The sequence below is a fragment of the Streptomyces sp. NPDC029216 genome, assembly GCF_040648015.1.
GTDB lineage: Bacteria > Actinomycetota > Actinomycetes > Streptomycetales > Streptomycetaceae > Streptomyces.
In genome coordinates this window covers 15,215-68,748 of record NZ_JBEZWL010000010.1, presented here as the reverse complement: position 1 = coordinate 68,748, position 53,534 = coordinate 15,215, and the positions used below count along the sequence as shown (strand labels likewise).

The following is a 53,534-nucleotide window of genomic DNA, read 5'->3' as shown; positions in this document are numbered from 1 at the left end:
GCGGGCGGCATCCCCACACGGCCCCTCGCCCCGACCCGTGACACCATCGGCTACGTGCTCGACATCGGCTACTCCCTCTCCCGGCGCTTCCCGGACCCCCCGCAGACCGACTACCGCTCGGCGGACGTCCACACCCTGCGCCACGACCTCTTCTGCGGCGACGTGTACCTCGCGGACACCGACAAGGACACAGAAGTGTCCACAGCCTGGGGATGGGTGCCCGTACTCGACTTCGCCTGGGCCCTGTGCGACATCGTCGAGCAGCTGGACCAGGACCCGCGCGGCAGCCGCTCCTCCCACAGCCAGTACGCCGAACTCGACTTCACCGAGTCCGCCGACCGGATGCTCTTCGAGCGCCGCTTCGGCTGGGTCGACATCGAGGCCGACTGGATGCCGCCGGAGGAGGAGCCGCTGACGTTCAGTCACCGGCTGCTGCGGCGCGAGGCGCGGGACTTCCTGCACGATCTGATCGCGGACCTCATCGACATGCACGAGGGCCTCGCCGACAACCCCATCATCTGGACCCTCCAGTCCCGCTTCCCCCGAGTCCCGGCCTAACCGGGCCCCGCGCAGCGGCCCCCCTACCCCACCACCCGCACGCCCAGCTGCGCAGCCAACGCCGGCGCCAGTTCGAACAGCTGCGCCGGGCTGATCACCGCCCCCGCCAGGGACTCCACCCCCCGCGCCACCCCCAGCTCGGCCGCCCCCCGCAGGTCGACGTCCGTCAGCCGGGCCCCCGTCACGTCCATCCCCCGCAGCACGCAGTCCCGGAACTCCACCCGCTCCAGCACCGCCCCCCCGAAGTCCGGCTCCACCAGCACGCACCCCTCGAACACCACGTCCTTCAGCCGCGCCTGCCGCAGGTTCAGGTAGTCGATCTTGCCCCCGCGTACGAGGACCCGCTCCAGCACCGCCCCGTGCAACTGCACCCCGCCCAGCCGGGCCTCCACCACCTCCACGTCCCGCAGCGAGGCCCCCGACAGGTCCGCGCCCACCCCCCGGACGCCCTCCAGCACCGAGTCCAGGATCCGGGTCTTCGCCAGCCCGGCCCCGTCCAGCCCGCACCGCCGCAGCGCGCAGTCCATGAACCGCGCCCCGACCGCCTCCTGCCCCGCCAGGTCCAGGTCGGCGAACTCCTGCCCGTCGTAGTCCCCGTCCGGCTCCAGCCCACCGCCTTCCCACGCCACCAGCTCCGGCAGCCGCACCTCGGCCCGCCGGGCCGCCCTCACCAACCGCTCACCGTTCCGCGCCATGACCCCATCGTGACCCACCCCACTGACAACCCGCCCTTGACCTCAACCGCGCTTGAGGCCGGAGGCTCACCCCCATGAACACCGACACCGCCCCCGCCACCATGCGGGCCGTCCGCCTCCACGCCTTCGGCCCCGCCGAGAACCTCACCTACGAGACGGCCCCCCTCCCCGCCCCCGCCCCCGGCCAGGTCCGCATCAAGGTCGCCGCCGCCGGGGTCCACCTCCTCGACACCGCCCTCCGCCGGGGCGTCCAGGGCCCGCCCGCACCCCTGCCCGAGCTGCCCACCATCCCCGGCCGGGAGGTCGCCGGCACCGTCGACGCCCTCGGCCCCGGCACCGACCCCTCCTGGCTCGGCCGGACCGTCGTCACCCACCTCGGCTTCGTCCCCGGCGGCTACGCCGAACACGCCGTCGCCGACGCCGCCCGGCTCCACCCCGTACCCCCGGCCCTGGGCCCCGCCGAGGCCGTCGCCATGATCGGCACCGGCCGCACCACCCTCGGGATCCTCCAGTTCGCCGACCTCGGCCCGGACTCGGTGGCCCTCGTCCCCGCCGCCGCCGGAGGCATCGGCACCCTCCTCGTCCAGTACGCCAAGAACGCCGGCGCCACCGTGATCGCCCTCGCCGGCGGCCCCGCCAAAACCGCCCGCGCCGCCGCCAACGGCGCCGACCTCGCCCTCGACTACACCGCCCCCCACTGGGCCGACACCGTACGCGCCCACCACCCCGCCGGCGCGACCGTCCTCTTCGACTCCGTCGGCGGCACCACCGCCCGCACCGCCCTCGGCCTCCTCGCCCCCGGCGCCCGCCACCTCGTCTTCGGCTGGTCCAGCGGCACCCCGCTCACCCTCACCGACACCGAACGGGCGGGCCTCGACGCCCGCCGCATCACCACCCACCACATCCTCGGCCCCGCCATGCTCCAGGCCGTCGGCGCCCCCGACCCCCTGCGCGTCCTGGAGACCCGCGCCCTCGCCGAGGCCGCCGCCGGCCGGCTCCGCCCCGCCGTACAGCGCTACCCCCTCGCCGAAGCCGCCCGCGCCCACCACGACCTCGAAACCCGCGCCACCACCGGCAAGGTCGTCCTGGAGCCCTAGGACCAGAAGCCCCGACGACCCGACGCCCTAGGAACCGGACCCCAGCGCCGCCAGCGGCCCATCCGTCAGCCGGTACACCTGCCACCCCTCCTGCGGCCGCGCGCCCAGGGCCTCGTAGAACGCGATCGCCGGCGCGTTCCACGTCAGCACCGACCACTCCAGCCGCTGGTACCCCCGCGCCACACAGATCCGCGCCAGCTCCGTCAGCAGCGCCTTCCCGTACCCGCCCCCGCGCGCGCCCGGACGTACGTACGGGTCCTCCAGATAGATCCCGTGCACCCCGCGCCACGTGGAGAAACTCGGGAACCACACGGCGAACCCGACGACCTCCCCCTCATCCGTCTCCGCGACGTGCGCGCACACCGCCGGACGCTCCCCGAACAGCGCCTCCCCCAACTGCTCCTGCGTCGCACGCGCCTCGTGCGGCAGCTTCTCGTACTCCGCCAACTCGCGGATCATCGCCTGGATCTCGGGAACGTCGCCCGGCACGGCCTCACGGATCATGCCCCCAACCCTAGGACCGCCCCCGAGACCACCACCCGGCCCGCCCCCGCCCCCTCCCGCACCTGGACACCCCTCCCCCACCCCCTGTACCAACTCCCCCATGACGATCAACGGCGGTATCTCCTTCTGGTACGCGACCCACGTCGAGGGCACCGCCCACCAGCCACCCCGGGCCCCCCTCACCGCCGACGCCACCGCCGACGTGGTCATCGTCGGCGGCGGCTACACCGGCCTGTGGACCGCCTACTACCTCAAGCGCGCCGCCCCCGACCTGCGCGTCACCGTCCTGGAGCAGAAGTTCTGCGGCTACGGCGCCTCCGGCCGCAACGGCGGCTGGCTCTACAACGGCATCGCCGGCCGCGACCGCTACGCCGCACTCCACGGCCACGAGGCCGCCCGCCGCCTCCAGCACGCCATGAACGACACCGTCACCGAGGTCATCGACGTCGCGGCCGAGGAAGGCATCGACGCCGACGTCCACCGCGGCGGAGTCCTCGAAGTCGCCCGCACCCCCGCCCAGCTCACCCGCCTGAAGGCCTTCCACACCGCCGAACTCGGCTTCGGGGAGACAGACCGCGTCCTCTACGACGCCACCGGCACCCGCGCCCGCATCGACGTCGCCGACGCCGTCGGCTCCAGCTGGACCCCGCACGGCGCCCGCATCCACCCCTTCAAGCTGGTCCGCGGCCTCGCCGCCACCTGCGAACGCCTCGGGGTCGTCATCCACGAGTCCACCCCCGTCACGGAACTCGCCCCGCGCCGCGCCGTCACCCCCTACGGCACCGTCCGCGCCCCGTACGTCCTGCGCTGCACCGAGGGCTTCACCGCCGCCCTCAAGGGCCACAAGCGCACCTGGCTCCCCATGAACTCCTCGATGATCGTCACGGCCCCCCTCCCGCAGTCGGTCTGGTCCCAGCTCCACTGGGAGGACGCCCCCCTCCTCGGCGACATGGCCCACGCCTACATGTACGCCCAGCGCACCGCCGACGACCGCATCGCGATCGGCGGCCGCGGGGTCCCGTACCGCTTCGGCTCCCGCACGGACAACGACGGCCGCACCCAGCCGGCCACCATCGAGGCCCTCACCACCCTCCTCACGGCCTTCTTCCCGATCCTCACCGGCACGGAGATCACCCACGCCTGGTCGGGCGTACTCGGCGTCCCCCGCGACTGGTGCGCCACGGTCACCCTCGACGCCGCCACGGGCCTCGGCTGGGCCGGCGGCTACGTCGGCTCGGGCGTGGCCACCTCCAACCTCGCGGCCCGCACCCTGCGCGACCTGGTCCTGGGCGACTCCACAGCCCTGACCACCCTCCCCTGGGTCCACCACCGAGTCCGCCGCTGGGAACCGGAACCCTTCCGCTGGCTGGGCGTCCACACCCTGTACGCGGCCTACCGCGAAGCGGACCGCCACGAAACAAGAACCCACACCCCGAACACCACCCCGCTGGCCCACCTCGCCAACCGCGTCTCGGGCCGCTCCTGAGGCACACGAAAAGGCCCCGGATGATCATCCGGGGCCTTCCGCTTGCGTTCGAAATTCCCTGGCCAGACGCCCTCTGACCTGGGATGGAGCCGCCTGTCGGAATCGAACCGACGACCTTCCCATTACAAGTGGGGCGCTCTACCAACTGAGCTAAGGCGGCACAACCCTCACCCGCGATACCTCCGCGCATGGAGCCGCCAACACTCTACACAGCCGCAGAATCCCCAAGCCATCACATTGACCGAGCCCCGTAACCCCTCACGCAAGCGTTCGTTGACCGTACTGGCGTGCCGTTCTGGAGTTCGGATCAAGGGTGGGGAGATGTCAGACCGAATAACGGGAGAAGAGGCCCGGCGCATCAAGCGCGAGCTCCTCGGCGTCGGCGACCGGACCAAACATGACGGGCGAGCAGTCGCGCCCCTGAAAGGGCTGGTCAGAGAGCCGGGCACGCAGCAGCGCGTCTACCGCTTCCGCTTCTACCCGACCGCCGACCAGGCGGCCCAGCTCACCCAGACTTTCGGCGCCTGCCGCTGGGTCTACAACGAGGGCCTGGCCCTCCGGGTGAAGGCATGGGAAGACCACCGGGTGTCGCTGGGCTTCGCGGAGACCTGTCGGGCCCTGACCGGGTGGAAGCGCGTACGGAAGACGGCGTGGCTGAAGGAGACCTCGTCCACGGTCCTCCAGCAGTCCCTGCGGCATCTGGACTCGGCCTTCGCCCGGTTCTTCAAGGGATCGGCGAAGTACCCGAAGAGGAAGTCCAGACACCGCTCGAAGGACTCGGCGACCTACGTCCGCACCGGCTTCCGCTGGGTCGAGGACCCCGAGCGTCCGGGCACGGCCTCGGTCACCCTCGCCAAGCAGACGAAGCCACTCGACATCCGCTGGTCGCGCGCGCTCCCCGCAGGGCAGTTACCGGTGAAGCTGAACGTCACCCGCGACCGGGCCGGCCGCTTCTTCCTCTCCGTCCTGGTGGAGGAAGTGATAGCCCCGCTTCCCGAGGTGTTCCTTCCGGGCGGCCGGGAGCCCAAGGCCGTGGGCCTCGATCTCGGGCTCGCGACGCTGGTGACCCTGGACGACGGGGAGAAGCTCCCGCACCCCCGCCTCCTGGCGAAGTACGAGAAGCAGCTCGCGAGCCTCCAGCGCGACCTGCACCGCAAAACGAAGGGCTCGAAGAACCGGGGGAAGGTACGGGAGCGGATCGCCCGCCTGTACGCCTCGATCGGTGACGTCCGCCGTGATCGGCTGGACCAGTTCACGACCCGCCTCGTGCGCGAGAACCAAGTGCTCGTGGTGGAAGACCTGCCGATCGAAAATCTCCTGCGCGCGGCGACGGGCAAGAACAGACGGCGCAAGGCGGCCCTGAACCGCTCGATCATGGACGCCGCCTGGGGCGAGCTGTTGCGTCAGCTCCGCTACAAGTGCGCGTGGTACGGCCGGACCCTGGTGGTCGTGGACCGGTTCTTCCCGTCGACCCGGCGATGCTCCGCCTGCCATACGAAGGGGCCGAAGCTCGACGTGTCGATCCGCGAGTGGACCTGCACGGAGTGCGGGGCCGCCCACGACCGGGACGAGAACGCGGCGGTGAACCTCCGGGACGAGGGGATGCGGCTGTACTGGGCAGTGGCGATGGCGCTGCCGCCCGGGCGGATGCCGCCGAGTGTGATCAAGGCTTCGGAGCTGCTGGACCTCGTACCGGCGGCATAGCGAAGCGAAACGCAGTACGGACCGACGGGCCGTCGGCCGCAATGCCTGTGGAGCCTGTGTAAGACCGATCGGGTGCGCCCCCCAGGGACTCACCTGATCGGCAACGGGTGCTGAAGCAGGAACCATGGTCAAAAGGCGATTGCTCTGGCATCCGCCCCGTCAGATTGCTGACAGAACCCCTCCCACCCGGTAGCGTCGGCCCGAGTCCTGAATATTGGACTAGACCTTCCACTCGGATCGTCCGGCACGTTCCTGCCGGTAGAAGGGATGCATCACCATGGCTTCTGTCACCTTCGACAAGGCGACCCGCCTCTACCCCGGCGGCGACAAGCCCGCCGTCGACCAGCTGGAGCTGGAGATCGAGGACGGCGAGTTCCTCGTCCTCGTCGGCCCCTCCGGCTGCGGCAAGTCCACCTCGCTGCGCATGCTCGCCGGCCTGGAGGACGTCAACGGCGGCGCCATCCGCATCGGGGACCGCGACGTCACGCACCTGCCGCCGAAGGACCGGGACATCGCGATGGTGTTCCAGAACTACGCGCTCTACCCCCACATGACCGTCGCCGACAACATGGGCTTCGCGCTCAAGATCGCCGGCGAGGACAAGGCCACCATCCGCCGCAAGGTGGAGGAGGCGGCCAAGATGCTGGACCTGACCCAGTACCTCGACCGCAAGCCCAAGGCGCTCTCCGGCGGCCAGCGCCAGCGCGTCGCCATGGGCCGGGCCATCGTGCGCAAGCCGCAGGTGTTCCTCATGGACGAGCCGCTGTCGAACCTCGACGCCAAGCTCCGCGTGTCCACCCGTACGCAGATCGCCGCCCTCCAGCGCGACCTCGGCATCACCACCGTGTACGTCACGCACGACCAGGTCGAGGCCATGACCATGGGCGACCGGGTGGCCGTGCTCAAGGACGGGCTGCTCCAGCAGGTGGACACCCCGCGCAACATGTACGACCGGCCCGCGAACCTCTTCGTCGCCGGCTTCATCGGCTCCCCCGCCATGAACCTCGTCGAGGTGCCGATCACCGACGGCGGCGTGAAGTTCGGGGACAGCGTGGTGCCGGTGTCGCGCGAGGCGCTGTCGGCCGCCGCCGACGCGGGCGACAAGACCGTCACCGTGGGCGTGCGCCCCGAGCACTTCGACATCGGCGACACCGGCGGCCTGACGATCACCGTGAACGTGGTCGAGGAACTGGGCGCCGACGGCTACGTCTACGGCAGCAAGGACGGCCAGGACATCGTGGTCCGCGTGGGCGGCCGCAACGTGCCTGAGAAGGGCTCCTCGCTGCACGTCGTGCCGCGCGCCGGCGAGATCCACGTGTTCTCGACGTCCACCGGGGCACGGCTCTCCGACTGAGGCCCGGCACAGACCCGCAGGAGGGGCGTCCCGCCAAGGGGAGCCCCTCCTGCGGCAGTTGCGGGTAGCGTTTCCCACGAACCCCGGCAGACCGGGCCATTCGGCCGCACGCGTCAACCCGTAAATCGAAAAGCCACCTCGAACCATCCCCCGACCGGGTGACTAAATGTCGCCAAATCCTCACCGAGCGCTACTCTCGCCCTCGTGACCCACACTGCCCGCCGAATCGGCCGTTCCCTCGCCCTGGTCCTGCCCGTCGTCCTGGTCCTGTCCGGGACCCTCGCGGTCACCATGGTCCCCTGGGCGGACAACACCCCCTCCCAGATCCTGACCGCCTCCGCCGAGGACGTCTCCGTCCCCGCCAAGCCGCGCGCCGCGCAGGACGTGCTGCGCGACAAGCTGCTGAGCGAGCTGCAGCAGGGCGAAAACCCGGGCGTCGTCCTCGGACACCTGCAGGAGCAGGTGAACGGGCGGCCGTCGCTCGCCGAGCACTGCATGGGCATCGCCCGGGCGCTCGGCCGGGCCGCCGTCGAGGCGTACGGGCCCACGAAGGCGCAGTCGTACTCCCGCCCGGTGTGCGACACCTCGTACGCGTCCGGGGTCGCCTCGATGGGCTGACGCCCGCCGCGCCGCCTCCGCCGGGGCGGGGGCCGTCCCTACGCTGGCGGCCATGACCGACACCCCTCCCACAGCTGCACCATCCACCGACCGCGCGGCCGCGTTCCCGGCCCCGCCCGTCCAGGCCGTCGTCCTGGCGGGGGGCCAGGGTTCGCGGCTGCGGCCGTACACGGACGACCGGCCCAAGCCGATGGTCGAGATCCCGGGCACGGGAGTGCCGATCATCGGGCACCAGTTGGCCTGGCTGGCGGAGGAGGGGGTCACCGACGCCGTCGTCTCGTGCGGGCACCTCGCGGAGGTGCTCCAGGAGTGGCTGGCCGGGGCGGTGCTGCCGCTGCGGGTGACCACGGTGGTGGAGGAGGAACCGCTGGGGCGCGGGGGCGGGCTGAAGTACGCGGCCCGGCACCTCCCGTACCCGGAGCGGTCCTGGTACGCGACCAACGGGGACGTGTGGACGCGGTTCCCGCTGCGGGAGATGGCCGCGTTCCACGCCGAGCGGGCGGCGGCCGCGACGCTGGCGCTGGCGCGGCCGCGGATCCCGTGGGGGGTGGTGGAGACCAACGAGTTCGGGCAGGTCCTGGACTTCGTCGAGGCGCCGCCGTCGCCTTATCCGATCAACGCCGGGGTGTACGTGTTCGCGCCCGAATTCACGGCGCTGCTGCCGGATTTGGGGGACCACGAGCGCACGACGTTCCCGCGGCTGGCCCGGGAACGGCGCCTGGCGGGCTTCCCGCTGCCGCAGGGGGCCTACTGGCGGGCGATCGACACGGCGAAGGACCTGACGGAGGCCGCGCGGGAGTTGGCGGCCCACGGCGCCGTCTGAGGCTTTTCGTACGCCTGTTGCGTCATCGTGCGCACAGGAACGCGGGACCGCCTTGTCCCGTTCTCCGAACAGGCGTACGCGGCGTTCGTATGCTCGGCGCATGGCATTCTTTCGGTCGCGCGGCCGGCGCGAGGACATTCAGCGGGCGGACGACCTCCTGGCGCAGGCCCGGGCGCTGTACACCGCGGGACGCTATGCCGAGGCCGAGGCGGAGGCGCGCTCCGTGGCAGCGGCCCAGGGGCGGAATCCGGACGACCTGGCCGTGCCGATGGCGCTGAGCATCGCCGCGCTCGCGGCGAGCGCCCAGGGCCACCACGCCGAGGCGCTCGCCACGTACGACGCACAGCTGCCGGTCGTGAGCGAGGTCTGGGGTGACGAACACCGGCTGACCCTGAAACTGCGCCTGGGCCGCGCCGAGGTGCTGAACCAGCTCGGCCGGCACACCGAGTCCGAGGAGGAGTGCGTGGCCGTCTGCCGGGCCGCGGCCCGGGCCGACATGCCGTACGTGGTGAAGGACGCCCTCATCGGGCAGATCCGGGCCCTCGACATGCTGGGCGCCCACCCGGCGGTCGAGGCGGTGGCGCGGAACGTCCTCGCCGCTCATGACGGACAGGACCGGTTCACGGTGAGGGTGCGGTTCGCTCTGGCCCACAGCCTCAACGCCCAGGGACGCTACGAGGAGGCCCTCGCCGAGAACAAGCGCGCCGACGTGCTGGACCGTGCCTTCCCCCGGGAGGACCGTGCCCCGGAGACCGGGATGGCCGAACTGAACGAGGCCACCGCCTTCTTCGGGCTGGGCCGGAACGCCCAGGCCCGTCCCCTGGCCGCGTCCGCCCACCGCGACTGCCTGGCCTTCTACGGCCCGGACCACCCCCGCACCCTGCAGGCCCGCAGCTTGCTCGACCGCATCGACGGTGCTTGACCGGGCCTGAGGCAGTGGGAAGGGCCCGGCGCGCTGCTCGCGCGCCGGGCCCTTCCCGTCGGTCCGTTCCGGTCAGCCGAGGAGGCCGCCGACCAGGCCGGGCTTCTTGGCGGTGGTGTCCCCGCTGGTGCCGGTCCGGCTCTTCGAGGAGGTGGCGGACGGCGCGCTGGACTGCTTCGGGGTGCTGGTGCGCGGGGTCTGGCTGCCGCTGGTGCCCTTGGTGGCGCTGGGTGAGCCGGTGCCGGCGCTCTCCCGTGCCGGGGCCCCGCTGCTGGTGCGGCCGGACTTCGCGGGCTCGGACGCGGAGGCGGACGGCGAGGCCTGCTTGGAGGGCTGCTTGGCCGGCCCGGGCTGCTGCTGCGCGGGGGCCTGCGGGAGCGGCGAGCCCGGCAGGTAGTTGCTGGGGGCCTGGCCGGGGCCGGGCACGGTGACGACGGTGCTGGAGCGGACGGCCCCGCCGAGGAGGGAGCCGATGAGGAGGGTGAGTCCGCAGACGACGGCGGCCATGACCGACCCGCGGCGCAGGACGCGGCGGCGCAGCTGCCACATCTCGGAGCGGGGGCCGAGGGTGCGCCAGGCCTCGCCGGCGAGGCGTCCGTCGAGGGAGTAGACGGGCGCGCCGGCGATGATGAGCGGGCTCCAGGCGGCCAGGTAGATGATGTCGGGGGCGTCGTAGGCGGGGACGGTCTTCCAGCTGACGGTCATCAGCAGGGCGGCGGAGAGCAGGGCTCCGATGCAGGCGGCGAAGCGCTGCCAGAGGCCGAAGACGGTGAGGACGCCGACGAGCACCTGGAGGAAGGCGACGCTGAGTCCGGCGCCGACCGGGTGGGCCAGGGCGAAGTCGCGCAGCGGCTCGGCGAGGGCCCAGGGGTGCAGGGTGCGCAGCCAGGTGACCATGGAGCCGCGTTCGCCGCCGTCGAAGTAGACGGGGTCGCAGAGCTTGCCCATGCCGGCGTAGATGGAGATGAAGCCGAGGAAGACGCGCAGCGGGAGCAGCACGACGCCGAGGTTCATCCGGCGGCCGGGGTAGTAGGAGGCCTGGGCGCGGTTGTCCGCGGGGCGCCGGGCGTCGGCGGCGGGGCCGCCGGGGTACGGGGGCTGGTCGTAGGGCTCGTAGGGCTCGTAGGGCTCGTAGGGCTGGCGCGGCTGGTCGGGTACGGCGGCCAGCGGGCGCGTCTCGTCGGCGTCGGCGTAGCTGCGCTGGCCGATGACGGTGGGGGTGGCGAGGGTGTCCTCGGCCAGGTCGCGTGCGAGGTCCACCCGGGGGATGGTCTGGGTGGCGCCGCCGTCGTAGTCGTCGTGGCCGCGTCCGGCTTCCCGTACGGCCTGGAGGAGTCCGCCCGTGGCCTCGGCGTCGCCGCCGGGGGCGGTCTTGCCGCTCCAGACGACGGGGGCCCGGCGGCGGGTGGCTCCGGCGGCCGCGACGGCTCCGGCGGCCAGGAGCGGTGCGCGGCCGGGGCCGGGGGCGTTCGCGGGCTTGGAACGCGCGCTCGGGCTCGGTGCGAGCCGCACGCGGAAGCTGGCGTGGTTGACGATGACCTGTGCGGGGTCGCACGGCACCTTGACCATGCTCAGCGCGGGCTGGTCATCGAACCCTGACGTTCTGGTGTCCACACTCATCTAACCGAGTGATCAGTGTTTAGGACACTGCCTTGACATCAGGGATCTGTCCGAGACCCGTCAAGATCAAGTCGCCCCGCCCGGAAGGGGCGGGGCGACACGCTCACGGGTCATGTTCCGTGGGCCGAGTGGATCAAGCCGGCGGACGGGGGTGACCCGTCCGGCCGACGGCCGGGGCCTGCGGCTCAGACGCGGCCGCGGGTGGCGCGGCGGCGGGCGGCCTCGTAGAGGACGACGCCCGCGGCGACACCGGCGTTGAGGGACTCGGCGCCGCCCGGCATGGGGATGCGGACGAGGTAGTCGCAGTTCTCGCCGACGAGGCGGCCGAGGCCCTTGCCCTCGGAGCCGACGACGATGACGACGGGGCCGGCGAGGGCGTCGAGGTCCTGGACCTCGTGGGTGCCCTCGGCGGCGAGGCCGACGACGGCGATGCCGGCCTTCTTGTACTCCTGGAGGGCGCGGGTCAGGTTGGTGACGCGGGAGACCGGGGTGCGGGCGGCGGTGCCGGCGGAGGTCTTCCAGGCGCCGGCGGTCATGCCGGCGGCGCGGCGCTCGGGGATGACCACGCCGTGGCCGCCGAAGGCGGAGACGGAGCGGACGATGGCGCCGAGGTTGCGCGGGTCGGTGACGCCGTCGAGGGCGACGATGAGGGGGTCCTCGCCGTTGTCGTAGGCGGCGTCGGTGAGGTCCTCGGGGTGCGCGTACTCGTACGGCGGGACCTGGAGGACGAGGCCCTGGTGGTTGAGCCCGTTGGTCATGCGGTCGAGCTCGGGGCGCGGGGCTTCCATCAGGTTGATGTTGCCGCGCTCGCCGGCGAGCTTGAGGGCGTCGCGGACGCGCTCGTCGTTGTCGATGAACTGCTGCACGTAGAGCGTGGTGGCGGGGACGCCGTCACGCAGGGCCTCGAAGACCGGGTTGCGGCCGACGACCATCTCGCTGGTGCCCTTGGGGCCGCCGCGGCGGGGGGCGGGGCGGCGCTTGGCGGCCTGGCGGGCCATGGCGTTGGCGATGCGGTTCGCCTTGTGCTTCTTGCGGTCCTCGGCCTTGGGCGTGGGGCCCTTGCCCTCCAGGCCCTTGCGCCGCTGGCCACCGCTGCCGACCGTGGCGCCCTTCTTGTTGGACGTGCGGCGGTTCCTGCGCTGGCTGTTCCCGGCCATGACCTCTACCTGTTTTCGTTCGTGCTGCGATATGTACGTATGAAGAGTGTGCCGCCCGGAAGGCCGGGCGGCACAACGGCGCTGGTCCGACGGGGTCCGGTCCGGCTGCGGACCGGGTCCCGACGGGCCCGGATCAGCGCGGGCCGAGCGTCCAGCGCGGGCCGGTGGGGCTGTCCTCGATGACCAGGCCGGACTGCTGGAGCTGGTCGCGGATGGCGTCGGCGGTCGCCCAGTCCTTGCGGGCCCGGGCGGACTCGCGCTGCTCCAGGACGAGGCGTACGAGGGTGTCGACGGCGCCGTGGAGTTCCTCGCCGCGGTCGGACTCGCCGGCCCACTGGGGGTCGAGCGGGTCCAGGCCGAGGACACCGAGCATGGCCCGTACCTCGGACAGCCGGGCGATGGCCGCGTCCTTGTCGTCGGCGGCGAGCGCGCTGTTGCCCTGGCGGACGGTGGTGTGGACGATCGCGAGGGCCTGCGGGACGCCCAGGTCGTCGTCCATCGCGTCGGCGAAGGCCGGCGGCACCTCGGCGGCGGCCTCGACCATCCCGCCCGCCTTCTCCACGACGCGCTGGCAGAAGCCCTCGATGCGCGCGAACGCGGACTCGGCCTCCCGCAGGGCCTCCTCGCTGTACTCGATCATCGAGCGGTAGTGCGGGGTGCCCAGGTAGTAGCGCAGGACGATCGGGCGCCACTGCTTGACCATCTCGGAGACGAGCACCGAGTTGCCGAGCGACTTGGACATCTTCTCGCCGGACATGGTGACCCAGGCGTTGTGCACCCAGAAGTTCGCGAACTCGTCGCCGAAGGCCTTGGCCTGGGCGATCTCGTTCTCGTGGTGCGGGAAGATCAGGTCCAGGCCGCCGCCGTGGATGTCGAAGGCCGAGCCGAGGTACTTGTGCGCCATGGCGGAGCATTCGAGGTGCCAGCCGGGACGGCCGCGGCCCCAGGGCGTCTCCCAGGAGGGCTCGCCGGGCTTGCTGGCCTTCCACATGGCGAAGTCGCGGGGGTCGCGCTTGCCGGTCTCGCCCTCGCCGGAGGGCTGGAGCAGGTTGTCGAGCTCCTGGTTCGACAGCGCCAGGTAGCCGGGGAAGGAGCGCACGTCGAAGTAGACGTTGCCGTCGGCCTCGTAGGCGTGACCGCGCTCGATGAGGCCGCGCATCATCTCGACCATCTCGGTGACGTGGCCGGTGGCGCGGGGCTCGTAGGTGGCCGGCAGGCAGCCGAGGGCGGTGTAGCCGTCGTTGAAGGCGCGCTCGTTGTCGTAGCCGATGGACCACCAGGGGCGGCCCTGCTCGGCCGACTTGGCGATGATCTTGTCGTCGATGTCCGTGACGTTGCGGATGAAGGTCACGTCGTAGCCGCGGTAGGCGAACCAGCGGCGCATCATGTCGAAGTTGAGGCCCGAGCGGATGTGCCCGATGTGCGGTGCCGCCTGCACGGTGGCACCGCAGAGGTAGATCGAGACGCAGCCCGGGACGAGCGGGGTGAAGTCGCGGATCTGCCGGGCGCTGGTGTCGTACAGGCGAATAGTCACGGCATCCAGGGTAGTGCGCCAGCGGCAGTGCCCCGCGACCGTTTGAGGCCGCGGGGACGCTTTGTTGCCGAAGAGGTGACATCCGTCATCGGCGGCCTGACATCCGTAACGGCCGCCTTACGGGGGTAACCGGTACTCAGTCCCGGTTCGTCCGGTACACGAGGGCGGTGGCGATGGCGGCGAGGCCTTCGGCGCGGCCGGTGAGGCCGAGTCCGTCGGTGGTGGTGCCGGAGACGGAGACGGGGGCGCCCGCCGCCGCGGCGAGCGCCTTCTGTGCTTCTTCGCGCCGCTTGCCGATCTTCGGGCGTACGCCGATCACCTGGATGGCGATGTTGCCGATCTCGAAGCCCTCGGCGCGGACGATCCGGGCCGCCTCCCCCAGGAGGGTGCGGCCGGAGGCGCCGGACCACTCGGGGCGGGAGGTGCCGAAGTGCGCGCCGAGGTCGCCGACGCCGGCGGCGGAGAAGAGGGCGTCGCAGGCGGCGTGGGCGGCGACGTCGCCGTCGGAGTGCCCGGCGAGCCCGTCCTCGCCCTCCCACAGCAGGCCGGCGCACCACAGCTCGCGCCCGGTCTCGAAGGCGTGCACGTCGGTCCCGATGCCGACGAGCGGGATCAGGGGGGCGGCGGGATCAGTACGCATCGGTGGCCCTCCTGCGGGCGAGTACGGCCTCGGCGAGGACCAGGTCGAGGGGGCGGGTGACCTTGAAGGCCTCCTCGTGGCCGGGGACGACCACGACGGTGACCCCGGTGCGCTCGACCATGCCGGCGTCGTCGGTGGCGCCCTCGCCGCTGACGGCGATGGTCTCGTGCGCGTGGAGCAGGGTCTTGAGGTCGAAGCCCTGCGGGGTCTGCACGGCGCGCAGCCGGGCGCGCTCGGGGGTGCCGAGGACGGGCTCGGGCTCGCCGGGACGGCCGGGCTCGACCTCCTTGACGGTGTCGGCCAGCGGCAGGGCGGGGACGACGGCGGGCGCGCCGTCGCGGACGGCCTCGATGACGGAGTCCACGGTGTCGACGGGGACCAGCGGGCGGGCCGCGTCGTGGATCAGTACGGAGGTGACGTCGGCCGGGAGGGCGTCGAGGCCCGCGCGCACGGACTCCTGACGGGTTTCGCCGCCGGGGACGACCAGCAGGTCGGTGCGGTCGGGCAGCGGGTGCTCGTCGAGGAGGTGGCGCACCTCGGCGGCCTCGGCGGGCGGGGCGACGACCACGACGAGGGACACCGCGCGGGAGCGGGCCATGGCGCGGACGGCGTGGACCAGCATCGGTGTCCCGCCGAGGGCCCGCAGGGCCTTGGGGGCGCCGGGGCCGAGGCGTACCCCGCGGCCGGCGGCCGGGATCACCGCGGCGGTGCGGTGGGGCCGGGATTCGTCAGACATCAGTAGCTCCGAGCCAGGTTTGTGACTTCGGCCGACATGGGTATGGCCTGAAGGGTGCCGGGTGCGACGCCCTCGCCCCTTCCGTGACGACCGGTCGAGCCGGCTGCCCGGACCCGGCACGCCAGGTGGAGGACGTGGGTGCGGCAGGTGCGGAGGCGGCGGACGTGGCCGCGGACGCAGACATGCCGCAGCGCCCGGCAACAGCCCTCTCGTGGAGGAGAGGACCTGTCATCGGGCACCGCGGCACACTGTGATCGGTTCGAGCGTCAGGACGCGAGAACCTCGTCGAGGAGGGCCTCTGCCTTGTCCTCGTTCGTGTTTTCGGCGAGCGCGAGCTCGCTCACCAGAATCTGACGCGCCTTCGCGAGCATCCGCTTCTCACCAGCGGAAAGCCCACGCTCACGCTCACGACGCCACAGGTCGCGCACCACTTCGGCGACCTTGATGACATCGCCCGAAGCGAGCTTCTCCAGATTTGCCTTGTAGCGACGGGACCAGTTCGTCGGCTCTTCTGCGTACGGTGCGCGAAGCACCTCGAAGACCCGGTCCAGCCCGTCCTGGCCGACTACGTCGCGAACGCCGACGAACTCCGCATTGTCCGCAGGCACACGAACCGTCAGGTCGCCCTGGGCGACCTTGAGCACCAAGTAGGTCTTGTCCACGCCTTTGATCTGGCGAGTTTCGATGGCCTCGATCAGCGCGGCCCCGTGATGGGGATAGACCACGGTGTCGCCAACCTTGAACGTCATGTGACAGGTACCCCTTCCGTGGCTATCCAGGGTAACACGAGAACGGACTGTTATGAATGGCGTTTTCGCAGGTCAGGGCACATCTCGGGGCTTGACAACAACGACACGAACGTGCTGCGAAAGGCTTCCGGAGGGGGGTATTCGCAGGTCGGAGGCGCTGTGCGGACCAGGCGAAACGACCACGTTACACCTGACGGACGCACCCTCCAGTGTGACGTACGTCCCGTTTTGCCGGGTTCCAGGACAGGAAACCGAAGTACTCCGTTCGACTGGCGGCCACCCGTACGGAGCGGGTTCCGGCCCAATCCGGAATTGATCACGGAGCGGCGTTCGAGGGAATGCCTGAATTCGATCACGGAGGGACCCGCCGGCGGGATAGCGGAATGCAAGATCGCCCACGCGCTCGGCACCGTCCGCACGCTGCGGAGGGTCGGGTGCGGGGGCGGGGTGGCGGCTCGGTAACCTAAGCCCGCTGACACACCCTTAGGGCGGCTTTACCTCGGCCGCTCCGAGAGCCCACCGTCCCGTCCGTACGTCCAAGGAGTTGCCGCCGCCGTGAGCCGCAGCCTTCGACGCGGCGCCCTCGCCGCTTCCGCCGTAGTGTTCTCGCTCGCCTCGCTTGCCGCGTGCGGCGCGGGCGGTGACGCGCAGACTCTCCAGATCAAGCCGGACAACGCCGCCGTCACCAAGGGCGACATCAAGGTTCAGAACGCCCTGGTGATCACCAAGGGTGACAAGGAGAAGAAGGGCCCGGCCTCCGTCTCGGCGACCCTCTTCAACGCCGGCACCAAGGACCAGACCCTGGACGCGATCACCCTGGCGGGTGGCAAGTCCAAGGTGACGCTGAAGGGCGCCGAGGGTTCCGGCAAGATCACCGTGCCCGCCGGCGGGTCCGTGGTGATCGGCGGCAAGGGCAACGCCTCCGCCGTCGTCGAGGGCGGTCGCGAGGCCGTCCAGAACGGCAACGTGCAGGAGATGACCTTCCAGCTCAGCACCGCCGGTGACGTGAAGCTGGACGCCTACGTCGTGCCGGCCGCCGGCATGTACGCGGGCTACGGCCCCACCGAGGCCCCGGCCGCCGCCGGCGCCTCCGCGGCCCCGTCCGGCTCGGCCTCCGCCACCCCGTCGGGCAGCCCTTCCGGCTCCCCGGCCGCCACGCCGTCGGGTTCCGCATCGGGCAGCCCGTCGGGCTCCCCCTCGGCCTCGGCGTCGCACGGCGCCGGTCACTGACGCGGGGCGCTGCGGAAGCACAGCGCCGCCAGGAACGAAGGAAGGGGCCCCAGCCGCATCGCGGCCGGGGCCCCTTCCCCGTTTCACTCCCGGCAGGCCTACGGCTCGAACTTGTAGCCGAGGCCGCGGACCGTGACCAGGTAGCGCGGGGCGCCCGGGTCCGGCTCGATCTTGGCGCGCAGGCGCTTGACGTGGACGTCGAGGGTCTTGGTGTCGCCGACGTAGTCCGCGCCCCACACCCGGTCGATCAGCTGCATACGGGTCAGCACGCGGCCCGCGTTGCGCAGCAGCATCTCCAGCAGGTCGAACTCCTTGAGCGGGAGGTCCACCTTGGCCCCGCCGACGGTGACCACGTGCCGGTCCACGTCCATCCGTACCGGCCCGGCCTCCAGGGCCGCCGGGGTGACCTCCTCCGGCTCGCCGCGGCGGCGCAGGACCGCGCGGATGCGGGCGACCAGCTCCCGCGAGGAGAAGGGCTTCGTGACGTAGTCGTCGGCTCCTATCTCCAGACCGACGACCTTGTCGATCTCGCTGTCCTTGGCGGTCACCATGATCACGGGAACGTTGGAGCGGCCGCGCAGCTGCCGGCAGACCTCGGTGCCCGGCAGGCCGGGCAGCATCAGGTCCAGGAGGACGAGGTCGGCGCCGTTGCGCTCGAACTCGTCGAGCCCGTCGGGCCCCGTCGCGGCGATCGCGACCTCGAAGCCTTCCTTGCGGAGCATGTAGGACAGGGCGTCGCTGAAGGATTCCTCATCCTCGACGACGAGCACTCGGGTCACGGAAGGACCTCCGGGGAGGGGACGGCTGGTTCTGGGTCAAGCAGGGGTCGGGCGGGTTCGGGGGTCGTGGCCGGCGCCGCCGCCGCGGTGTCCGGGGCGGGCGCCGGGGCCGGGGCGGCCGCCTCGGGGAGCTTCAGGGTGAACGTGGAACCCTGGCCCTCGGAGCTCCACACCGACACCTCCCCGCCGTGCGAGGCCGCCACGTGCTTCACGATCGCGAGGCCCAGTCCGGTTCCGCCGGTCGCGCGGGAGCGGGCCGGGTCCACCCGGTAGAAGCGCTCGAAGATGCGCTCGCGGTCCTTCTCCGGGATCCCGATGCCCTGGTCGGTCACGGCGATCTCGATCAGGTCCCCGCCGGGCGCCGTCACCCTGCGGGCGGCGATGCCCACGCGGGTGCGGGCCGGGCTGTAGTTGACGGCGTTCTCCACCAGGTTCCCCAGGGCCGCGGCCAGCTGGCCCCGGTTGCCCCAGACGCGCAGGTCGGCGGTGCCGCCGGCGGCCATGGTGATCTGCTTGGAGGTGGCCGTGTGGCGGCAGCGGTCGATGGCCTCCGCCACCAGCGTGTCCACCCGTATGGGCTCGGCGTCCTCCAGCGGGTCGTCGTTCTGCACCCGGGAGAGGTCGATGAGCTCCTGTACGAGGTTGATCAGGCGGGTGGCCTCGATCTGCATGCGGCCCGCGAAGCGGCTGACCGCCTCGGGATCGTCCGCGGCGTCCATCACCGCCTCGGAGAGCAGAGAGATCGCTCCGACCGGGGTCTTCAGCTCGTGCGACACGTTCGCGACGAAGTCGCGGCGCACCGCTTCGATGCGGCGGGCCTCGGTGAGGTCCTCGACCAGCAGGAGCACCAGCCGGGAGCCCAGCGGGGCGACCCGGGCGGAGACCGCGAGGGCCTCGCCGCGGCCGGTGCCGCGCCGGGGCAGGTCGAGCTCGATCTGGCGTATCTCGCCGTCACGGCGGGTGTCACGGGCCATGTGGAGCATGGGCTCCACGGCGAGCTTCCCGCCCCGGACCAGGCCCAGGGCGTACGCCGCCGAGCTGGCCTTGACCACCGCGTCGCCCTCGTCGAGGACGACGGCGGAGGAGCGGAGTACGGAGAGCACCGTGTCCACGCCGGGCGGGAGCACCGCGTTGATGTCGGGGCGCATGGAGCTCCTCGTGGGGCGGGCTTGGTCGCGCTCGCTCCAGCGGAACGCCAGCATGGCGATGACACCGGTGCAGAGACCGGCGATCGCCGCAGCTGCGGCGACCGCCGCGTTCACGTCCATGTGTCCAGGTTAAGCAGCCGCTACGACACTTCCACAGCCGTTCGGGTGGCAGCTCGAACAGTCGTCGCCCAGAGTTCACCCTGGCGACGGTGTTGATTCATTTGTGATGCCGGAGTCGGACGCGTTGGCGGCCGAACGTGTCAACGTGGGGCACGACGGACCACGCCGCAGCAGTAGCGAGTAGTAGGCAAGCAGGCAGGAGAAGGACACATGCGCGACGCGTACCACGAGGAACTGGACTCGATCGGAGAGAGCCTGGTCGAGATGGCCCGGCTCGTCGGTTCCGCGATCGGGCGGGCCACGACCTCCATGCTGGACGCCGACCTGAAGCTCGCCGAGAGCGTCATCGCGGCCGACCAGAAGGTCGACGACCTCCAGCACGACCTGGAGGCGCGCGCCATCGCCCTGCTGGCCCGCCAGCAGCCGGTCGCGACCGACCTGCGCATCGTCGTCACCTCGCTGCGCATGAGCGCGGACCTGGAGCGCTCCGGCGACCTGGCGCAGCACGTGGCGAAGCTGGCCCGGCTGCGCTTCCCGGACCGTGCGGTGCCGCGGGACCTGCACGCCACGATCCTGGAGATGGGACAGCTGGCGCAGCGCCTGATGGCGAAGGCGGCCGAGGTCATCATCACGAAGGACGTCGACCTGGCGCTCCAGCTGGAGCAGGACGACGACGAGATGGACCAGCTGCACCGCACCCTCTTCCAGCACCTGATGGACGACCGCTGGAAGCACGGCATCGAGACGGCCGTCGACGTCACCCTGCTGGGCCGCTACTACGAGCGGTTCGCCGACCACGCGGTGTCGGTGGCCAAGCGCGTCGTCTACCTGGTGACGGGTGAGCACGCGGACGAGCTGCAGCAGCCGACGCAGGTGGAAGGCATCTGAGCGGGGGGGCGCTCCGCGCCCCAATGCGCCGTTGACGCGCCGGTGTGGCTGGGCATGAATGAGGCGAAGGCACTACGACGTCCCGTACGCCGCCTGCGAGGAGGATTCATGCCCGATTCCCCCGTCCCCATCACCCCGGAGCAGGAGCAGCCGCCCCGTCCGGAGCCCCTGCGCCTCCCTCTGCTCGCGGCCTGCGGCTGCGGCTCCGGCTGCGGCTGCGGCTGCCAGTCCGGAGCCCCCTGCCAGTGCGGGGGCTGACGGCCACCGCCACCCGCGCAGCCCGGAGGGCCCCGTCCGGAGAACCGGACGGGGCCCTTGCGCGTACGGTTTCACACCGCGAGCACTGGGGGACGGGAAGCGATCACCGGTTCTGCGTGATCCCAAGCCTCACCGCCGGCGCTCCCTGGAACGCCTTGATGATGTCGTTGATGAAGTGCCGCGTGTCCTCGGGGTTGAGCGCCTGCGCCTGGAGGTGGTCGTACATGATGTGGTACGGGTACCGGTCGGTGTACTTCTCCAGGTAGAGATCGCTGGTGAAGCGTTCCAGGTAGACGACTCCCCCGTCGGACTCGGGAAACCCGAGGATGGAGAACTGTCCCAGGAGGCCGGCGTGGGCTCCGGCGCTGTGGGGGAGGACCTGCACGGTGATGTGCGGTTGGGCGCTGAGGGTGTTCAGGTGCTCCAGCTGTTGGCGCATGATCTCGCGGTCGCCGACCGTCCGGTGCAGTGCGGATTCGTCCAGGACCGCCCATAAGCGGAAGGGGCGGGCGGGGTGGTGCGCCCGGTGTTGGCGCCGCAGCCGCACCTCCAGGCTGACGGCGGCCTGTTCGTCCGTGATGCGGGGGACCGTTTCGGCGATGAGGGCGGCCGCGTACGCACGGGTCTGCAGCAGGCCGGGGATGACCAGCGGCTCGTAGGTGTGGATGGAGGAGGCCCCCGTCTCCAGCCCGATGTAGACGCCGTAGGGGACGTCGCCGCAGGAGACCCACCATCCCTGCTGCCCCGATTCCCTCGCCGTCCGCATCAGCGAGTCGACGACGTCCTGGTCGGAGACTCCGTAGAGTCGGCACAGATCGCGCACGTCCCGCGGATTGATGGGGCGGCGACCGGTCTCGATGAGGCTGATCTTGGATTGGGACACCAGCAGATGTCCCGCCGCCTGCGTCGACGTCATACCTGCCGCCTTGCGGAGCTGCCGGAGCTCGGCGCCCAGGCGACGCCTCCTGACCGTGGGATGTCCGTTCCCCGCCATGGGCGGTGTACCTCCAGCTCCTGAGCTCGCGCAGGCTACGCGCCCCACGGCCGACTTCGACAGAACGCATTGTGCATACGCGGCCGAATATGCCGGGCACCCGCATGGCGAGCACCACCTGTTCGGCCCAACGCGCAGGGCCGGACGTCCGTTTGCGGCCCGTAACGGCCGACCAGGCCGTTTATGTACGCATTCGTTCCGTGTTGCCGGAGACCGGCGGCAGGGCCGCGGGGCCGGTTCAGGGCTCGGTCAGGGGGTACCGGTGATCCATCGCCGGAGGGCCGCGTAGGTGGTGTCGTCGACCATGGAGAGCACGTCGATGGCGTGCAGGTCGCCGGCGCGCGGCGCGATGCCTGCGACGGTCAGGCACGCGTGCAGGTCGAGGCGTCGGCTGCCGGCGGTGTCCGGGACGCCCGGCCGGCGGTCCGGGGCGGGGAGCGGGCCGGACAAGGGGGTGGGGGGAACTTGGGCCTCGGCTTCCTCGGCGTACCCCCGTAAGCCGGGGAACCGGTAGGGGTCGGCCTGCCACGCGTTCATGCGATCTCCTGCGGACCCGTCACCAGCCGGATGCCCCCCGCTCGGCCGCGGGGCTCACGGCTTCCGGCCTTCCAGGGCGCGGGCGCCGGCGGCGACGACCTCGGCGAGCCGGTTGGCGAAGTCGACGCCGCACCCGCCGAGCCGGACGAAGCCCCGGCAGCCCAGCGGCCCGTCGTTGCACAGCGAGGGAAGGGTCAGACCGGCGAGCGCGAGCGCGGCCCGAAGGTTCGTGACGGCTTCCTCACCGGCCTGGTACGCCGCGTCCTGGCGCCGCTTGTACCGGATGCGCTCGGCGTGGGTGAGCTCGTGGGTCATGGTGTCGCCCTCTCGGTCTGGGTGGAGTGGATGGAGCGCGTCGCGGACGCGGCCGGCCGGGGGTCCCTGGGGGTGGTGCGGGCCCCCCGGAGCCGGGGCGCGGCTGGTCAGCGCGGGAGACCCGTAGGACTGAGACTGTGCACACCCCGTGACCTACGGGCTTTGATCTTCGTTCCTGAGATGCACGTGATCACGTTGGTTGAAGTCCGGGAAGGCCCGAGGTGTCCGAGAAGTTAGCGACGCTCGACAGCATCGCGTCGAGTCGCGGCGACGCCGCGCTCCGCGGAGTTGCCGCCGCGGACTCCCCCGCCACCGCTCCGCCCCGGGCGCGCACCGGTCAGCCGCAGGACCCCTTGCCCGTCCCCTTCTTCGTCCTCGGGTTCTTCGTCCTCGGGCCGAGCGGACCCGGCCGGCCCCGTGCCCGGACCCTCATGCTCCGTAGCGGAACCGGTATCCGCTGGAGGCGCGGAGTGAGTCCCTCCGGTCCCTCATCGAGTAGTCGGGGAGCGGGGCGTCCGGGCCGCCCGCCGTGGCCGGCGGCCGGAGCTGGGGGGACCGGCGGTTGCGGTGCCGTGGGGCGGGTTGCCTCGGCGGGCGCGTCAGGGTGATCTGCCGGACGAGTTGCTGGAAGCAGGCCAGCGCGGCGATGGGCGGAAGGGTGGCCGCCGCCTGCGCGGCGAGCGTTCTCGGGGCCTGGGCCACGCAGAGCAGTGTGGCCAGGGTGGAGAACAGCAGGACGATCGACCAGGAGTGCACGGCCCGGCGTTGGTACAGGGCGGCCCGCAGGATGGACAGGGAGGCGACCATCCAGGGCCCGTAGATCAGCAGGGGCCACCAGCTGGCCACGTCGTGCGCGGTCCGCGGTCCGGCGCTGTGGCGCAGTGCCTCACAGATGGCCAGGCCGCTGAACATGCTGACCACGGCGGCGATGACGGCGACCAGGACGGCGGTGCAGAGGCTTCCGGTGCGCAGCAGGGCCACCACCGGCGCCTTCGCCGGGCTCCCCCGACGGTGCCCGCCCGGACCCGGTGTGCGGGGCCGTTGGCCGGCCCCCGGTGAGAGCCCCCCGCCGTCCAGGCCGGAGGACAGGCCCGAGGTGAAGCCGGAGGACAGGCCCGAGGTGAAGCCGGCGGACAGCCCGGAGGCGAGGCCGGCGCCGCTGACCGTCTCACCGGTTTCGCCGAAGGCGACCGGGTCGGCCGGCTCTGCCCGGCTCGGCGCCATGGCCTCCTGGCAGAGATAGGCCAGCTCCTCCGACGGATCCCAGGGGGCCATCGCCTCACCCAGACCGAAGAGCGGCCGGCCGTAGGCGGTGTGCTGTTCCTGGTCCGACTCCGGCAGGAACGCGGTGGGCTCCGGGCGCGGGGCGTAATGGCCGTACTGTTCATTCACGGAACATCTGCCCGGAGCGCTCGGCGACCGACGTCTTGAGCGGCGCGGCCTCGTGGAACCTTCGGTTGAACTCGTTCTGGATCCGGTACACCACGTCCAGGAAGTCCTCGAAGATCGAGGACGAGTAGTGGAGGTCGACCTCCAGCCCCTCGTGCTGAAGGGTCGCGCCCTTCTCCAGGGCCGAGCCCGGCGAGACGGGCGTGTACGTCCATTTCCCCACCTTTGCGGCCCGGGTTTGACCGTCCCGCACGTCGCTCTGTGCGCCCCTCGGGAACATTGCTGTGTGCTTTGCACTTGTCATAGTCCACCCAACGCTCCGGATACCGGCGAGGGTGTGCTCCGTCCAGGTGACGCTGGCGAAGTAAAGGAGCGTTGACCGGTGTCTTTTATCGGTTCTACGCTCACCGGCAAACCTGTCGGGCCACCGGTCCGCACCCGGTTGGCACGGCGATCCTTCCAGCTCGAAGCGGGGAAGACGGCGCCCGATCGGTTCGATCGGGCTCGATCGGATCGCGCGTCCACGACAGGCGCCCCCGCCCGCTGCGGTCACATCATCGGACGGCCGGGCGACGCCGCGCACTGAGCCGCACCACGGCGCTCACACCCTCCCGCGCGCCCCCGAATCGGGGAAGGCGCGTACGCCGCCGGCTCGCCGTCGGGCACAGCCGGGGCCGCGTGGCGGCAAACGGCTGACGCAGCGCAACTCGGCATATGCCGAGACGTTATGACGAGATGTCGCCGGGAGCCCGAAGCGCGCTCCCCCTGATCACCTCCACCGGAGAGGACCCGCAGTGACAGACACCCTCGTGTGGTTCGCACTGATCTGCTCTGTGCTGGGTACGGGCGTCACCGCCTGGACCTCGTCGGGCGTTGGCCGCATACACCACTTGGACGCCCTCGAACTGCGGCGCCAGCAACGCTTCGGGCATGTCCTGTCCCGGCACGTCGAGGCGACGAGACCTCCACGGATGACCGTGCCCGCGGCGCCCGCCCCCGCGGCCTGCACCGAATGCGGCGCTCGGACCGCACACGAAAACACCTCCCACCCGCGCCGTACGCGCAGGTGGGAGGCGTGATCACAAAAGTTACTTCTTCTTGCCCTGGTTCTTGACGGCCTCAATGGCGGCCGCGGCGGCGTCCGGGTCGAGGTAGGTGCCGCCCGGGGTGAGGGGCTTGAAGTCGGCGTCGAGCTCGTAGGAGAGCGGGATGCCGGTGGGGATGTTCAGGCCCGCGATGTCGGCGTCGGAGATGCCGTCGAGGTGCTTGACCAGGGCGCGCAGGGAGTTGCCGTGAGCGGCGACCAGGACGGTGTGGCCGTCGAGGAGGTCCGGGACGATCGAGTCGTACCAGTACGGGAGCATGCGGACGACGACGTCCTTGAGGCACTCCGTGCGCGGGCGCAGCTCCGGCGGGATCGAGGCGTAGCGCGGGTCCGCGGACTGGGAGAACTCGGTGCCGTCCTCAAGGGCCGGCGGCGGGGTGTCGTACGAGCGGCGCCACAGCATGAACTGCTCCTCGCCGAACTCGGCGAGCGTCTGGGCCTTGTCCTTGCCCTGGAGGGCGCCGTAGTGGCGCTCGTTCAGGCGCCACGAGCGGTGGACGGGGATCCAGTGGCGGTCGGCGGCCTCCAGGGCCAGCTGCGCGGTGCGGATGGCGCGCTTCTGGAGGGAGGTGTGCACGACGTCGGGGAGCAGGCCGGCGTCCTTGAGCAGCTCACCGCCGCGGACCGCCTCCTTCTCGCCCTTCTCGTTGAGGTTGACGTCCACCCAGCCGGTGAACAGGTTCTTCGCGTTCCATTCGCTCTCGCCGTGGCGGAGGAGGATCAGCTTGTACGGTGCGTCGGCCATGCGTACGAGCCTAGTGGACGCGCCGGGCCGCCCGCGCGCGGTCCGGGCGCGGTCAGGGGCGCCGTCCGATTGACGCCCGGCGTCAATTGAGTGGCGGGCGGCGGGGCCCTCTCGTAACGTGCCGGGCGGATCAGTGACGCTTACATCGCCCGGGGGAATCCTTATGTCCGTTGCCCGTCTGAGTCGGTCGGCCCGGGAGAGCGTGTCGGGTCTGCCGCGCGCGTTCTGGTGGTTGTGGGCGAGCACGCTGGTGAACCGGCTCGGGGCCTTCGTCGCCACCTTCATGGCCTTGTACCTGACCCTGGAGCGGGGCTATTCGGCCTCCTTCGCGGGACTGGTGGCCGCCCTGCACGGGCTGGGCGGGGTGCTCTCGTCGCTGGGGGCGGGGGTGATGGCCGACCGGCTGGGCCGGCGGCCGACGATGCTGGCGGCGCAGGCCTCGACGGCCGGCGCGGTGGCGCTGCTGGGATTCATGGAGCACCCGGCGGCGATCGCGGCGGTGGCGCTGCTGGTCGGGATGACCTCGAACGCGTCGCGGCCCGCGGTCCAGGCGATGATGGCGGACATCGTCCGGCCGGAGGACCGGGTACGGGCCTTCGCCCTGAACTACTGGGCCATCAACCTGGGCTTCGCGGTCAGCTCGCTGGTGGCGGGGCTGGTCGCCGAGTACAGCTACCTGGCCGGGTTCCTGGGCGAGGCGGCGCTGACACTGCTGTGCGCGGTGCTGGTGTTCGTGAAGCTGCCGGAATCGCGGCCGGAGCCGGGCGCGGGGGGCTCGGTGGCGGAGGCGGAGGCCGAGGTCGGGCTGGGGACCGTGCTGCGGGACGGGCGGTTCATGGGGGTCGTGGGGCTGTCGTTCCTGATCTCGCTGATCTTCACGCAGGGCTCGGTGGGGCTGCCGGTGGCGATGGGCGCGGCCGGGTTCTCGCCCGGGGACTACGGGCTGGTCATCGCGGCGAACGGGGTGCTGATCGTGGTCCTGCAGCTGCCGGTGACGCGGTTCATCGAGCACCGGGACCCGCGGCGGCTGCTGGTGGTGTCGGCGCTGCTGGCCGGGTACGGGTTCGCGATGACGGCGTTCGCGGGGCCGCTGTGGGCGTACGCGCTGACGGTGTGCGTGTGGACGCTGGCGGAGATCGTGAACTCGCCGACGCAGATGGGGCTGGTGGTGCGGCTGTCGCCGGTGCACGGGCGGGGGCGGTACCAGGGGATGTACTCGATGTCGTGGGCGGTGGCGTCGTTGGTGGCTCCGCTGATGGCGGGGTTCGTGATCGACCGGTGGGGGGCCGGGTGGCTCTGGGGGGCTACGGGTGCGCTGGGGAGCCTGGCGGCGGTGGGGTACTGGGTCCTGATGCGGGGGCTCCCGGTGGGGGCGGGGGCCGCCGCCGCGTCCGGCGCGGGGGCGGTGTCCGACTCCGCCGCGCCGGCCCCGGCGGCTGCCCCGGCTGAGGCGTAGCCACCGGCTGCGGGCGCGTACCGCTGCACGGAGCCGTCTCCCCGCCCCGCCCTTCCACCGTTCCCACCTCAGACGCCGGCGCGGCTGAAAGACCCTGGGGCTCCGCCACTGCGACTCGTGACTTCCTGCCCCGAGCGTCGCTCCCCAGCTCAGGCTGACCGGCCACTTCGGTGGATCCGGGCGGTGCCCGCGTCGAGATCGATCCCTGTCTTCTTGGGAGCGCCGTCTTGCTCGTCATCCCGTAGAACCAGCGCGATGCGGCGTTGTTCCAGCTGGACCCGCTTGCTCGGATAGATCAGGGCATGGAGTTCTTCGGTGGCGGTCGCACCCACACCTCTGCTTCCGAACTCGCGTTCCGCCAAACGGCCGGGGAGCCAACCCCGCTGCTGACCCTGCCGAACCGCCTTCCGCAACAACGCCAGCAGGAACAGCGGTATCACGATGACGAGTACGACGAGCGGGCTTGTGAGTAAGCGCAGCATGCGCTGACAACGCACGGCGTGACCCAGGCGTTCCACCCGAGAGATCATTTGTCAGACAGGACCTGGTGCCGTGACCGGAAAGGTTCACCGGATCGCGGCGCCCGGCACGGCACTAGCCAGGCCGGGCGCCGGAGGGCCGTCAGCCGGTGCACCCCTGGACCGCCCCGGCCGGGCTGCAGTTGTTCGGCTGGTTGTCGCGGACGGTATCGCCGTTCAGGGCGAGGACGCCGGACGCCTTGAAGATGCCACCGCCGTCGCCCGCCCGGTTGTGGGTGATGGTGTTCTCCTCCAGGGTGGTGGTGCCCAGCCCTGTGGCGCCGCTGGCGTGGTAGAGGCCGCCACCCTGCGCGGTGCCGTCCTTGGCGGTGACCGTGTTGTGCCGGACCTCGTTGCGCTTGGCTGTCAGGGTGCCGCCGTCGGGGTTGTCGATGCCGCCGCCCTGAGCCGTGCCGCCCGGTGCCTTGACGCTGTTGGCGATGATGCGGCTGTCGGTCAGGTCCAGCGTGCCGAAGGGGCCCACGCGGACGCCGCCACCGCGCGCCGTGCCCTTCTCGGCGACAGCCCGGTTCTCGCTGATCTTCACACCGCTCACGGTCATCAGGGCGTTGTTCGCGATGCCGCCGCCCTGGGCGAAACCGTGCGGAGCGTCCGAGGTGTTGTCCTTGATGGCGCCGCCGGTGATGGTCATTCGGCCGGGCGCCGGGATGCCGTTGGAGACGGCGGCGCGCGCGAACCCGCCCGGGGCGAAGGAACGGTTCTTGCTGACGAGCGTGTTCTCGACGGTGGTCTCCGCGAAGCTGATGATGCCAGCCCCGAAGGCGAAGCTCTGAGTGTCCTTGGTGACGGTCGCGGTGTTCCCGGTCAGCTCGCAGTCCGTGACCGTGAGCGGACCGTCGTTGGCGATCGCGGCGCCCGCGGCGCCGCCGCCGAGGTCACTGCCGCTGTAAATAACGTGGTTTCCGGTCACCTCGGTCTCGCTCAGGCTTCCGGTGCCCGGGTTGTCGATGCCGCCGCCCTGGGCGAACACGTCGGACTTGGACGTGTTGCCGGTGATCTTGCTGCGGGTCACCTTCATCGTCCCGGTGTTGGAGATGCCGCCGCCGCAGGCCAGGCCAGGGGGGTCGGGGAAAGCAGGGCAGTCCGCGGCGAAGCCGCCGCTGATCGTCGTTCGGGTGAGGGTGAGGTTTCCCGTCGGGCCGACGAAGATGATCCGGAACTTCGGCACGTCGTTCCCGCGGTCATCCCGCTTGATCGTGGCCCCCTGCCCGTCGATGGTGATCTCGCTGGTGATCACCGGCAGCCCGTTGCCGGGGTTCACGGGGTCCGCCGCCGTCAGCTTGTACGTGCACTTGTGCGCCAGCCGGAGCGTGTCGGGTCCCGGTGAGCTGTTCGCGGCGTTGATCGCCGCGAGGAGGTCCGGCACCGAGCAGCGAACCTCCACCGGGGCGGCGTGAGCGGCCGGGGCCGGGACGGCCACCAGCGCGCCCGCCATGAGGCCGAGGACGGCCGGGACATGCCGACGAGACATCGGGACTCCTTCGTCTGGGGTGTACGGCCGGCGGTCAGGGGACCGCGACCAGCCGAGCCCAGCCGACCACGCGCCGCCGCCGTCGGCTCCCCGGTGTGATCCGTATGGGCGGGAGGACGGCCCGTACGGAGCACGAAGGCGCGCGAACGGCCTCCGCTCTTCGACGTCACGTCCGCCCCAGGGCTACACGTCGGCGGTGCCGCTGACCGCTCGGGAGCCCGGGCCGGTAGCCTCGGCGACGACGTCGGGGTGGCGGGCGTTCTGGTTGCGCCAGCGCAGGTAGGCGTGCAGGGCGCGCGTCTGGACTGTGTGGTTGGGGTGGTTCGAGTTGGCCAGGGTGAACTGCCGTAGCGGTCCGAAGTGCGCCTCGATGGTGGCCCAGGAGGCGTAGGTCGGCGTGAAGCACGGCTCGACCTTGTTCCGGGCCGCCCACCTGCGGGTTCTCCAGTCACATCGCGGACGGTGTCCTCGTCCGCATTTCCAAGCAGCACAACGAGTAACCCGGCGAACCTTCCCGGTCACAGCACGAGGCGCGGGCGCGGAGTCCGCCTCCTATAGCCCCGCCGGCGTTTGAGGCGCGGGGTCAGGGGCGGCGCCCCTGGGAACGGTGGAAGGGCGGGTAGGGGACCGCTCCGCGCAGCGGCACGGACCCGCAGGGGACGGCCGGGCCCGGCCAGGGGCAGCGGCCCCGCCCCACAACCGGCGGACGGAGGCCGGCGCAGCGGCGCGAAGCCGGGGAGGCCGCTCGCGGCCGAGCCGTGCGAGCGGCGCGTCAAAAGGGGAGGGGCTCAGCTGGGGCGGGTCAGGTGTTTGAAGGCGTCCAGGTTGCGGGTGGATTCGCCGCGCGCCGTGCGCCATTCGTACTCGCGCCGGATCGCGCTCGCGAAGCCCAGTTCCAGGAGGGTGTTGAACGCGCCGTCCGCCGCTTCGAGGACCGTGCCCAGGAGGCGGTCCAGGTCCTCCTCGGTGATCACCGACAGCGGGAGCCGCGCCGTGAGGTAGACGTCGCCGAGCGGGTCGACCGCGTACGCCATCCCGTACAGCTTGAGGTTGCGCTCCAGCAGCCAGCGGTGGACGCCCGCCTCGTTCTCGTCGGGGTGGCGGATGACGAAGGCGTTCACCGAGAGCGAGTGGCGGCCGATGCGCAGGGAGCAGGTGGTGCTCAGCTTGCGGGTGCCGGGGAGCTGGACGACGTACGTGCCCGGCTCGGGGCTCTCCCAGCTCAGCTCGGCGCCGGCCAGCGTGGACTCGATGATCGCGGCGGTGTCAGCCATGGTGGGAGCGTACGCGACGGCGGTGATCATGCATCGCCGCGGTGTACACGTCGGCGGTGCCGCTGGCGGCGGTGTCCCAGCCGAAGTGCTGGGCGTGGCGGGCGGCCGCGGCGCCCATCCGGTCGGTGAGGCCGGGTTCGTCCACGAAGCGGCGCAGGGCGCGCGCGTAGTCGACGGGGTCGTGGCCGGGGACGAGGATGCCGGTGACCCCGTCGTCGACGGCGACGGGGAGTCCGCCGACGGCGGCGGCGAGGACGGGGGTGCCGGCGGCCTGGGCCTCGATGGCGACGAGCCCGAAGGATTCGTTGTACGACGGCATGACCAGCACGGACGCCGCCCGGAACCAGTCGGCGAGGCCGTCCTGGGCGACCGGGGGGTGGAAGTGCACGAGGTCGGTGATGCCGAGCTTCGCGGCGAGCTTCTGCAGCCCCTCGGGCTTGGCGAGGCCGCTGCCGCTGGGGCCGCCGACGACGGGGACGAAGAGGCGGCGGCGGAGGGCGGGGTCGCGGTCGACGAGTTCGGCGACGGCGCGGAGCAGGATGTCGGGGGCCTTGAGGGGCTGGATGCGGCCGGCGAAGAGGGGGATGACGGCGTCCTGCGGCAGGCCGAGGCGGGCGCGGGCGGCGGCGCGGCCGTCGCCGACGGTGAAGCGGTCGAGGTTCACGCCGGGGTGGACGACGGCGACCTTGCCGGGGTCTGCGTCGTAGTGGCGTACGAGCTCGTCGGCCTCTTCGGCGGTGTTGGCGATGAGCCGGTCGGCGGCCGCGACGATCTGGGTCTCGCCGATGACGCGGGCGGCGGGCTCGGGGGTGTCGCCCTCGGCGAGCGCGGCGTTCTTGACCTTGGCCATGGTGTGCATGGCGTGGACGAGGGGGACGCCCCAGCGTTCGGCGGCGAGCCAGCCCACGTGGCCCGAGAGCCAGTAGTGGGAGTGGACGAGGTCGTAGTAGCCGGGTCGGTGGCCGGCCCAGGCCTGCATGACGCCGTGGGTGAAGGCGCACAGCTGGGCGGGCAGCTCCTCCTTGGCGAGGCCCTCGTAGGGCCCGGCGTCCACGTGCCGGACGAGGACCCCGGGCGCGAGCTCGACGGCCGGCGGGAGGCCGCCGGTGGTGGCCCGGGTGAAGATCTCCACCTCGATGTTGATCGCGGCGAGGCGGCGGGCCAGCTCGACGATGTAGACGTTCATTCCGCCGGCGTCGCCGGTGCCGGGCTGGTGCAGCGGTGAGGTGTGCACGCTGAGCATGGCCACGCGGCGGGGCTTGCGGTGGTGGCCGACGGCCGGGAGGCGCAGGCGGGGCGCGTCCTGGCGGGCACCGCGGGCGGCGGCGATGCGGCCGCTGATGCTGCCGCCGAGGCGGGACACGTACTGGCTCAAGGGAGCAGTTCCTCTCGCTCGGATCGCGCGGACGGCGGACCGGGGCGGGCCGGTGGGGCGGCACGCCTGACGGCATGGCTGCGGGAGCGCACGCGGCGCCCTGCAAGGAGTGCAACCCGGATGGCCGTCCCCCGCATTCCGGCGGGCGGGAAGTTCCTCCCCGGGACGCCGGATTTTTTTGCGGGCCGGGCGCTCCGCTTACGCTCGGCGCATGGTCTCCCGCAGCACTCCGCCACCTCCGAAGCGCCCCGTGGGCACCGTGACGCGCGGGACGACGAACCCGAACCGGCTGCGCCGCATGGACCGCTGGATCGCCGCCGTGCACGGGGCCGCGCTGCGCCGGGCGGACGCTCCGGTCGCCGTGGACCTGGGGTACGGGGCCGCGCCGTGGACGGCGGTGGAGCTGCTGGCGCGGCTGCGGGAGGCGGCGCCGCGGGTGCGGGTGGTCGGGATCGAGATCGAGCCGGCGCGGGTGGCGGGGGCGAAGCCGTACGAACGGGAGGGGCTGAGCTTCCGGCACGGCGGCTTCGAGGTGCCGCTGGACGGCGGGGAGCGTCCGGCGCTGATCCGCGCGGCGAACGTGCTGCGGCAGTACGACGAGGAGCAGGTCGAGGAGGTCTGGCGGCGGCTGTGCGCGCGGCTGGCCCCGGAGGGGCTGCTGGTGGAGGGGACCTGCGACGAGATCGGCCGGCGGCACGTGTGGGTGGCGCTGGGGCCGGAGGGGGCGCGGACGGTGACGTTCGCGGCCCGGCTGGGTTCGCTGGAGCGGCCGTCGGACCTGGCGGAGCGGCTGCCGAAGGCGCTGATCCACCGGAACGTGCCGGGGGAGCCGGTGCACGCGTTCCTGCGGGACTTCGACCGGGCGTGGGCGGCGGCCGCGCCGTACGCCTCGTACGGGGCGCGGCAGCGGTGGATCCGGACGGCGCGGGCGCTGGCCGGTGACTGGCCGCTGGCGGACGGGCCGGTGCGGTGGAGGCAGGGGGAACTGACGGTGCGCTGGGAGGCGTTGCGCCCGGCGGGGTGAACCTCGGGCGGCGGGGAACCGGGGGTGGGAACGGCCCGTTGAGTCGTCTGGGAGGGACGGTGCGTGTCGGGTCATGATCGGAGCGGAATCCGGAGGCTGTTGGAATTCGCCGGTTCGTGGCACCATCCCGGAGACAGTGCCAAGTTACTGATGAATAGTCAGATCTGATGTCAGGTGACGTCGGTTCTGACTCGGGCGCCTGGGGGAGCCATGGGGACCGTGAAGCGAGCGTCGTCGCGCCGGCGGGGAGCATCAGCCCTGACGCTGCTGTGCGCGATGGCGATACTGACGGCCCCCGGACTCGTGACGGGCACGGCGTACGCGGCCCCGGCGGCCCCCACCGCGCCGTCCGCCCCGGCGGCGCCCGCGCCGGAGCCGGGCGCCAAGTCCCTGGAGCAGGTCCGCAAGGAGGTGGAGGACCTCTACCGCCAGGCCGGCAGCGCGACGGACGCCTACAACCTCGCGGAGAGCGAGACCAAGGCGCAGTCCGAGCGGATCGTCGAGATCGCCAAGCAGGTGGTCGCGGGCCAGGACCGGATCGCCACCCTGAAGGCCCGCGCGGGCGCCGCCGCCCGCGCCCAGTACCGCTCGGGCGGCCTGCCGCCGGGCGCGCAGCTCGCGTTGAGCGACAGCCCGTCCGACTTCCTGGACGGGGCGGGCCGGCTGCGGCAGGGCGAGAAGGCCACCACCGACCTGCTGGGCGAACTGAACCGCACCCAGGCGGACTTGGAGCGGTACGCGAAGGACGCGGCGGCCATCTGGCAGAAGCTGGAGGACAACCGGGTCAAGAAGGAAGCCGCCAAGAAGGAGATCGAGGAGAAGATCAAGGCGGCGGAGGCCCTGGAGAACAGGCTGGAGGCCGAGGAGAAGGCCCGGCTGATCCAGCTGGAGCAGGACGCGCAGTACCAGGCGCAGACGGCGTGGCTGTCGTCGGGCGCGATGAAGGACGTGAAGGGCCTGGCCTCGGAGGCCGGGAAGAGGGCGGTGCAGTTCGCCACCGCGCAGATGGGCAAGCCGTACGTCTGGGGCGCGGAGGGTCCGGCGTCCTACGACTGCTCCGGGCTGACCTCGCAGGCGTGGCTGGCGGCGGGGCGGCCGATCCCGCGCACCTCGCAGGAGCAGTTGCGGCTGCTGCCGAAGGTCGCGCTGAAGGACATGCGGCCGGGGGACCTGATCATCTACTTCGACGACGCGAGCCATGTCGGGATGTACGTCGGGGACGGGGCGATGGTGCACGCGCCGCGGCCGGGGCGGAACGTGACGATGGCCGGCGCCGGCTCGATGCCGATCAAGGCCGTGGTCCGGCCCGACGCGTAAGCCGTAAGCCCTGGCCGGGCGGGGGTACGGACCGGGCGCGCCCCCAGCGGTGGCGGGCCGGATACCACGCAGCGGAATTCCAGCCCGCGCGGCGTTCGAGCGCGCCCGGGTGCGGAGCGCAGGGGAGCTCGCCCCGCGCGGCGGCGCCCGGCCCGTGCCATGTGACCGGGGTCTCGATCGGACCACGCCGGGTGGTGACGTTCGTCATCCCGCGGCGTCGAGTTTCCGCCGGGATAGGGGCATATGGCGTCGGCACCCCTCACATCGGCATTCCGCTGCCCCACCCCCTCCCGCTAGGGTCGGCCGCATGAGCGCACTTCCGGGGGGAGGCAAGGAACCGGAGACGATGCCCGTACCTGTACCGCGGCAGAGGGAAACCCCCGCCACGGAAAGCAGCAGCCCCACCCCGCATACCGCGGCGGCGGCCTCGCTGACCCTGCTGGTGATCGAGGACGACCCCGCGGGCGGTCTCACCGTCCCCGAGATCCTCGACGCCGACGGCCAGCGCATCCGGCTCCGCACCGCCCGCAACCTCACCGAGGCCGAGCGGCTGCTCACGCCCGACGTGCACTGCGTACTGCTCGACCTGGCCCTGCCCGGCCCGGACGAGGACGGTTTCGGTGCCCTGCGCGAGGTCCTTCGGATCGCCCCCCGCCACGCCGTGCTCGTGCTCACCGCCGAGGCCGACGCCGAGCGCGCCGCCGAGGCCGTCCGCGTCGGCGCCCAGGACTTCCTCTTCCGCAACGAGCTCGACGGGCGGCTGCTGAGCCGCGCGATCCGCTACGCCGTGGAGAGAAAGCGGGCCGACATCGCGCAGTACAAGCTCGCAGAATCGAAACTTCGGGCCCAGGAGAACGCCCGTCTGGAGCGCGGACTGCTCCCGACCCCCCTCCTCGACGGCTCCGACCTCCGCTTCGCCGCCCGCTACCGCCCCGGCCGCAGCCGGGCCCTCCTCGGCGGCGACTTCTACGACGCCGTCCGCACCCCCGACGGCACCGTCCACGCCATGATCGGCGACGTCTGCGGCCACGGCCCCGACGAGGCCGCCCTCGGCGTCGAGCTGCGCATCGCCTGGCGGGCCCTGACCCTGGCCGGGCTGTGCGGGGACGACCTGCTGGCCACCCTCCAGGAGGTGCTGGAGGTGGAGCGGCCCTGCGAGGAGATCTTCGCGACCCTCTGCACGGTGGACATCTCCCCCGACGGCCGCCGCGCGGGCCTGTGCCTGGCCGGCCATCCGGCCCCGCTGGTCTCCCGCCCCGGCCGCGCCGCGCGGCTCCTGCCGTACGAGAACAGCGGCCCGGCGCTCGGTCTGCTGCCCCGGGCCCGCTGGCCCCGCCGGCAGGTGGACCTGGGCGGCAGCTGGAGCCTGATGCTCTACACCGACGGCCTCATCGAGGGCCGGATCGGCGAGGGCCGCGAGCGCCTCGGCCAGGACGGCATGGTCGACATGATCAACCGGCATCTGGAGGACGGGCTCAGCGGCGAGGGGCTGCTGGAGGCGTCCGTCACCGAGGCGCGGCGCCTCAACGGCGGCGAGCTGACCGACGACGTCGCCGTGGTCCTGCTCTCCCGCGCCGGCGGGTGACCGAGGACTAGCGGCCGCCGTTGTAGGGGCCGTACGGGCCGTCGCTGCTGCTGCCGCCCCGGCGGCGGGGGCCGCCGCCCGAGACCTGCTTGAGGGCGGGGCGCACGTCCACGAAGAACACGATGGACGCCACCAGGCCCGCGATCTGCAGGAACAGCATCCCGAGGAAGAAGTCGACGAGGACCGTGACGCCCAGGATGACCAGCCAGAAGGTCTTGGTCTGCTTGTCCGCCGCCCGGTACGCGTCCTCGCGCGCGATCAGCGCGAGGACGAAGGCCACGACGGCGAGCGCCAGCATCGCGTAGCCGAGCAACGGGAGGACCCCGTTATCGAACCCCTGCATCAGCATCGTCTCGACCGCCTTCTCGCATCCAGCACTTCTGACTCCACGCTACCGCCCGAGCCGCCTTCCGAAACGAGAACGAACCGGACACCCCGCGGGTGCCCGGTCCGTCCGCGGACCGGTCAGCCCTGGTCGGCGGGCTCGGCGGCCGGTTCGGCAGCCGGCTCGGCCGAGGCCTTCTTGGCCGCGCCGCGGCGCGCGGCGGGCTTCTTCGCGGCGGGCTTCTCCTCTGCGGCGGCCTCGGCCGGCGCGTCCTGGGCGGGCGCCGCGGCCGGCTCCGGCTCCACGGCCTCGGCGATGTCCACGATCTCGTCGGCGACCTCGCCGCGCCAGGCGCGCACGGCCTGCTCGCCGTGCTCGGCGACCTTGTCGTAGGTCTCCTTGGCCCGTACGGCGTACTCGGCGGCCACGCCGACTCCGCGCAGCGCCAGGTCCTGGGCGGTCTCGCCGAGCTTCTTCGGGTCGATCGCCCCGAAGACCTCGACGACCCGGGCCGTGACGGCCTCCTGGGCCACCTTGGCCTTCTCCTGGACGACCTTCGGGTCGGTGTCGAGCACGGCCTCGATCCTGGCCGGGGCCTCGGCGCGCAGCTGCTCGATCAGGCCGGGGACCTTCTTGGCCTGCTGGAGGGCCAGGTCGGCGGTGCCGGCGGCGAAGTAGAGGGGGGTGGGGTCGGTGAGGGTCTTCTTCAGGTCATCGGCGATGGCCATGTGCGGGTCCTCCCGGATCCGGTCAGTTCATAGGGTGCACCGCGTCGTCGGCGGCCGGGTCGTCGGACCCGTTCTCCTTGCGGAACGCGTCGTAGATCTGGAGCAGCACCTGCTTCTGCCGCTCGTTGATCGACGGGTCGGAGAGGATGACGGCGCGCGTCTCCACCTCGTCCCGGTCCCGCTCGTCGAGGATCCCGGCCTGCACGTACAGGGTCTCGGCGGAGATCCGCAGCGCCTTGGCCAGCTGCTGGAGGATGTCCGCGCTCGGCTTGCGCAGCCCGCGCTCGATCTGGCTCAGGTACGGGTTCGACACCCCGGCCGCATCGGCCAGCTGCCGCAGCGACAGCTGGGCCTGCCGCCGCTGCTCGCGGAGGTATTCGCCGAGGTTCCCGACGTTGAGCGATGCCATGCTCCGATCCTGCCGCACCTTGCTAACTATTGCAAGCGCTTGCTTGCGGAAGTACCCACCAGGAGCACCCGTCCATGACCGCCCGTCACGGCATCTGGTCACACGTCTCGCTCAATCTCGGGGATTCGGTGCGGTGTCTCGGTCAACCTGAGGCAGCGGTCCGCTCAGCCTTCTACGGTCGTCACGGCTGGTCAGCGCGCCGAGTGGGGGTGGCTGGTGGAGGCAGGGGACTTCTGGCTGGAGTACGTCGACAGCCGGGGCGGGTCACATGGTGGGCCGCTTGAGGTGGTGCGGCCGGTGCGCTTCGAGACGGTCGGGCAGGTTCGGGTGTTCCCGTCGTACCGGGTCAGCGCAATTTCCCCGGCTCGCGCACCTCACCGGCACCACCCAAATCGAGTTCGAGCAAGCATTCCGCCTGGACCACCGCCCCCGAGGCATCACGCGCCCGTGGCTCCGCAACGGCCTTGTCGGCCTGGTGGAAGTCGTCGCAGATCTGACTCACGACGGTGAACCCGAAGACGCCTCATCCTGACCGGCCGTCACGAAGCATCCGCATCGTGATCGATGAGGGACACCCCGGATGCCAGTGCCCGGGCAGCGTCGGCGAAGTACTGCTCGTCGGCACCAGGGGCAAGACCGAGGGGGACGCCCTGGCTGAGGCCGACGAACAGTGCCCTGAGCGCGGTGGTCAGGCGTTGCGCCTGTCGCAACGTCACGACGCTTCCGTTGTGCGACCTTCCGGTGAACAGCGCGATCAGATGGTCCTCCTGCGACCGGATGGACGTGGCGAGCTGGGACCCCAGCTCCGGGTCATGCAGGGCCATGTCCAGCAAGGTGATCTGGAGCGACAGGTGAGACAGCGCGTCCGGGGCGTCACAACTGCGCCGGTAGTGCCGGGCAAAGGCGTCGACCGCTTCCAGTAGGTCAAGTCCGGCGGGAACCGCCTGCTCGATCTCCTCGTAGTACGGCCGCAGGTAGTCCGCGACCAGGGCGACCACCAGGCCGTTCTTGCTCCCGAACAGTGAATAGATGGCGCCGGTGGTCAGGTCGGCGCGTTCGGCGATCTCATCAAGCCGGGCCCTGTATCCGTCCCGGGACACGACCTGGAACGCAGCGTCCAGCAAGGCGCGGCGGTTGCGTTCCTTGGCCTCCGCTCTCGTCATTCTCATAGTTTGATTATTGCCGTAATCTCGTTACGGAACCAGTCGGGACGAGCTTTGAGGAGGACGCTCATGGCCCAGGCCGTGGCACCGCGGGTGACCCGCCAGACGGTGGGCGCCATCGCCGACGGCGCCTTCAAGGTGTTGCTCGCCGCTGTCTACATCGCCGGCGCTGCCCCACTCGGCCGGTTACTCGGCACGTCGGCCTGGCTGATGGTCGTCTCAGGCGTGGCCCTGCTGATCGGCGGCGGCATCGAGATCAGATACACGCGCAGCCGGTCGATGCGCACCTACACGCAGTTCATGATTGCCTACGACAGCGGCTGGGTGCTGACGGCCCTGACCGGCTTTCTGATGGCGCGGCAGGGCAGCAGCGCCGGGGGTGAAATCTGGATGGGGTACCAGACAGCCGCTCCCCTCGTGTTCGCCGCGCTGCTGGTAGCCGCTGCCCCTACGCAGACGACCTCGGACTCTCAGCGCGACACCTCGGATTGAGCGAGACAGCCAATCCGCCCCCGTCTCGCTCAAACTGAGGCACCCCAGGTCAGACACTCACGCTGCCTCACCTTGAGCGAGACCGGACAGCATCCGCATCGTGGTCGATCAGGGGCGTCCCGCGGGACCGGACAGGCGCCGTCCGGGTCCGGCGAAAATATTTTCCGCGGGCCGTCACATCCGTGCGCGGTGGCGGGTCAAAGGGGTGTCGGACGCGAGAGAGCGACGACGACACCGAAACAGACCGCCCCGAAGGAGCCCGCGATGTCCACCACCGCCACCGTCATCACCCTGGTCGCCGCCCTCATGGCCGGTTTCTCCGGCTTCTCGATCTTCCGCGGCGCGAAGTTCGTCACCGACCCGCTCGCCGAGTACGGCGTCCCGCGCGGCATGTGGAACTTCCTCGGCGCCTGCAAGGTCGCCGGAGCCCTCGGCCTCCTCGCCGGCTTCGCCGTCCCCGCCATCGGGATCGCCGCCGCGATCGGCCTGGTCCTCTACTTCACCGGCGCCGTCATCACGGTCCTGCGCGCCCGCTCCTACGCCCACGTCGCCTTCCCGCTGATCTACGCCGCCCCCGCCGCCGCCGTCCTGGCCCTGGTCTGAGACCGGGGCCGGGGCCGGCGACGGCCCGGGCCCCGGTAACAGCGGACCGTCAGCCCTCCAGGGCCGTCAGGTCCAGCACCCCCAGGCGCTCCGGATCCGACAGCACGTCGATCGCCACGATCCGCCCCTCCACGACCGTGAAGGCCATGACCGACACGGCCCGGTCCTTGCGGACCACCACGACCCCCGCCGCGCCGTTGATCAGCGCCGGGCGTACGAACGGGACCAGCGAGCTGTACGTGACCGCCTGGCCCGCCACCGACCGCGCACCCGTGAGCACCACGGTGAGCGCCCCGCCGACCCCGCCGTCCGAACGCAGCACCACGTCCGGGTCGAGCACGGACAGCAGCGCCTCGAACTCCCCGTCCCGCGCGGCCGCGAAGAACGCGTCCACCGCCTCCCGCTGGCGCGCGAGGTCCTTGTCGGGAGCCGGGGCCTGGCCCTGCACCTTTCGGCGGGCGCGACTGGCCAGCTGCCGGGTCGCCGCCGAGGTCTTCTCGATCAGCGGGGCGATCTCCTCGAACGGCACCGCGAACATGTCGTGCAGGACGAACGCCAGCCGCTCCGCCGGCGACAGCGACTCCATCACCACCATCAGCGCCAGCCCCACCGAGTCGGCCAGCATCACCTCCTGCTCCGGGTCGATCCGGCGCTCGGAGCCGATCAGCGGGTCCGGGATCCGCGTCTCCAGCCGCTCCACCGGGTCCTCACGGCGCGCCTCGCGCGAACGCAGCATGTTGAGGCACACCCGGGAGATCACCGTCGTCAGCCACCCGCCGAGGTTCTCGATCTCGCTCGCGTCGGTGCGCTCCAGCCGCAGCCACGTCTCCTGGATGGCGTCGTCGGCCTCGCTGAGGGAACCCAGCATCCGGTAGGACACCGCCCTCAGATGACTGCGGTGCTCCTCGAAGCGCTCCGTCAGATCCGTCAGGTCCGTCAACGAAGAACTTTCGTCCACCTGTCACATTCCTTCCTCAGTGCGGGTCAGAGCAGTAGACCGCACCCGCCCGAGAAATCGAACGGGTTCAAGCCAGGGACGTCAACTCCCGTCCCATCGATCGGAGATGAGTCAGATGACGGACACGACCGGATCCACCAGCCCCTTCCTCGTCACCGGCGGCACCGGAACCCTCGGCAGCCTCGTCGTACCGCTCCTGCGCGAGGCCGGCGTCCCCGTACGCGTCCTGACCCGCAGCCCCCGCCCCGCTGCCGACGGCGTCACCTACGTGGGCGGCGACCTGCTCAAGGACGAGGGCCTCGACGCCGCCCTCGACGGCGTCGAAACGGTCCTGCACCTCGCCGGCGGCGCCAAGGGCGACGACGTCGCCGCCCGCCACCTCGTACGCGCCGCGAAGGCCGCCCGGGTCCGCCACCTCGTCCTGATCTCCGTCATCGGCGCCGACACGGTCCCCCTCGGCTGGTTCAAGACCAAGCTCGACGCCGAACGGGCCGTCTCCGGGTCCGGGCTGCCCTGGACCACGCTGCGCGCCGCCCAGTTCCACGAACTGGCCCTGACCGTGGCCGAGAAGCTGGCCAAGCTGCCCGTGGTCCCGGTCCCCGGCGGGGTGCGCTGGCAGCCCGTCGACTCCCGCGACGTCGCGGCCCGCCTCGTCGAACTGGCCCTCGGACGGCCCGCCGGCCTGGTCCCCGACCTCGCCGGGCCCACCGTCCACACCCTCGGCGACCTGAGCCGCGACTACCTGCGGGCGCGCGGCAAGCGCCGCCTGATGATGCCCGTCCGGATGCCCGGAAAGGCCGGCCGCGCCTACCGCGCCGGAGAGAACCTCTCCCTCGACGGTGCGGTGCTGGGCGAGCGGACCTGGGAGGACTTCCTCGCCGAACGCCTCGCCTCGTAGCGAAGCCCAGGACGTGTCCGGCCGATCAGGGCCGGACACCCCCTACGCCACCGGGGCGCGGCCGATCACCACGGTCGCGTGCAGCTCCTCCGAGGCGGCCGCCCGCACCGCGAGACCCCCCGCCGTCAGGGCCGACGCCGTCAGCGGCGCCTGCCGGGCACTGGTCTCGATCAGCAGGTGACCGCCCGGGGCCAGCCAGGCCGCGGCCTCCGCCGCCACCCGCCGGTGGACGTCCAGACCGTCCGCGCCCCCGTCCAGGGAGACCAGCGGCTCGTGCACCCGGGCCTCCGGCGGCATCAGCCCGATCTCCTCGGTCGGCACGTACGGGGCGTTGACCACGAGGACGTCCACCCGCCCGCGCAGCTCCGCCGGGAGCGCCGCGTACAGGTCGCCCTCCCAGACCGCGCCCCCGTACGGGGCCACGTTGCGCCGGGCGTACGCCAGCGCGGCCGGGTCGATGTCGGCCGCGTGCAGCTCGACCCCGCCCGGCACCTGGGAGGCCACGGCCGCACCGAGGGCGCCCACCCCGCAGCACAGGTCGAGCACGACCGCGCCCGGCCGGGCCAGCGCCACCGCCTCCTCCGCCAGGAACTCACTGCGCCGGCGCGGTACGAAGGCCCCCGCGCCCACCTCCACGCGCAGCCCGCAGAACTCCGCCCAGCCCACCACGTGCTCCAGCGGCTCCCCCTCCACCCGGCGCGCCACCAGGCCCGCCAGCTGACCGTCGTCGGAGGCGGCCGCGATCAGCAGCTCGGCCTCCTCCTCCGCGAAGACGCAGCCGGCCGCGCGCAGCCGTTCCACGATCGATGTCACGTGTCCCATCCCCTCAGAAGACATCCGGGCACCACGGCCGGCGCGCGGTGCGGAACACCGCGTCGGCGAGCGCGACCGCACCCGGCCGCTCCTCCGTCACCCGCCCCAGCGCCGCCAGCCGCACCGCCGACTCGTCACCGAGGTACAGGGAACCGAGCACGGACACGTCGAGCCGCAGGTCGGCCGGCTCCACCGTACGCGCGCAGCCGCCCGTCTCCGCGTCCAGCCGGTAGCGCCCGTCGGCAAGCCCGGCCTCGTCGGTCACCTCCAGGACGAGGACCCCGGGCACGGCGTACCTCCGTGCGGCCAGGGCCCGTTCGACGTCGAGCACGCGCAGCCACAGGAAGTCGGCCGTGGTGACCGGCCGGGCCGCACGCGGGTCCGGCAGCAGCAGCGGGACGACGTCGTCGGGCGCGCGGTAGCCGGTGCGGACCTTCAGCACCCAGTCGATGGAGCACAGGAACCGCCACAGGGCCCGCTCGGCCTCCGGGGTCACCGCTATCAGGTCCCTGACCAAGAGGGTGTTCTGCGGCAGCTTCTCGTCCGTCCAGTGCTCGTCGGCCGAGTACATCGCGAGACCGGCCGGCTCGCCCGCCGCGTCCCGGTACAGGGCGTAGAACTTGTCCTTGTAGGAGCGGGCGGCGAACTGCTGCTCCACACCCGTGACGACGTTCCACCAGCGGGCGTTGCGGCTGACCGTGCCGTGCGAGAGCGCCCGCATCCGCTCGTGCAGCGCGGGTCCGGTCTCCCGGGCCTCGGACACGTCGATCAGGTCGATGCGGCCCCCGTCCCCGGGACCCGACCAGCGCGGGTCGACGCCGCTGCGCGCGATGTCGATCTCCCACTCGGTGGTGGCGGTGGCGGGCCCGTACCCGTACCGGCCGTAGATCGGGTACTCGGCGGCGATCAGCGTGGACACCACTTCGCCGCGTTCCTTGGCCGCCCTCAGTTCGGCGGCCATCATCCGGGTCAGCAGGCCCTGGCGGCGGTGGGTGGGCGACACGCTGACGTTGGTGACGGCGCTGGAGGGGACGGCCGCCCCGCCGGGGACGGTCAGTTCCTGGGCGAAGGAGCGGAAGGTGGCCACGCAGCGGCCGGTGACGGCGTCGAAGGCGCCCTGGGTGCGGGCGAAGTCCGTGTACTTGGCCCGCTGGGCGACATCGGACTCGGAGAACGGCGACGGTTGCAGGAAGCCGGTGTTCACGGCCCGCAGCCACTCGGGGAGTTCGGATTCGGCGATCGGCCGGATGTCAGCACTCATATCCGGTCACGCTAACGGCCCAACCGGACCCGGTCGCCCGAATTTCCGCCCGCCCGCCCGGCACCGCCGCCGCTACGCCAGCAGGTCGTCCACCTGCGCCTCGCCCTCCCGGTAGCGCCGGGTGATCTCCGCGCTGGAGTCGTCCGCCGTCCGCTGGAGCTGCTGGCGGCGCCGCGAGACCTGCTGCTCGTAGCGGACCAGCCGGGCCATCGCCTCGTGCAGTTCGGCGTCCGTGCGCGCGTCCAGGTCCGACAGCTCCACGTCCGACAGCATCTCGGCCGCCAGCCGCCGGAACTCCTCGTTGTGCGGGGTGCCGAGGGTGACGTGCCGGGCGGAGGCGCTGCGGCTGGACGGGGCGTCGGCGAGGATCTCCGAGAGCCGGTCCACCACCGGCGCCTCGGGGTCCGTCCGGCGGGCGAGCTCGGCGCGCAGGATGTCGATGCGGCCCTGCAGGAGTCTGCGGACGTAGCTGAGGTCGGCCTCGTCGCGCTGCGCGTCGCGGCGCAGCGCGCGCAGCTCGGGCAGGCCGAGCGCGGCGGCGGGGGTGGTCAGCCCCTCGGGGTCGCCGGTGCGCTGCGCGGGCGGCCGTACCGCGGTCGCGGTCGCGTCGCCGGGTGACGCGGGTGCAGGTGCAGAGATACCAGAGGTGTTCATCGTTTCGTGTCCGTCCCCTCGACCGGTGCTGGGGGCACCGCCTGCGTGCATGGTGCCACTCTCCGTGGTGCGGACGCAGTCCCACACCACCCGATCGGCCCCGGACGGGTGCACGCCTGGTACACAGGTGGTATGCGAGCAGTGGTGCAGAGGGTGGACGGCGCGAGCGTCGTCGTGGCCGGCGAGACGGTCGGCGAGATCGTCGGCGAGGGGCTGTGCGTGCTGGTGGGGGTGACCCACGACGACACCCCGGAGAAGGCGGCGGTACTGGCCCGCAAGCTGTGGTCGGTGCGGATCCTGGAGGCGGAGAAGTCCTGCAGCGACGTGGACGCGCCGCTGCTGGTGATCTCCCAGTTCACGCTGTACGGGGACGCCCGCAAGGGCCGCCGCCCCACCTGGAACGCGGCCGCGCCCGGGCCGGTGGCCGAGCCGCTGGTGGACGAGGTCGTGGCGCAGCTGCGGGCGCTGGGCGCGACGGTGGCGACGGGCCGGTTCGGCGCGGACATGCGGGTCTCGCTGACGAACCACGGCCCGTTCACCATCGTCATCGACGTGTAGGCGCGGCAGCCGTTACGGGGCTACGACGACCTCCTGCGCGGCCGGGGTGCTCCCGGCCAGCAGCGGGGCGTCCACGGGGACGTTCCGCTTGACGAGCGCGAGCGCGATCGGCCCGAGCTCGTGGTGGCGTACGGCGGTGGTGACGAAGCCGAGCTGGCGGCCGTCCTCGCCGTCGGCGGCGAGCCGTACGGGCGCGCCGTGCGCGGGGAGCACCACCTCGGAGCCGTCCAGGTGGAGGAAAACCAGGCGGCGCGGGGGCTTCCCCAGGTTGTGGACGCGGGCGACGGTCTCCTGGCCGCGGTAGCAGCCCTTCTGGAGGTGCACGGCGGTGCCGATGAGGCCGATCTCGTGCGGGATGGTGCGGTGGTCGGTCTCCAGGCCCAGGCGCGGCCGGTGCGCCTCGACGCGCAGCGCCTCGTACGCGAGGAGCCCGGCGGCGGGGCCGTGCGCGGCGGCGAAGGCCTCCAGCTCCGCGCGCGGGAGGAACACGTCGCGGCCGTACGGGGTCTCGCGGACCACGTGCTCCTTGGCGACCTCGGCGATGGAGCCGGCCGGCAGGTGGACGACGGCGAAGTCGGCGGTGCGGTCGGCGACTTCGACGCGGTAGAAGAACTTCATCGACTCCAGGTAGGCGATCAGCGCCTCCTGGGTGCCGGGCTCCACGTGCAGCCAGGTGGTCTCGCCGTCGTCGACGAGGAGGAGCTGGTGCTCGATGTGCCCGTTGGCGGAGAGGATCAGCGCTTCGGTGGCCTGCCCGGGCGGGAGTTCCGTGACGTGCTGGGTGATCAGCAGGTGCAGCCAGCTGAGCCGGTCCGCGCCGGTGACGGTGACGACTCCGCGGTGGGAGAGGTCGACGAAGCCTCGGCCGTCGGCGAGGGCGCGCTGTTCGCCGTAGAGCTCTCCGTAGTGGGCGGCGACGCCCTCGTCACGGCCTTCGGCCGCTACGGCGCCGGGAAGATGGAGCAAGGGGCTGCTGGTCATGCCACCAAGCCTACGACCCCGCCCGCGCGGCCCCAGGGCGCACCGGGGGCGCTAGGCCTCGCGCTTGCCGGCCCCGGGGGTCTCGGTCGCGGCGGCGCGGCGCCGGGCGGCGCACTGCTCGCACAGGCCGAAGATGGCGAAGTGCTTCATGTCGGTCTCGAAGCCGAAGGTGGTGCGCAGTTTCGCCGTGAAGTCGGCCGCGATGTCCAGGTCGGCCTCGATCACCTCGGTGCAGTCACGGCAGACGAGGTGGATGTGGTGGTGCCGGTCGGCGAGGTGGTAGGTGGGGGCCCCGTGCCCGAGGTGGGCGTGCGAGACCAGGCCGAGCTCCTCCAGGAGCTCCAGCGTGCGGTAGACGGTGGAGATGTTGACGCCCGAGGCCGTCTTGCGCACCTCGACGAGGATTTCGTCGGGGGTGGCGTGCTCCAGGGCGTCGACCGCTTCCAGCACGAGCTGGCGCTGCGGTGTCAGCCGGTATCCGCGCTGCCGCAGGTCGCTCTTCCAGTCGGTGGTCACCACCCGGCCAGTGTAAGCGCGCGAAGGGGACCGCGGCCCTGCCGCGGTCCCCTTCATCGCTGCCGGCGGGCTCAGCGGAAGAAGGCGATGCCGTCTTCCGGGAGCTCGGGGAGGTTGCGCGCCATGTCGGCGATCTCCTCCGGGGTGACGACCTTCTTCAGCTGGGCCGACATGTACGGGCGCAGCTCGACCTCGGGGGTCGCCTTCTCGCCGACCCACATCAGGTCGCTCTTCACGTACCCGTAGAGGCGCTTGCCGCCGCTGTAGGGGCCGGAGGCGGCCGTACGGGCCACCGCGTCGGTGACGAGGTCGATCTGCGGCTTCTGGTCGGCGAGCTCGCCGTACCAGACCTCGACCACGCCCTGGTCGCGGACCATGACGATCTCGACCTTGCGGTCCTTGTCGATGCGCCAGTAACCCGACTCGGACTCCAGCGGGCGCACCTTGTTGCCGTCGGCGTCGAGGACCCAGGAGCGGGAGGTGTACTCCAGGAAGTCCCGGCCGTCGTGGCTGAAGACGACTTCCTGGCCGAAGTTGCACTTCTCCTCGCCGGGGAAGTCGAACACGCCGGCGCCTTCCCAGGTGCCGAGGAGGAAGGCGAGGGGGACGAGGCCCGGGTTCAGGTCGGACGGGATCTGGATCATGGTTGGCTGCTCAGGCGATCTGTGGGAGGGGTTCCGGGGCGGTCGGCGGTTAGCGCTGACCCTGGTACAGCTTCTTGACTGCCAGGCCGGTGAAGGCGAGGACGCCGACGCAGACCAGGACCAGCAGGGAGGTGAAGACTGCCTCAAGCACGGGGTGCTCCTCGGAGGATTCGGTGCGGGTGGACGGGCCGGTCCCCAAGCCTACTGGCCCGGGGACCGGCGCACGGTGTGAGGTAGGCCGAACCGGCCCCTGCGGGCTCAGCTCAGCAGCTGCCTCTGGAGGACCACCGCCTGGTGGACCGGGACGGCTGCGGCCCCGCCCTTGCGGTTCTGGAGGATCAGGGCCTGGACGTCGCCCGACTGGACGCACCCGACCCTGGTCTGCTCGTCGCCGAAGGGGACGGTTTCCTGGAGGACGGTGATGCCGTCTGGCTCGGGGGCGGGCTGGGCCTTGTGGGCCTCGTCCCAGCCCCGGTCCGTCTCGATGCCCTTGACGCCGTTGAGGTCGGTGCCGCAGCCGGTGAAGGTGTCCGCGAAGCCCGAGGCGTGGAAGCGCAGCAGGTAGACGCGGGTGCGGGTGCCGTCCGGGGTGGTCCAGCCGCGGGCCGCGATCTGGCGCAGCCCGTTGTCGGCGAACCCCTGCTTCAGCTTCTCGCGCACGGCGGGGTCGTACTCCTCCAGAAAGGCGTCGACGGTGACCGCCGAGTCCTTCTCCAGCTTCAGCCCGGGGTCGGGGGCGGAGCCGACGGGGGCGGGCAGGAGGAGCTGGGTGAGGCCGGCGTAGTGGATGCCTTCCGGGTTGTCCACGGCGAAGGGCACCGGCGCGCCCGGCGGCAGGGCGGGCTTGGCCAGGGCCGGGTAGGTCCAGCGGCCGTCGCTCTTCGTGGACAGGCCGGGGACGTCGGTGCGCTCGGCCCGGGTGATCCCGTACGCGGTCCCCGCGCCCGCGGCGGCGAAGACGAGGACGGCGGCGGTCCAGCGCAGGACGGCGCGCAGCGCGCGGCGGTCCTTCGCCGGGGCGGGCACGGGTGCGTCGGGGGCCGCCGGGGCTTCGGAGGTCACCGGTGCCAGTGCCGGGTCGACGGTGGTGTTCTGCTCGGTCACACGGACTCCCCGGGGGACTTCAGGCGGGACAGCTGGTTCCTGAGGAGGCTGGTGGCCTCCGTCTTCGAGAGGCCTGCCGTCTGGGGACCGTACGCGCGGAAGTTGACCATCACGTCGCCCTGGACGGCCACGCAGTAGAAGGAGTCGACCGCCCCCTTCTTCTCGTCGCCCACGCTCATGCGGGTGCACTTGGCATCCGGGTAGCCGTCCACCGTCGGCGCGTCCCGGTCGTCGCCGATGACGGCGAGCATCTTCTTGGAGACGTCCGCGAACACCCCCACCGCCTTCGGGTCGGCCTGCATGAGACGGATCTCGACGACCATGCCGGTGGAGGCGTAGCTCCGGCCGGCCAGGCCCTTGAGCTTGAGGTCCGCCAGCATCTCGTCGCGCTTCTTGCGCTCCGAACCGGACAGGCCCTTGCGGGCCTCCTTGAAGCCCTCGACGGCCTTCTCCCCGGACACGTAGAAGTCGTTCCCGTCACCGGGGAGATCGGGCCCCGGCTCGAAACCGGACGGGGCCGGCAGGAGCTTGGAGGTGAGATCGTTGCCCGGCACCGGCGCGGGGTGCTCGGCCTCGGGCAGCTTGCCGCCGGCCTCGACCCAGTAGGCGGTCGGCGCGGTGCGGTCGGCGTCGGCGAGGGCGGAGGCCGCCCACACCCCGCCGCCCACGAGGAGGGCGGCCGCCACGGCGGCAGCGGAGAGGAGGACCTTCTTCCGGCGGCCCGCCGCCGGCGCGGGGCTCTCCGACGCCTCGTCCGCCACGGCCTGGGGCTCGGCCTGCGGCTCGGTCTGGGGCTCGGTCACAGTCGCTCCAGCTGTCGCTTGGCCAGGTCGAGGACGTCGCTCTCGGCAATCTGCCCGCCGCGCTCGTCGGTGTAGAAGAGGTCCAGGACGATGTCGCCCCGGCGGACGAGGGCGCGGGCCTCCCGTACCGGGGCGTACCCGGGTTCCTTGGTGGTGTCCGAGTAGACCCAGACGTGTCCCAGCCCCGCGGAGACGCCGGGGACGGCGATGCCGCCGTTGCCCGCGAAGTCCTTATTGGGCATGTAGTTCGACTGCTCCCGGTAGTGGCGGTCCGCACCGGAGTAGTCGCGGTACTGCACGAGCTGGACCTCCACGCGGACGTCGCCCTGCGTCCACCTCCGTATGGCGAGGCGTCGCAGCCCGTCCTTGACGAAGTCGCGCACGGCGCCGTTCGGGTTCTCGAAGGTCGTCGCGTAGGCGTCGAGCGTGTCGTACCCGTCGAAGTCGACCTTCGCCCCGGCCGGCGCCTCGATCAGCAGTTCGGTGAGGTCTCCGTCGCTCTTGTGCCAGCGGTTGGCGTTGATCGTCTTGACCGTCGTGGCGTCGTTCGGCGCCAGCGCCTTCGGCGTGTCCAGCTTCTGCTGGGCCAGTGGCGGCAGGGGCGTGGGCTTACGGTCGTACTGGATCGCGTAACCGGTGACCGTGCCGGCGAGGGCGCCGAGGACGAGAGCGGCGGCGATCAGGGCGGTGGTGCGGCCACGGCGGCGCGGAGCGCGCGGCGGCGGCTGTTCGTGTTCCAAAGGGGTCCCCCCACAGACCTGGAGGCGCGGGGTCGTTCGCCCGCGCACATCCAAGACACCCTGGGGTCGGGAGCCGTTGTGCGCATCCTTATTACGCTTTTATCTCGAACGCGTTCAATCCTCGGGGGGACGCCGTTTCCCGTCCAGTTCGTCCCACCACTCGTCGGACTTCGGATCCCCCGAAGGGTCGTCCCACCAGCGGTCGTCGGGCCCGCGCCGGTTGGCGACCATGGCCGCGACCGGCGGGATGACCATGGCGACCACGCACAGCGCGACCGCCGCCGGGACCGAGATGAGGCGTACGAAGGACCAGGCGGAGACGAACAGGAACAGGCATGCGCCCATGAGCAGGAAGTAGGCGCGCCGACGCCGGGCGTACATACCTCCAGCCTAGGGCCGGCCCGTACCGATACAAGGGTCCGGACGGCGCGAAGGGCCGCACCCCGTCCAGTGGCGTCCAACCCCCTGGGGTGCGGCCCTTCGGCCGGTATCGCAGTGCGGTGATCAGACCGCGATGGCGACGTCCGTCACGCCGCCGGCCTCGGCGACCACGACGGCACGGTCGGCCTGGCCGCCGGGCACCAGCGCCCGCAGCGTCCACGAGCCGGTGGCCGCGTAGAAGCGGAACTGGCCGGTCGCGGAGGTCGGGACCTCGGCGGTGAACTCGCCGGTCGAGTCCAGCAGCCGCACGTAGCCGCTGACGGGCTCGCCGTCCTTGGTCACCTGGCCCTGGATCGCGGTCTCACCGGGCTTGAGCGTCGCGAGGTCGGGCCCGCCGATCTGTGCTCCACACATGTTCTCTGTCCTGTCCTAGAGAGGTTCTGCTGCCGTGGCTGCCGTGGCTGCCTTCGCCCGGGCGTCGCGTGCCCGGCGGCGGGATTACTTGTTCGGGCCGAGCTCGATCGGCACGCCGACGAGCGAGCCGTACTCGGTCCAGGAGCCGTCGTAGTTCTTGACGTTCTCCTGGCCCAGGAGCTCGTGCAGCACGAACCACGTGAGCGCGGAGCGCTCGCCGATGCGGCAGTAGGCGATGGTGTCCTTCGCGAGGTCGACCTGCTCGGCCTCGTAGAGGGCGGTGAGCTCCTCGTCGGACTTGAAGGTGCCGTCGTCGTTGGCGTTCTTCGACCACGGGATGTTGCGGGCGCTCGGCACGTGGCCGGGGCGCTGCGACTGCTCCTGCGGGAGGTGCGCCGGGGCGAGCAGCTTGCCGGAGAACTCGTCGGGCGAGCGGACGTCGACCAGGTTCAGGGAGCCGATCGCGGCCACGACGTCGTCGCGGAAGGCGCGGATGGAGGTGTCCTGGGCCTTGGCCTTGTACGCGGTGGCCGGGCGGTTCGGGACGTCCTTGCCGTCGACCAGGTCGCGGGAGTCGAGCTCCCACTTCTTGCGGCCGCCGTCGAGGAGCTTGACGTCCTGGTGGCCGTAGAGCTTGAAGTACCAGTAGGCGTAGGACGCGAACCAGTTGTTGTTGCCGCCGTAGAGGACCACGGTGTCGTCGTTCGAGATGCCCTTGGCGGAGAGGAGCTTCTCGAAGCCCTCCTGGTCCACGAAGTCGCGGCGGACCGGGTCCTGGAGGTCCTTCTTCCAGTCGATCCGGACGGCGTTCTTGATGTGGTTCTTGTCGTACGCGGACGTGTCCTCGTCCACCTCGACGATCACGACGTTGGCGTCGTTCAGGTGGGCCTCGACCCAGTCGGCGTCTACGAGGACGTCGCTGCGGCTCATGGTGATCTCCTCCGGGGCAGTGTGCGGCGGGGCTGTGCTGGTACTGCGGTGGGGCTGGCGTTGCTGTGCGTGCGCCGTTCCGGGTGTCGCTCTTCAGGCCCTGCGCGGGGAGGCGTCAGGGGCAGGAGGCAGGGCGGTGCGGTGCGGTCACGCGGGATTGAAGGGCCGTCGGTCCGGCCGGCGGAGCGGGAAGGCTCACGCCTCACATGGAGCGACAGAGCATGGCGGCGACGCGACACAGGTCTACTGCCCGCCGCTTCGTGAGGTCCGCCTGCTGATGCTTCATAGCCAGGATCGTAGGGAGGAATCGGCCGCCCTGTCACCGGCGTGTCATATGGCGAGACAGGATCGTCCGAATGGCGGGATGAGAAAGCCCCCGGAGGCCGCCTCGCGACCTCCGGGGGCTGTCCGTGCGGCCCGTCCTTCTGCGGATCGGACCGCGCTGTCTCACGATCCGGCCAGGCTCACGTCCGTGCCGGTCAGCGTGAGGTGGACGCCGGCCGCGTCCGAGGTCAGCGCGGAGAGCTTCAGCCCCGCCGGGAGGCCGTCGTCGATGCGGCGGTCGAAGTCCGTCCGCTTGCGGATCGCGGTCTCGATCCCCGGTATCCCCTCGCCGGGGACGGAGTCCGCGCGGACCCGGACGATCTTGCCGCCGGAGCCTTCCTTCCCGTCGACCAGCGCGACGGTGGAGATCACGCTGCGGGTGATCGGCTTGCCGAAGAAGTCCACCGTCGCGGTGACCTTCAGCTTGCCCGGCTGGCCGCCGTACGTCAGGGTCGCGCCCGTCTGGGAGGCCTTGGTGAGGTCCTCGTACGAGATCAGCGCGGTGCCCTCGGCGCGCTTGGCGGAGCCGCCGGTGTAGTCACCGTTCAGCTTCACGTCGTGGAAGCTGGCGTCGAGCTCCGACAGCCGCGTCTTGCGGCCGTCGGCGGTCGCGTCGACGCCCGTCAGCTTCAGGTCGACCTGCTCCAGCTCGTGGCTGAGCGCCTGGGTGAGGAAGGGGAAGCCGTGGATGTCGACCTCGGCGCTGCCCGCCAGGCCCTGGCGGGACTGGATGCGCTCGGCGAGCCGGTCCTCGGCGTAGCCGACCGCCCACCGGTCGGCCCCCACGAACAGGCCCCCCAGCACCACAGCGACGATCACTATGAAACGCAGGAAACGCACGCGCCCCTCCCCCACTCACTCATCAGTACGTGCGTTCTAGTGGACCATGATCGTGGTCGGAGCGCCGTGAGCGGGCCTGTGAGCGCCGTCTCCCCCGGCGCCCGGCCCGCCCACGGGCCCTCAGCCGACCACCCGGCCGATCAGGTAGACGGCGGGGGCCGCCACCGCCAGCGGCAGCGCGACACCGGCCGTCATGTGGACGAACTTCGACGGGTAGTCGTACGCCGCCACGCGCAGCCCGACCAGCGCGCACACGCCGGCCACGAGGCCGACCAGCGCCCCGGCCGCGCCCAGCGCGGTCAGCCCGCCGACCGCGATGCCCGCACCGGCCGCGGCGGCCAGGGAGACGCCCACGGAGGGCACGGTCGGCAGCGGCAGGGCCCGCGCGAAGACGGCCACGGCCACGGCGGCCGCCCCCGTGCTCACCGCGGCCCCGTCGGCCGCGAGGAACCCGGCGCAGGCGATGGACAGCGCGGCGGAGGCCACCGAGGCCATCAGCCCGTACATCCGCTCGTCGGGGTCGGCGTGGCTGCGCAGCTGGAGGACCAGGGTGAGCAGCACCCACACCCCGAGGGTGCCGATGATGGCGCCGGGCCCGTACGTCCCGTCCACCGCGAGCACCGCGCCGTCGGCGACGAGGGCTCCGGCGAAGGCGAGGGCGATGCCCTGGCGGGCCGGCCACATGCCGTTGAGGCGGAACCAGCCGGCGGCGGTGAGGGCCTGGAGGGCGATCAGCGGCGCCAGCAGCGCGTAATGGCCCAGCGCGGCCGACCCGGCCAGCACCAGCCCGAGGGCGGCGGTCAGTATGGCCGACTGCGGCCCCGGGTCGATGATCGGCGACCGCCCCTCGGCGCGCGCCTGATCGGGGTCGACGGCCCGCAGGGTGTTCCCGCCGAGCGTCGGCGGCGACCACTCGGCCCCGGCCCCCTGCGGCTCGGCCTCCCGCACGGGCGGCAGGTACGCGGTCTCGGCGGCGGCGCCGGGCGCCGGCTGGGGGTCCCGCACGGGCGGGAGGTACGCCGTCTCGGCGGCGGACACGTCCATGCCGGGCTGCGGGTCCCGCACGGGCGGGAGATACGCGGTCTCAGCGGCGGCGTCCATGCCGGGCTGCGGATCGCGCACCGGCGGCAGGTACGCCGTCTCGGCGGCGGCACCGTCCATGCCGGGCTGCGGGTCCCGCACGGGCGGGAGATACGCGGTCTCAGCGGCGGCGTCCATGCCGGGCTGCGGATCGCGCACCGGCGGCAGG

Annotated in this window: 60 protein-coding genes, 1 tRNA gene and 1 pseudogene; 19 read left to right on the top strand and 43 right to left on the bottom strand. The window is 72.0% G+C overall.

Features of this window, described 5'->3' with window-relative positions:
* Window positions 1-54: 54 nt before the first annotated feature.
* A complete protein-coding gene (locus tag AB0F18_RS06605; RefSeq protein ID WP_362055650.1) occupies window positions 55-558 on the top strand; it encodes a hypothetical protein in 504 nt (167 codons plus the stop codon).
* Window positions 559-581: 23 nt separating this feature from the next.
* Here the strand turns inward: AB0F18_RS06605 and AB0F18_RS06600 are convergent, their stop codons facing one another.
* A complete protein-coding gene (locus AB0F18_RS06600; RefSeq protein ID WP_362055648.1) occupies window positions 582-1,253 on the bottom strand; it encodes a pentapeptide repeat-containing protein in 672 nt (223 codons plus the stop codon).
* Window positions 1,254-1,354: 101 nt separating this feature from the next.
* Here AB0F18_RS06600 and AB0F18_RS06595 point away from each other — a divergent pair, with 101 nt between their 5' ends.
* The gene (locus tag AB0F18_RS06595; RefSeq protein WP_362055727.1) at window positions 1,355-2,350 is read left to right on the top strand and encodes a zinc-binding dehydrogenase; all 996 of its coding nucleotides are present in this window, start codon (window positions 1,355-1,357) and stop codon (window positions 2,348-2,350) included.
* 27 nt (window positions 2,351-2,377) lie between these two features.
* Here AB0F18_RS06595 and AB0F18_RS06590 read toward each other — a convergent pair whose 3' ends face one another.
* Window positions 2,378-2,854, bottom strand: coding sequence for a GNAT family N-acetyltransferase (locus tag AB0F18_RS06590; protein WP_362055646.1), 477 nt, complete (start codon window positions 2,852-2,854; stop codon window positions 2,378-2,380).
* A gap of 100 nt (window positions 2,855-2,954) precedes the next feature.
* On the opposite strand from AB0F18_RS06590, the gene AB0F18_RS06585 reads away from it, so the two are divergent.
* Window positions 2,955-4,340, top strand: coding sequence for an FAD-dependent oxidoreductase (locus AB0F18_RS06585; RefSeq protein ID WP_362055644.1), 1,386 nt, complete (start codon window positions 2,955-2,957; stop codon window positions 4,338-4,340).
* An 84-nt stretch (window positions 4,341-4,424) separates the two neighbouring features.
* Here the strand turns inward: AB0F18_RS06585 and AB0F18_RS06580 are convergent.
* Window positions 4,425-4,500, bottom strand: a tRNA-Thr gene (locus AB0F18_RS06580).
* Between the two features lie 161 nt (window positions 4,501-4,661).
* Between AB0F18_RS06580 and AB0F18_RS06575 the strand changes: the two genes are divergently transcribed.
* The 5 genes from AB0F18_RS06575 to AB0F18_RS06555 all read left to right on the top strand — a co-directional run bounded on the left by AB0F18_RS06575 (window position 4,662) and on the right by AB0F18_RS06555 (window position 9,761).
* Window positions 4,662-6,044 carry an RNA-guided endonuclease TnpB family protein gene (locus AB0F18_RS06575; RefSeq protein ID WP_362055642.1) on the top strand — a complete coding sequence of 461 codons (1,383 nt, stop codon included), beginning with the start codon at window positions 4,662-4,664 and terminating at the stop codon, window positions 6,042-6,044.
* A gap of 277 nt (window positions 6,045-6,321) precedes the next feature.
* Entirely contained in the window at window positions 6,322-7,398 is a 1,077-nt protein-coding gene (ugpC, locus tag AB0F18_RS06570) for a sn-glycerol-3-phosphate ABC transporter ATP-binding protein UgpC (protein ID WP_362055640.1), read from the top strand.
* A gap of 204 nt (window positions 7,399-7,602) precedes the next feature.
* A complete protein-coding gene (locus AB0F18_RS06565) occupies window positions 7,603-8,016 on the top strand; it encodes a hypothetical protein (protein ID WP_362055638.1) in 414 nt (137 codons plus the stop codon).
* 52 nt (window positions 8,017-8,068) lie between these two features.
* Window positions 8,069-8,839, top strand: coding sequence for a nucleotidyltransferase family protein (locus AB0F18_RS06560; protein ID WP_362055636.1), 771 nt, complete (start codon window positions 8,069-8,071; stop codon window positions 8,837-8,839).
* Window positions 8,840-8,939: 100 nt separating this feature from the next.
* Window positions 8,940-9,761 carry a tetratricopeptide repeat protein gene (locus AB0F18_RS06555; RefSeq protein WP_362055634.1) on the top strand — a complete coding sequence of 274 codons (822 nt, stop codon included), beginning with the start codon at window positions 8,940-8,942 and terminating at the stop codon, window positions 9,759-9,761.
* 72 nt (window positions 9,762-9,833) lie between these two features.
* Here AB0F18_RS06555 and AB0F18_RS06550 read toward each other — a convergent pair whose 3' ends face one another.
* The 6 genes from AB0F18_RS06550 to AB0F18_RS06525 form a co-directional block, all read right to left on the bottom strand.
* A complete protein-coding gene (locus tag AB0F18_RS06550; RefSeq protein ID WP_362055632.1) occupies window positions 9,834-11,381 on the bottom strand; it encodes a DoxX family membrane protein in 1,548 nt (515 codons plus the stop codon).
* A gap of 185 nt (window positions 11,382-11,566) precedes the next feature.
* Window positions 11,567-12,538 (bottom strand): 23S rRNA (guanosine(2251)-2'-O)-methyltransferase RlmB, encoded by a 972-nt coding sequence (rlmB, locus tag AB0F18_RS06545; RefSeq protein ID WP_362055630.1) that lies wholly within the window; start codon window positions 12,536-12,538, stop codon window positions 11,567-11,569.
* Window positions 12,539-12,671: 133 nt separating this feature from the next.
* A complete protein-coding gene (gene cysS / locus AB0F18_RS06540) occupies window positions 12,672-14,072 on the bottom strand; it encodes a cysteine--tRNA ligase (protein ID WP_362055628.1) in 1,401 nt (466 codons plus the stop codon).
* Window positions 14,073-14,208: 136 nt separating this feature from the next.
* Complete coding sequence (gene ispF, locus AB0F18_RS06535; protein ID WP_362055626.1) at window positions 14,209-14,712, bottom strand: 2-C-methyl-D-erythritol 2,4-cyclodiphosphate synthase; 504 nt, start codon at window positions 14,710-14,712, stop codon at window positions 14,209-14,211.
* Window positions 14,702-15,448, bottom strand: a complete 747-nt coding sequence (ispD, locus tag AB0F18_RS06530) for a 2-C-methyl-D-erythritol 4-phosphate cytidylyltransferase (protein ID WP_362055624.1) — start codon at window positions 15,446-15,448, stop codon at window positions 14,702-14,704. Before ispD ends, ispF begins: the two co-directional genes overlap by 11 nt.
* A gap of 266 nt (window positions 15,449-15,714) precedes the next feature.
* Window positions 15,715-16,197: a CarD family transcriptional regulator gene (locus tag AB0F18_RS06525; RefSeq protein WP_003953493.1), complete on the bottom strand. Its 483-nt coding sequence runs from the start codon at window positions 16,195-16,197 to the stop codon at window positions 15,715-15,717.
* A gap of 555 nt (window positions 16,198-16,752) precedes the next feature.
* On the opposite strand from AB0F18_RS06525, the gene AB0F18_RS06520 reads away from it, so the two are divergent.
* Window positions 16,753-17,427: a DUF461 domain-containing protein gene (locus tag AB0F18_RS06520; RefSeq protein WP_362055622.1), complete on the top strand. Its 675-nt coding sequence runs from the start codon at window positions 16,753-16,755 to the stop codon at window positions 17,425-17,427.
* 98 nt (window positions 17,428-17,525) lie between these two features.
* Here the strand turns inward: AB0F18_RS06520 and AB0F18_RS06515 are convergent, their stop codons facing one another.
* Both AB0F18_RS06515 and AB0F18_RS06510 read right to left on the bottom strand, forming a co-directional pair.
* The gene (locus AB0F18_RS06515; RefSeq protein ID WP_042813788.1) at window positions 17,526-18,206 is read right to left on the bottom strand and encodes a response regulator transcription factor; all 681 of its coding nucleotides are present in this window, start codon (window positions 18,204-18,206) and stop codon (window positions 17,526-17,528) included.
* Window positions 18,203-19,474 (bottom strand): ATP-binding protein, encoded by a 1,272-nt coding sequence (locus tag AB0F18_RS06510; protein WP_362055620.1) that lies wholly within the window; start codon window positions 19,472-19,474, stop codon window positions 18,203-18,205. Before AB0F18_RS06510 ends, AB0F18_RS06515 begins: the two co-directional genes overlap by 4 nt.
* Before the next feature lie 210 nt (window positions 19,475-19,684).
* On the opposite strand from AB0F18_RS06510, the gene phoU reads away from it, so the two are divergent.
* Window positions 19,685-20,362 carry a phosphate signaling complex protein PhoU gene (gene phoU, locus AB0F18_RS06505; protein WP_079429026.1) on the top strand — a complete coding sequence of 226 codons (678 nt, stop codon included), beginning with the start codon at window positions 19,685-19,687 and terminating at the stop codon, window positions 20,360-20,362.
* 108 nt (window positions 20,363-20,470) lie between these two features.
* On the top strand, window positions 20,471-20,620 hold the full coding sequence (locus tag AB0F18_RS06500; protein ID WP_167344738.1) for a hypothetical protein: 150 nt from the start codon (window positions 20,471-20,473) through the stop codon (window positions 20,618-20,620).
* A 103-nt stretch (window positions 20,621-20,723) separates the two neighbouring features.
* On the opposite strand, the gene AB0F18_RS06495 is transcribed toward AB0F18_RS06500, so the two are convergent.
* The 6 genes from AB0F18_RS06495 to AB0F18_RS06470 form a co-directional block, all read right to left on the bottom strand.
* Window positions 20,724-21,614, bottom strand: a complete 891-nt coding sequence (locus tag AB0F18_RS06495; protein WP_362055618.1) for a helix-turn-helix transcriptional regulator — start codon at window positions 21,612-21,614, stop codon at window positions 20,724-20,726.
* Between the two features lie 249 nt (window positions 21,615-21,863).
* Complete coding sequence (locus AB0F18_RS06490; RefSeq protein ID WP_362055616.1) at window positions 21,864-22,064, bottom strand: hypothetical protein; 201 nt, start codon at window positions 22,062-22,064, stop codon at window positions 21,864-21,866.
* Window positions 22,065-22,205: 141 nt separating this feature from the next.
* Window positions 22,206-22,466, bottom strand: coding sequence for a hypothetical protein (locus AB0F18_RS06485; protein ID WP_362055614.1), 261 nt, complete (start codon window positions 22,464-22,466; stop codon window positions 22,206-22,208).
* Window positions 22,467-22,895: 429 nt separating this feature from the next.
* Window positions 22,896-23,858, bottom strand: coding sequence for a DUF2637 domain-containing protein (locus AB0F18_RS06480; RefSeq protein ID WP_362055612.1), 963 nt, complete (start codon window positions 23,856-23,858; stop codon window positions 22,896-22,898).
* Window positions 23,851-24,078: a hypothetical protein gene (locus tag AB0F18_RS06475; RefSeq protein ID WP_362055610.1), complete on the bottom strand. Its 228-nt coding sequence runs from the start codon at window positions 24,076-24,078 to the stop codon at window positions 23,851-23,853. The genes AB0F18_RS06480 and AB0F18_RS06475 overlap by 8 nt, the downstream gene beginning before the upstream one ends.
* 865 nt (window positions 24,079-24,943) lie before the next feature.
* On the bottom strand, window positions 24,944-25,705 hold the full coding sequence (locus tag AB0F18_RS06470; RefSeq protein ID WP_362055608.1) for a phosphoglyceromutase: 762 nt from the start codon (window positions 25,703-25,705) through the stop codon (window positions 24,944-24,946).
* Between the two features lie 163 nt (window positions 25,706-25,868).
* On the opposite strand from AB0F18_RS06470, the gene AB0F18_RS06465 reads away from it, so the two are divergent.
* Complete coding sequence (locus AB0F18_RS06465) at window positions 25,869-27,161, top strand: MFS transporter (protein WP_362055606.1); 1,293 nt, start codon at window positions 25,869-25,871, stop codon at window positions 27,159-27,161.
* Window positions 27,162-27,310: 149 nt separating this feature from the next.
* Here AB0F18_RS06465 and AB0F18_RS06460 read toward each other — a convergent pair whose 3' ends face one another.
* The 5 genes and pseudogenes from AB0F18_RS06460 to mshA form a co-directional block, all read right to left on the bottom strand.
* Window positions 27,311-27,679, bottom strand: coding sequence for a DUF6191 domain-containing protein (locus tag AB0F18_RS06460; protein WP_362055604.1), 369 nt, complete (start codon window positions 27,677-27,679; stop codon window positions 27,311-27,313).
* A gap of 103 nt (window positions 27,680-27,782) precedes the next feature.
* Window positions 27,783-29,171, bottom strand: coding sequence for a hypothetical protein (locus AB0F18_RS06455; protein ID WP_362055602.1), 1,389 nt, complete (start codon window positions 29,169-29,171; stop codon window positions 27,783-27,785).
* Window positions 29,172-29,405: 234 nt separating this feature from the next.
* Window positions 29,406-29,621 (bottom strand): annotated as a pseudogene (locus AB0F18_RS06450) (IS630 family transposase); the annotation flags it as partial.
* A gap of 338 nt (window positions 29,622-29,959) precedes the next feature.
* Window positions 29,960-30,445 carry a YbjN domain-containing protein gene (locus AB0F18_RS06445; protein WP_362055600.1) on the bottom strand — a complete coding sequence of 162 codons (486 nt, stop codon included), beginning with the start codon at window positions 30,443-30,445 and terminating at the stop codon, window positions 29,960-29,962.
* Entirely contained in the window at window positions 30,438-31,820 is a 1,383-nt protein-coding gene (mshA, locus tag AB0F18_RS06440; protein WP_362055598.1) for a D-inositol-3-phosphate glycosyltransferase, read from the bottom strand. The genes AB0F18_RS06445 and mshA overlap by 8 nt, the downstream gene beginning before the upstream one ends.
* A gap of 211 nt (window positions 31,821-32,031) precedes the next feature.
* Between mshA and AB0F18_RS06435 the strand changes: the two genes are divergently transcribed.
* The 3 genes from AB0F18_RS06435 to AB0F18_RS06425 all read left to right on the top strand — a co-directional run bounded on the left by AB0F18_RS06435 (window position 32,032) and on the right by AB0F18_RS06425 (window position 35,746).
* Window positions 32,032-32,844, top strand: coding sequence for a class I SAM-dependent methyltransferase (locus AB0F18_RS06435; RefSeq protein ID WP_362055596.1), 813 nt, complete (start codon window positions 32,032-32,034; stop codon window positions 32,842-32,844).
* 210 nt (window positions 32,845-33,054) lie between these two features.
* Complete coding sequence (locus tag AB0F18_RS06430; RefSeq protein WP_362055594.1) at window positions 33,055-34,161, top strand: NlpC/P60 family protein; 1,107 nt, start codon at window positions 33,055-33,057, stop codon at window positions 34,159-34,161.
* A gap of 346 nt (window positions 34,162-34,507) precedes the next feature.
* Window positions 34,508-35,746 (top strand): fused response regulator/phosphatase, encoded by a 1,239-nt coding sequence (locus AB0F18_RS06425; protein ID WP_362055725.1) that lies wholly within the window; start codon window positions 34,508-34,510, stop codon window positions 35,744-35,746.
* Between the two features lie 7 nt (window positions 35,747-35,753).
* On the opposite strand, the gene AB0F18_RS06420 is transcribed toward AB0F18_RS06425, so the two are convergent.
* From AB0F18_RS06420 to AB0F18_RS06400, 5 genes are all read right to left on the bottom strand, one after another.
* Entirely contained in the window at window positions 35,754-36,095 is a 342-nt protein-coding gene (locus AB0F18_RS06420; protein ID WP_362055593.1) for a DUF2516 family protein, read from the bottom strand.
* A 116-nt stretch (window positions 36,096-36,211) separates the two neighbouring features.
* A complete protein-coding gene (locus tag AB0F18_RS06415; protein ID WP_362055591.1) occupies window positions 36,212-36,799 on the bottom strand; it encodes a hypothetical protein in 588 nt (195 codons plus the stop codon).
* A 22-nt stretch (window positions 36,800-36,821) separates the two neighbouring features.
* A complete protein-coding gene (locus AB0F18_RS06410; protein ID WP_362055589.1) occupies window positions 36,822-37,208 on the bottom strand; it encodes a helix-turn-helix transcriptional regulator in 387 nt (128 codons plus the stop codon).
* A gap of 346 nt (window positions 37,209-37,554) precedes the next feature.
* Complete coding sequence (locus AB0F18_RS06405) at window positions 37,555-37,710, bottom strand: hypothetical protein (protein ID WP_362055588.1); 156 nt, start codon at window positions 37,708-37,710, stop codon at window positions 37,555-37,557.
* A gap of 37 nt (window positions 37,711-37,747) precedes the next feature.
* On the bottom strand, window positions 37,748-38,371 hold the full coding sequence (locus AB0F18_RS06400; protein WP_362055586.1) for a TetR/AcrR family transcriptional regulator: 624 nt from the start codon (window positions 38,369-38,371) through the stop codon (window positions 37,748-37,750).
* Between the two features lie 69 nt (window positions 38,372-38,440).
* Here AB0F18_RS06400 and AB0F18_RS06395 point away from each other — a divergent pair, with 69 nt between their 5' ends.
* Together AB0F18_RS06395 and AB0F18_RS06390 are read left to right on the top strand one after the other, a co-directional pair.
* A complete protein-coding gene (locus AB0F18_RS06395) occupies window positions 38,441-38,863 on the top strand; it encodes a hypothetical protein (protein ID WP_362055584.1) in 423 nt (140 codons plus the stop codon).
* A gap of 264 nt (window positions 38,864-39,127) precedes the next feature.
* Entirely contained in the window at window positions 39,128-39,466 is a 339-nt protein-coding gene (locus AB0F18_RS06390) for a DoxX family protein (protein WP_362055582.1), read from the top strand.
* Window positions 39,467-39,515: 49 nt separating this feature from the next.
* On the opposite strand, the gene AB0F18_RS06385 is transcribed toward AB0F18_RS06390, so the two are convergent.
* Entirely contained in the window at window positions 39,516-40,424 is a 909-nt protein-coding gene (locus AB0F18_RS06385) for a sigma-70 family RNA polymerase sigma factor (protein WP_362055580.1), read from the bottom strand.
* A gap of 115 nt (window positions 40,425-40,539) precedes the next feature.
* On the opposite strand from AB0F18_RS06385, the gene AB0F18_RS06380 reads away from it, so the two are divergent.
* Window positions 40,540-41,322 (top strand): NAD(P)H-binding protein, encoded by a 783-nt coding sequence (locus tag AB0F18_RS06380; RefSeq protein ID WP_362055578.1) that lies wholly within the window; start codon window positions 40,540-40,542, stop codon window positions 41,320-41,322.
* A 42-nt stretch (window positions 41,323-41,364) separates the two neighbouring features.
* Here AB0F18_RS06380 and AB0F18_RS06375 read toward each other — a convergent pair whose 3' ends face one another.
* The 3 genes from AB0F18_RS06375 to AB0F18_RS06365 form a co-directional block, all read right to left on the bottom strand.
* Window positions 41,365-42,144: a putative protein N(5)-glutamine methyltransferase gene (locus AB0F18_RS06375; protein ID WP_362055576.1), complete on the bottom strand. Its 780-nt coding sequence runs from the start codon at window positions 42,142-42,144 to the stop codon at window positions 41,365-41,367.
* 4 nt (window positions 42,145-42,148) lie between these two features.
* Window positions 42,149-43,396 carry a GNAT family N-acetyltransferase gene (locus tag AB0F18_RS06370; RefSeq protein ID WP_362055574.1) on the bottom strand — a complete coding sequence of 416 codons (1,248 nt, stop codon included), beginning with the start codon at window positions 43,394-43,396 and terminating at the stop codon, window positions 42,149-42,151.
* Between the two features lie 72 nt (window positions 43,397-43,468).
* Entirely contained in the window at window positions 43,469-44,050 is a 582-nt protein-coding gene (locus AB0F18_RS06365) for an AmfC protein (RefSeq protein ID WP_362055572.1), read from the bottom strand.
* A 132-nt stretch (window positions 44,051-44,182) separates the two neighbouring features.
* On the opposite strand from AB0F18_RS06365, the gene dtd reads away from it, so the two are divergent.
* Window positions 44,183-44,608, top strand: a complete 426-nt coding sequence (gene dtd, locus AB0F18_RS06360) for a D-aminoacyl-tRNA deacylase (RefSeq protein ID WP_042801357.1) — start codon at window positions 44,183-44,185, stop codon at window positions 44,606-44,608.
* 12 nt (window positions 44,609-44,620) lie between these two features.
* Here dtd and AB0F18_RS06355 read toward each other — a convergent pair whose 3' ends face one another.
* The 12 genes from AB0F18_RS06355 to AB0F18_RS06300 all read right to left on the bottom strand — a co-directional run bounded on the left by AB0F18_RS06355 (window position 44,621) and on the right by AB0F18_RS06300 (window position 53,503).
* Window positions 44,621-45,589: a folate-binding protein gene (locus AB0F18_RS06355; RefSeq protein WP_362055570.1), complete on the bottom strand. Its 969-nt coding sequence runs from the start codon at window positions 45,587-45,589 to the stop codon at window positions 44,621-44,623.
* Window positions 45,590-45,640: 51 nt separating this feature from the next.
* Window positions 45,641-46,108, bottom strand: a complete 468-nt coding sequence (locus AB0F18_RS06350; RefSeq protein WP_362055568.1) for a transcriptional repressor — start codon at window positions 46,106-46,108, stop codon at window positions 45,641-45,643.
* A gap of 68 nt (window positions 46,109-46,176) precedes the next feature.
* Window positions 46,177-46,749: an FABP family protein gene (locus tag AB0F18_RS06345; protein WP_362055566.1), complete on the bottom strand. Its 573-nt coding sequence runs from the start codon at window positions 46,747-46,749 to the stop codon at window positions 46,177-46,179.
* A 258-nt stretch (window positions 46,750-47,007) separates the two neighbouring features.
* The gene (locus tag AB0F18_RS06340) at window positions 47,008-47,853 is read right to left on the bottom strand and encodes a hypothetical protein (RefSeq protein ID WP_362055564.1); all 846 of its coding nucleotides are present in this window, start codon (window positions 47,851-47,853) and stop codon (window positions 47,008-47,010) included.
* Entirely contained in the window at window positions 47,850-48,656 is an 807-nt protein-coding gene (locus tag AB0F18_RS06335) for a hypothetical protein (protein ID WP_362055562.1), read from the bottom strand. The genes AB0F18_RS06340 and AB0F18_RS06335 overlap by 4 nt, the downstream gene beginning before the upstream one ends.
* A complete protein-coding gene (locus AB0F18_RS06330; RefSeq protein ID WP_362055561.1) occupies window positions 48,653-49,396 on the bottom strand; it encodes a hypothetical protein in 744 nt (247 codons plus the stop codon). The genes AB0F18_RS06335 and AB0F18_RS06330 overlap by 4 nt, the downstream gene beginning before the upstream one ends.
* A gap of 114 nt (window positions 49,397-49,510) precedes the next feature.
* A complete protein-coding gene (locus AB0F18_RS06325; protein WP_362055559.1) occupies window positions 49,511-49,777 on the bottom strand; it encodes a DUF3099 domain-containing protein in 267 nt (88 codons plus the stop codon).
* A gap of 123 nt (window positions 49,778-49,900) precedes the next feature.
* Window positions 49,901-50,191 (bottom strand): DUF1416 domain-containing protein, encoded by a 291-nt coding sequence (locus AB0F18_RS06320; RefSeq protein ID WP_045950396.1) that lies wholly within the window; start codon window positions 50,189-50,191, stop codon window positions 49,901-49,903.
* A gap of 84 nt (window positions 50,192-50,275) precedes the next feature.
* A complete protein-coding gene (locus AB0F18_RS06315; RefSeq protein WP_362055557.1) occupies window positions 50,276-51,121 on the bottom strand; it encodes a sulfurtransferase in 846 nt (281 codons plus the stop codon).
* 202 nt (window positions 51,122-51,323) lie between these two features.
* Window positions 51,324-51,407 (bottom strand): putative leader peptide, encoded by an 84-nt coding sequence (locus tag AB0F18_RS06310; RefSeq protein WP_350206375.1) that lies wholly within the window; start codon window positions 51,405-51,407, stop codon window positions 51,324-51,326.
* Window positions 51,408-51,568: 161 nt separating this feature from the next.
* Window positions 51,569-52,285 (bottom strand): DUF2993 domain-containing protein, encoded by a 717-nt coding sequence (locus AB0F18_RS06305; protein WP_362055555.1) that lies wholly within the window; start codon window positions 52,283-52,285, stop codon window positions 51,569-51,571.
* Between the two features lie 120 nt (window positions 52,286-52,405).
* A complete protein-coding gene (locus AB0F18_RS06300; protein ID WP_362055723.1) occupies window positions 52,406-53,503 on the bottom strand; it encodes a hypothetical protein in 1,098 nt (365 codons plus the stop codon).
* Window positions 53,504-53,534: the final 31 nt, after the last annotated feature.

Coding starts and splice junctions, on each gene's coding strand:
- ispF (WP_362055626.1), bottom strand. CDS start 14,712: ATGCGTACTGATCCCGCCGCCCCCCTGATCCCGCTCGTCGGCATCGGG.
- AB0F18_RS06430 (WP_362055594.1), top strand. CDS start 33,055: ATGGGGACCGTGAAGCGAGCGTCGTCGCGCCGGCGGGGAGCATCAGCC.
- AB0F18_RS06555 (WP_362055634.1), top strand. CDS start 8,940: ATGGCATTCTTTCGGTCGCGCGGCCGGCGCGAGGACATTCAGCGGGCG.
- AB0F18_RS06600 (WP_362055648.1), bottom strand. CDS start 1,253: ATGGCGCGGAACGGTGAGCGGTTGGTGAGGGCGGCCCGGCGGGCCGAG.
- AB0F18_RS06470 (WP_362055608.1), bottom strand. CDS start 25,705: ATGGCCGACGCACCGTACAAGCTGATCCTCCTCCGCCACGGCGAGAGC.
- AB0F18_RS06345 (WP_362055566.1), bottom strand. CDS start 46,749: ATGATCCAGATCCCGTCCGACCTGAACCCGGGCCTCGTCCCCCTCGCC.
- AB0F18_RS06575 (WP_362055642.1), top strand. CDS start 4,662: ATGTCAGACCGAATAACGGGAGAAGAGGCCCGGCGCATCAAGCGCGAG.
- AB0F18_RS06550 (WP_362055632.1), bottom strand. CDS start 11,381: ATGAGTGTGGACACCAGAACGTCAGGGTTCGATGACCAGCCCGCGCTG.
- AB0F18_RS06315 (WP_362055557.1), bottom strand. CDS start 51,121: ATGAGCCGCAGCGACGTCCTCGTAGACGCCGACTGGGTCGAGGCCCAC.
- AB0F18_RS06410 (WP_362055589.1), bottom strand. CDS start 37,208: ATGGCATCGCTCAACGTCGGGAACCTCGGCGAATACCTCCGCGAGCAG.
- AB0F18_RS06310 (WP_350206375.1), bottom strand. CDS start 51,407: ATGAAGCATCAGCAGGCGGACCTCACGAAGCGGCGGGCAGTAGACCTG.
- AB0F18_RS06425 (WP_362055725.1), top strand. CDS start 34,508: ATGCCCGTACCTGTACCGCGGCAGAGGGAAACCCCCGCCACGGAAAGC.
- AB0F18_RS06420 (WP_362055593.1), bottom strand. CDS start 36,095: ATGCTGATGCAGGGGTTCGATAACGGGGTCCTCCCGTTGCTCGGCTAC.
- phoU (WP_079429026.1), top strand. CDS start 19,685: ATGCGCGACGCGTACCACGAGGAACTGGACTCGATCGGAGAGAGCCTG.
- dtd (WP_042801357.1), top strand. CDS start 44,183: ATGCGAGCAGTGGTGCAGAGGGTGGACGGCGCGAGCGTCGTCGTGGCC.
- AB0F18_RS06445 (WP_362055600.1), bottom strand. CDS start 30,445: ATGGCTGACACCGCCGCGATCATCGAGTCCACGCTGGCCGGCGCCGAG.
- AB0F18_RS06510 (WP_362055620.1), bottom strand. CDS start 19,474: ATGGACGTGAACGCGGCGGTCGCCGCAGCTGCGGCGATCGCCGGTCTC.
- AB0F18_RS06395 (WP_362055584.1), top strand. CDS start 38,441: ATGGCCCAGGCCGTGGCACCGCGGGTGACCCGCCAGACGGTGGGCGCC.
- AB0F18_RS06320 (WP_045950396.1), bottom strand. CDS start 50,191: ATGTGTGGAGCACAGATCGGCGGGCCCGACCTCGCGACGCTCAAGCCC.
- AB0F18_RS06435 (WP_362055596.1), top strand. CDS start 32,032: ATGGTCTCCCGCAGCACTCCGCCACCTCCGAAGCGCCCCGTGGGCACC.
- AB0F18_RS06495 (WP_362055618.1), bottom strand. CDS start 21,614: ATGGCGGGGAACGGACATCCCACGGTCAGGAGGCGTCGCCTGGGCGCC.
- AB0F18_RS06390 (WP_362055582.1), top strand. CDS start 39,128: ATGTCCACCACCGCCACCGTCATCACCCTGGTCGCCGCCCTCATGGCC.
- AB0F18_RS06380 (WP_362055578.1), top strand. CDS start 40,540: ATGACGGACACGACCGGATCCACCAGCCCCTTCCTCGTCACCGGCGGC.
- ispD (WP_362055624.1), bottom strand. CDS start 15,448: ATGTCTGACGAATCCCGGCCCCACCGCACCGCCGCGGTGATCCCGGCC.
- AB0F18_RS06485 (WP_362055614.1), bottom strand. CDS start 22,466: ATGACCCACGAGCTCACCCACGCCGAGCGCATCCGGTACAAGCGGCGC.
- AB0F18_RS06590 (WP_362055646.1), bottom strand. CDS start 2,854: ATGATCCGTGAGGCCGTGCCGGGCGACGTTCCCGAGATCCAGGCGATG.
- ugpC (WP_362055640.1), top strand. CDS start 6,322: ATGGCTTCTGTCACCTTCGACAAGGCGACCCGCCTCTACCCCGGCGGC.
- AB0F18_RS06375 (WP_362055576.1), bottom strand. CDS start 42,144: ATGGGACACGTGACATCGATCGTGGAACGGCTGCGCGCGGCCGGCTGC.
- AB0F18_RS06355 (WP_362055570.1), bottom strand. CDS start 45,589: ATGACCAGCAGCCCCTTGCTCCATCTTCCCGGCGCCGTAGCGGCCGAA.
- AB0F18_RS06560 (WP_362055636.1), top strand. CDS start 8,069: ATGACCGACACCCCTCCCACAGCTGCACCATCCACCGACCGCGCGGCC.
- AB0F18_RS06595 (WP_362055727.1), top strand. CDS start 1,355: ATGCGGGCCGTCCGCCTCCACGCCTTCGGCCCCGCCGAGAACCTCACC.
- AB0F18_RS06365 (WP_362055572.1), bottom strand. CDS start 44,050: ATGAACACCTCTGGTATCTCTGCACCTGCACCCGCGTCACCCGGCGAC.
- AB0F18_RS06370 (WP_362055574.1), bottom strand. CDS start 43,396: ATGAGTGCTGACATCCGGCCGATCGCCGAATCCGAACTCCCCGAGTGG.
- AB0F18_RS06455 (WP_362055602.1), bottom strand. CDS start 29,171: ATGTCTCGTCGGCATGTCCCGGCCGTCCTCGGCCTCATGGCGGGCGCG.
- AB0F18_RS06525 (WP_003953493.1), bottom strand. CDS start 16,197: ATGACGTTCAAGGTTGGCGACACCGTGGTCTATCCCCATCACGGGGCC.
- AB0F18_RS06585 (WP_362055644.1), top strand. CDS start 2,955: ATGACGATCAACGGCGGTATCTCCTTCTGGTACGCGACCCACGTCGAG.
- rlmB (WP_362055630.1), bottom strand. CDS start 12,538: ATGGCCGGGAACAGCCAGCGCAGGAACCGCCGCACGTCCAACAAGAAG.
- AB0F18_RS06325 (WP_362055559.1), bottom strand. CDS start 49,777: ATGTACGCCCGGCGTCGGCGCGCCTACTTCCTGCTCATGGGCGCATGC.
- AB0F18_RS06500 (WP_167344738.1), top strand. CDS start 20,471: ATGCCCGATTCCCCCGTCCCCATCACCCCGGAGCAGGAGCAGCCGCCC.
- AB0F18_RS06415 (WP_362055591.1), bottom strand. CDS start 36,799: ATGGCCATCGCCGATGACCTGAAGAAGACCCTCACCGACCCCACCCCC.
- AB0F18_RS06300 (WP_362055723.1), bottom strand. CDS start 53,503: ATGGACGCCGCCGCTGAGACCGCGTATCTCCCGCCCGTGCGGGACCCG.
- AB0F18_RS06465 (WP_362055606.1), top strand. CDS start 25,869: ATGTCCGTTGCCCGTCTGAGTCGGTCGGCCCGGGAGAGCGTGTCGGGT.
- AB0F18_RS06400 (WP_362055586.1), bottom strand. CDS start 38,371: ATGACGAGAGCGGAGGCCAAGGAACGCAACCGCCGCGCCTTGCTGGAC.